This is a genomic window from Pseudoalteromonas sp. 2CM28B, from assembly GCF_023161935.1.
The window spans coordinates 57672-115342 of sequence record NZ_JALNTH010000019.1 but is presented as its reverse complement, the minus strand read 5'-3'; the positions used below and the strand labels follow the sequence as shown (position 1 = coordinate 115342).

Here is a 57671-nt window from a genome sequence, read left to right as displayed (position 1 = left end):
ACCATGCCCATAGTGATTTTGGTTCGGGTTTTTGCATGGTGAACGATTTAGCTTTTACCGCACAAACGTTAATTCAAAACCGTGAAGTAACCAACGTACTGATTTTTGATTTAGATGTTCACCAAGGTGATGGCACGGCAGCCATGCTGGCTCATCAACCTTATGCGTTTACCTGTTCAATACACTGTGAGAAAAACTTCCCGTTTAGAAAGTCCCCTAGCGATTTAGATATTGGTTTAGCCAATAATATGCAAGACGCTGAATACTTAGGTATTGTTGACAATACCCTGCAATTTTTATTACACGAGCTTAACCCAGATCTAGTTTTATACGATGCTGGCGTTGATATTTGGCAAGAAGATGGCTTAGGTAAACTGGATATTAGTTGGCAAGGAATAGAAAAGCGCGACCACATAGTGCTTAAACGCTGCCTTGCAAATAATACCCCGGTGGCCACTGTAATTGGCGGTGGTTATGACAGAGATCATCAGCGACTAGCACAGCGCCACGGCATTGTTATTGAGCAAGCGGCTAGTTTTTAATTATATTTTTAACTGACTCGGCGTAATGCCGGTCCAACGCTTAAAAGCTCGGCGAAAATTAGGAATATCATAAAATGCTAATCGCATCGCGACTTGTTCATTGCCTTGCTGGCACACCCCCAGTAAATGCAGTGCTTTAAGTTTATTTTGCTCATCTTGTAATTGCGAATAGCTAACACCATGTTGTTTTAACTTACGTTTAAACGTAGCAGGGCTCATAGCAAAGTGCTCAGCACTGTTAGCAAGGCTGTTGTTTCTATCGCGGTAAATGCGCAGGCACACAGCCTCAACAAAAGACTGTGATACATTCTTATTTAACTCACTTTGCGCTATGCACTGCTGCCAGCGCAATGGACTCGACTCTGGGTTTGGGCACTTAAGCAGTTGTTTATCAAAATGCCAACGGGTATAGGGTTGTTCAAATCGTACCCGTAAACCTAAATGCTGCTCATACTCTTGAATATGCCGCGGGCGTTTACAAGTAAAATCAAAATAACAGTGCGGGTAGTGATCTCTCACTCTTTTTAGTAAGCTCATTAGCGCAGCGCTGTATATTTCAAAACAATAATTTTTTAATGGCTCGTCCATACCTACATTCGGTTGCAAGTACAGATAGAAATCATTTTGAAAAATATGCTTACGAGTAAAAAATAAGGGGGCAAGCATCGCTTGTATTTTATGTAATTGCTTTAAAGAGGCACCTAGTGTGGGGCCTAAACGCACACTTTGCACCGCAGGGCTAACATCATTAACCAATTGATGACCCAGTAAAAAGCCACTATCATTACTCTTCATTAAGGTTTTAAACTGGCTAATTAATGCTAATAGCTGCGACAAACTAAAGCGCTGTGATAGATCATATAAATCTTGCTCAAAAATACCCGTACCACGCAGCAATTTATGCAGCGGGATCCCTCGTCCTTGAGCAAGCTCCACCAGCGCAGTGATCATTCCCTCCGCGCTGAGGTATTTATCATCTAGGCTAATATACTGCTGCACCTACAAGGGCCTTTTCTTTTTGTAATTGTTGATGTAACTGACTGGTTTGCTGCACTGGATCTTGCGCTAAATTCATTGCCATGGTGGCGGTTAAAATATGCTGAAACTGTGCGCCTTTGCTTTTTGCGACTTTAAACGCACAATGGTTAAGCGCCGCTTTCATTTGCGCTAGTAATTCTTTGGCTTGGCTTTGGCTGGTATTCGGCATAAGCACAATAAAACAATCGCCAGCATAGCGACAAAGCACATCATTCAAACGGCAATTCATTACTAGTAAATCACTAATTTCTCTTAGTAACCTATCACCTTCACTAAAACCAAACTGCGCATTAAACTTTGCAAAATCACGAATATCAATAATGCCTAAGGTGGCTGCTTGTTGTTCACTTTGGCGTTGCTGTATTAGCGAGTGTAAGTAATTAATTCGGTATAATCCTGTTACAGGGCAGACTTTTTCATGCTCTCTCAAATGCGCTTCACGACGACGCAATTGACGATTTAAAACAAATTGCTCTTGATGCCAATAATAAAGCCCTGTGCTGGTAAGCGACATACCAAACGGCGCTGGTAGTGACTCAAACCAGGTGAGCCATAATTGTGAAGGTTGCTTTAACCACTCATCGAGTAAATCGAGTGTGGCTGTGCAGCTAAATGAACTCACTCGCATTACTCCGCCACAAGCTCAGCCTGATGCCGTGTGTTTATTTAAAAACAGCAATACCGAGACTGTATCAGCGTTTGTGCCAGATGTTCGCGGCCTGATCAGCGAAACGGTTATTTATGATTTAGCCACTAACCAAGCTAAAAATATCGCAGTACGTGAGTTCTCTGCAGTCACAGAGGCTTCAGGTTGTGCAGTAAATGACGACACAAAAACCCTGTATGTGGGTGAGGCAAAGTTAGGTGTGTGGGCCATTAACGCGGATGCAGAATCTGATGCCAATAAGCAGCCTGTGGCTTTGGTACAACCCTACGGCGAATTAAACAGTGAAATTGGGGCCCTATCGGTATCACAAGACGGTACATTATGGCTCAGTGCCACTGATGGTAATGTGGTTTATGCTTACCAAGCTCAAACAGACAAGCTAAGCCAATGGTCACTGGCAGGTGAGCCCACAATAGAGTCTGTTGCAGCGAGCTTTATCAATGACAGTCAAGCCCAGCTGGTTTTAATTGATGATGAAACAGGCGCTTACATTCAAGCAAACATTAACTACACAGCGCAAACAGCGACTTCACAAAACAATGTCGCGATGACTCACCTTCATGCCAACGCACAAACAACACCGGTTGCAGCATTTGGTGATGCAGCAGATGATCCGGCTATTTGGATAAATGAGCTAGACGCTAAAAACAGCTTAATTTTAGGCACTGATAAACGTCGCGGCTTGATGGTTTATGACCTTGCTGGCAACAAAGTACAATCGCTAAATATAGGGCGTTTAAATAATGTTGATGTGCGTCAACATCAAGGTATAAACAACGAAACTCACACTTGGATCACAGCCAGTAACCGTACTCTTAATAGCATTAGCGTATTTACTGTTGATGGCGATAACAAACTAAACCATGTAACAGAAATAGCGACTAACCTACCTGAGGTTTACGGTATGTGTATGTATTCCTCTGAGTCTGGCTATTACGTGTTTGTTAATGATAAATCAGGTTTATTTCAGCAGTATAAACTCACCGGTGAGCAAAGTAATTTAAGTGGTGAACTGGTTAGAGAGTTTACTCTACCAAGCCAACCTGAAGGCTGTAGTGCTGATGATAATCTAGGCCAACTATTTGCAGGTGAAGAAGATGCAGGCATTTGGTATGTCGGTGCAGAGCCTACCGCTGGTAACAAAGCAGTAAAGCTACAAAGTGTTAATGAGCAACTGGTTGCAGATGTTGAAGGTATGGAAATTTATCATGCTAATGATGCTCGCTATTTAGTAGTATCAAGCCAAGGCGATAATAGCTATGTGCTTTATAAAATCTCAGATGACAAAGAGCCTAGTCTAAGCTTTGCAGGTAAGTTTAATGTAATTGCAAACCTAGATAAAGGCATTGATGGCGTAGGTGAAACTGACGGTTTAACCGTTACAGCAACGGCTTTGCCAGGTTACCCCGAAGGCATGCTTATAGTACAAGATGGCTACAATCGCATGCCTCTACAACCACAAAACTTTAAAATTATTGACTGGCGCGAAGTGAAAAAAGCAATTAGATAATAGCTAACCCTAAATGTACTGATACACACTAAAGCTTTAGTGTGTATCACGTTTAAGCTTTACTAAAATATAAATAAAGATAATTATGTATAAATGTATACTACACTTTATATCTATAAATTAATTGAGGTTATTATGCGGCTACCCTACTTCGTATATTTATTTATCAGCATTATATTTTGTACCAGCTCGCTTGTTAATGCCGAAGAGCCACCAGAACTTCCGCCATTGAACCCCAAGTATGAAGCAGAGCATGCTATGGTGTTGGTTAATAAAGGTTCAAGTGTATACGCGATTAACATTCCAAGCTTTGAGCTTCCTTATGATGTGCATGTTATGTACAAGGTAGATGTATCTGATATTCCATTTTTAAATTTAGTACGCGATGCTGAGTTAGTTACAGTAAAACCAAAGCCGTTTAATATTCAACGCTTAATGCGAGGCGAAGAAGTCGCGATTACCGCAGATGTGTATCTTGGAGATTTTAGACAAGGAGGTAGCTTAGTTTATAGTGATAAATTAATAGAGCTTAGCGAGCAGTTATTTACTCGTGAGCTAACTGATTTAAGCCCAGCCTCAAAATGGCAACAGTACGATATGGTTACGCTAAAAAATAACGAGCGTATTTATATTCACCAAATAACTCAGCCACCAAGCTATCATCATATAATGTTTGTTAATTTAAATGGTGCCTGTTTACAAAAGTTTCGCACCTCAACTGAAGTGCCCTCTGCTGATGAGCTCAATTATAAGTTTATAAATTGTGGCACATTGAAACCCATGTTTTATGATGCTGAAAGCTTAAGTAAATAATTTAGCTTTGTTTTAGGGACGAAAAAAGGCTCCTCGCAATGCTCAGAGCCTTTGGTTAACTTTGGGAATTAACTCGGTTCACTGATCAGATAAGATCAGTTTAGCGCCACTAATTGTGGCGCAATTGTTTGATAATCTACCGCCATCGCAATACTCAAAGCGGTAATATTAATAATAGAAAACGCAAACACTTGGCGTGCCCAACGGGTGGTGTCTATGTTGTAGCGATACCCTCTAAGTGCCATGAGTAACCACCAAAAACTCGTAATACAAGCAACGGCCATAAAGGCAGCACCGGTATAACCACTAATTGGCAATAGCATCACCACTAAAGCATATACCGCAATATAAAGCACAATATGGCGCTTAGCTTTATTAACACCTTGCGCCACGGGCAATACTGGAATATTAGCGGCTTGGTAATCCTTAAAGCGAAAAATAGCAATCGCATATGAGTGCGGCATTTGCCACAAACTAAACATCACCAGCAGTATTAATGCGCCCATATCGAACACACCCGTAACGGCGCAATAGCCAACAACAGGAGGAACTGCGCCCGAGAGACTACCAATAAAGGTGCCGTAAACAGAGTTGCGTTTCATGTAGAGGCTGTAAACCCCTACATAAATGACATAGCCAAAGGCGGCAAAAAATACCGCTGCTTGAGTGGTAAAGGCGATTAATAGGCCAAAGCCAATTAGCCCTAATAACACGCCATGGCTTAAAGCGGCTTTTGCAGACATTTCGCCCGTTACAGTCACACGTGAGCGAGTGCGCGCCATAGCAACATCAATGTCTCTATCTATAACATTGTTTATGGCACATCCCGATGCAACAACAAGCGATAAACCAACCAAGGTAACCAACATTAACCATGGGTCTATATCACCACGGGCGGCAAGTAAAAAACCACCGGCAACGCTGATCAAATTCCCCATAATAATACCTGGCTTAGTAACAGCTAAATAACGGCGAAACATCTGAAACCTCTAATACATCATCATTGCGTTTGATTCATAAATGATCCAAACAGACAGTCCAACCACCATGACGATGATCAACGCGCTAAACAAGAAGGTAAAGGTATTCGCTTTGCCTTCATCGGTGGTGAAATTAAGGTGTAAAAAGTATTTTAAATGCACCCAAATTTGCACGATTGCAAAAGTAACGATACTCCAAAGCGTGGTGACCTTTGAAAAGTCGCCCTCCATCACCATCCAAAATGGAATGGCCGTTAAAATCACTGACAAGACAAAACCAATAAGATAGGTTTTTACACTGCTGTGTGACTGATCATGATGTTGGCTTTGCATTTGCGCTAAAGCATGCGTTTCGCTATGGCTCATTACATTGCTCCCATTAAATAAACAACGGTAAATACACAAATCCACACAATATCTAAAAAGTGCCAAAATAAGCTTAAGCAACTTAAGCGCGTGACGGTTTGTTTACCTAAACCGCGCTTGATCACTTCTATCATCATTATGCTCATCCAAATAAGGCCTGCAGTTACATGTAAACCATGCAAACCCACTAATGAGAAAAACGATGTTAAAAAAGCACTTTGCTGTGGGCCATTGCCATGAATAATTAAATGATGGAACTCATAAATTTCCATACCAATAAACACCGCGCCTAAACAAAAAGTGACCGCGAGCCAACCAAGCGTCAGCGCCTTTTTTTGCCCTTGAGCGGCAATCATGGCAAAACCAAAAGTGATACTACTAATAAGTAGCGCCGCAGTTTCTAAGGCAACAAAATCAAGCTCAAAAATATCTTTGCCTGATACACCACCTGCAGTGTTCATATAAAGCACTGCGTAGGTTGCAAAAAATGAGGCAAATAAAAGGCAATCGGTCATTAAATAAAGCCAAAAGCCAAAGATTGTATCGCCTGAAGTATCGTGATGTTCATGCGTATGACTTACGCTATGAGGCTCTAAATTTACATGGCCTTTAGTTGCAGATAACGTACTCATGCGCTTACCTCCTTCGTGTTACTGGCAATATGCGCGCCTTCAATTTGTAATATTTCATCGTTTTGCACGTAGTAATCTACATCACTGGTGTAAGCACGTTTAATAAACAGCGCAATCGCGCCAATAAAACCAAGCCCTGCTAGCCACCAAATATGCCAGATCATGGCAAAACAAAACGCCGTTAAACTCGCAGCAATAAGCACACCCGATGCGGTATTTTTTGGCATATGAATAGGGCTATAGCTAGATTTACCTTGATAAGCTAGGCCTTTTTCTTTCATATCAGTCCATGCATCAATATCATCAACATGCGGGATTTCAGCAAAGTTATAGTATTGCGGTGGTGATGACGTTGACCATTCAAGCGTATGGCCGTTCCAAGGATCGCCAGTGGTATCATCAAGCGCTTCGCGGTTTTTAAAGCTCACATAAAGCTGAATAACTTGGCAAATAATACCGAACATAATAATCACGGCGCCCACTGCAGCAATATAAAGCCAGATATTCCAATCAGGATTATTAGAGTGGTTTAAGCGACGCGTCATGCCTAAAAAGCCGAGTACGTACAATGGCATAAAGGCTACGAAGAAACCGATTAACCAACACCAAAATGACGCTTTACCCCAACGCTCATCAAGCTTAAAGCCCATTGCTTTTGGAAACCAAAAAACAAAGCCGGCTAAGTAGCCAAATACTGCGCCACCAATGATGGTGTTATGGAAATGAGCGATTAAGAATAAGCTGTTATGCAATACATAATCGGCACCAGGGATTGCCAGTAAGACCCCCGTCATACCACCAATACTAAAGGTAACCATAAAACCAAGCGTCCACAGTACGGGAACAGTAATGCGCAAACGGCCACGGTAAATAGTAAACAACCAACTAAATAACTTAACCCCAGTAGGCACAGCTATGACCATGGTCATCACCCCAAAGAAAGCATTTACATTAGCGCTTGAGCCCATAGTAAAGAAGTGGTGTAACCATACAATAAAGCCAAGAATAGAAATGGCACCGCTGGCATATACCATCGATTTATAACCAAATAAACGTTTACCAGTGAAGGTCGACACTATTTCAGAGAAGATACCAAAAGCTGGTAATACTAAAATGTATACCTCTGGGTGACCCCATGCCCAAAACAGGTTGATATACATCATGGCGTTACCGCCGGCTTCATTAGTGAAGAAGTGGAAATCTAAATAACGGTCTAGCGTTAGCATGGCGAGCACTGCGGTTAAAATTGGAAATGATGCTGCAATTAAGATATTTGCCCATGTACATGCCCATGTGAAAATTGGCATTTTCATCAGTGTCATACCAGGGGCACGCATTTTAAATACTGTCACTAGGAAGTTAACAGCGGTTAATAGCGTACCGAGCCCCGATATTTGCAAGGCCCAAATATAATAATCGACCCCCACCCCAGGGCTAAAAGTCAACTCCGACAACGGTGGGTAAGCAACCCAGCCTGTTTTAGCAAACTCACCAAATATAAGTGATAAATTTATTAAAATGGCGCCACTAGCGGTAAACCAAAAACTTAAATTATTTAAAAATGGAAAAGCCACATCACGGGCACCAATTTGCAGTGGTACAACAATATTCATTAAACCAATCATAAATGGCATCGCCATAAAGATGATCATAATAACGCCATGAGCGGTGAATATTTGATCGTAATGCTCTGGCGGCAGATAGCCTGGCGCACCACTGGTAGCAAGCGCTAACTGCGCACGCATCATAATGGCATCAGAAAAACCACGAAACAGCATGATTAGTGCTAATAAAATGTACATAACGCCTAAGCGTTTATGATCAACCGAGGTGATCCAGTCACGCCAAAGCACACCCCATTTTTTATATTTTGTTATTAGCCCAGCTATAATAAGCCCGACAACAGCAATCACCGCCATAGTAACCATAATAATAGGTTCATGAAACGGAATTGCATCTATAGATAATTTACCTAAAAACGACATGATTATTCCTCGCCCTGGCTGTGTGATGATGGCATTGAATGATTACCCATTGCTTGATGCTCATTACTCATCTGCTGATGTTTACCCATAGCATGATGTTTTTTATTCATATCGCCATGCGCCTGCATGTATTTCATCACTATGGTATGAAATAAACCGTCATCAACCTTGCCATAATAAGCAACTGGGTTGTTCTCACTTGCTTTTGCAAGCTCAACATAATTGGCATGAGTAAGGTTATTAGCGTTGCTTTTTACTTGTTCAACCCACTGGTTGAAGTCAGCTTTTGTTGGCGTTGCGATGGCATTAAATTTCATACCGGTAAAACCTGCGCCACTGTAATTAGCCGAAAAGCCTTTAAATGTGCCTGGCTGATTAGCAATTAAATGCAGCTTAGTTTCCATGCCCGCCATTGAGTAGATTTGACTACCTAACTGAGGAATGAAAAACGAGTTCATGGTGCTTTCTGACGTGATTTTGTATTCAACCGGTACATTGGCTGGAAATACCAATTCATTCACCGTGGCAATACCTTGTTCAGGGTAAATAAATAGCCATTTCCAATTAAGTGACACCACTTCAACAGTAAGATGTTCACCTTTACCCTCTATCGGTTTATAGGGGTCAAGCTCTTGCGTTGACTGCCAGGTGATCACACCTAAAATAACAACAATAACAATAGGAACCGCCCATACAACAGCCTCAATCTTATTAGAGTGAGCCCATTTTGGTGCGTAAATTTCATGGTTTTGTGTGTCTCTGTATTTCCAAGCAAAATATAAAGTCATCACAATAACGGGGATCACAACTAACAACATAAGCACAGTGGCGATGATGATCAGATTTTTCTCATCAATACCTATCTGCCCTTTTGGGTCGAGTACCCCGCCATTACAGCCTGATAAAATCAGCGCCATACTAGCTAAAGCAATATTAAAAAGGTTACGAATTAACAAGGGACTATCCTAAAACCTAAAGAGTTTTTATTAGCTGCCAAAAATATTTAGCAACGATATTTGATAAAAACCCAAGTTAATTAAGATTGAATTACAAATAATGCAGAGCGAATGCAAGCATGAAGTATTGACCACTGGCTTAATAAAAAACACCTAGCAGAACCAACCCAGCTTTTTAAACACATTAATATAACGCAATAAAAATTAACTTGGGTGAGGTGTGGTTGGCTGAGAGTGTGTAAAAAACACTAAGCTACAATGAAAGTAATCGTTATTTACAGCAAGAATAAATAATTAGATACCACAGGTGTAACCTATACCCATAAAATTAATGGGTAAACAGACAACCTGTAAAGCTAGGTGGAGCACGACAACCATGCGCAGCTTGCACGGGTTGCTGAACTTTAGCCTCGCTAAAAGCAAAGGCTGCTTTACGGAGGATTATCCCAGCACGACGCGCTGGAAACATGTGGAACAATAGCCAACAAAGGCCAATAAGTAACTGACACGATAAGATGGGATGAGCTAAAAATTCGGCAATTGTCAGTAATAATGGCTCTATAAAAAAGCCATCACTGACCAATGCTTCAAGCCTAAAGGCATCCTCAATAGCGCCACTAAGCAACATAACGACATTAAAAACTAATAATGTTACAGCCACACTCACGCCCTTTTTCGCTTTTTTAAAGCGCTCATGCAACACTGACTTACCTAAGGTAAGCAAAGCGCTGGTATGAAACAAAGAAAATGAGTTCAAAAACATTAACCTATTAAAATGACTAATAACAAAATTAGGTATACACCGTGGCAACAAAAACAAGTTGCAGCCGTAAAGCCTTATACAGTGACATGAAATACAGTCTCAACGCATTAGCACTATTTTGCTAAGCTAGATTTGATCCGCATCAATAGAACTTTCAAAACTTACTGAAAGTTCGAGCATGAGTATAACAAAGAGAATTTTCTGTTCAAGATAAAAACACGATTATTTTATTGCCTGAAGATTTATTTATGGCGATATAAATAAAAAACCTCCCGTAGTGAGCTACGAGAGGTTTTTTGTTTAAACAGAAATAAAAAACCTCCCGTAGTGAGCTACGAGAGGTTTTTTGTTTAAACAGAAATAAATCTATTTAAAGAATTTGGTTTTCTTTCCATACTTGCTCTTTGGCTAGACGCTTTTTGCGTTTATCGCATGGATCATCGCAATCACATGCTTTATCAATACCTACAGAGCCTAAGCCTCCGCAGCTACTCGCCATCGATTTTCTTTGAACTATCATGCCTATCGCCATCGCAGCGACAATTAAAATAAGTAAGCCAAAGGTTAGAAAAAAAAGTGACATTGCTTAGCCCCTATTGTTCAGCAATAAAATGAGCTCAAATAGCGTATTTGAGCTCCTTACATTATATACCCTCATGCTAAGGATATAAACCTAAAGACTATAAATAAGGCTTAAACGCAGGACTTGAATAAGTGACTAAACCATCAGGCGATTTAGCAATTAAATACACAGGTAAATCATGCTGCTGCGCATAGCGTTGTGCTTTTTCCATACCCATTACCGTTAGAGCAGTCGCTAAACCATCCGCGGTCATTGCACTTGGGTGTAAAACTGTGACAGAGACTAAGTCGTGCTTAATTGGCATCCCTGTCATAGGATCAATAAGATGAGTATAGGTTTCGCCATCCATAGTATAAAAGATTCGATAATCACCTGAAGTGGCAATACCGTTATTACCCGGTGTTAATACGCGGTGTACTTTTCGCTCACCTGGGTTAGCATCAGGTTGTTCAATTGCTATTCGCCATGCTTGATTGTCTGGTTTTGTACCAGCAATACGTAACTCCCCGCCAATCTCAACCATGTAATCTGTAATGCCTTTGCTTTGTAATAGCTCAGCCACTTTATCAATACCATAGCCTTTTGCTGTAGCTGAAAACGACAATTCTAAATCAGCCATCGTTTTTGCTAAGCCTTGCTCGTTAAGGACCAACTTATCTATACCAATGTTATTGATCATATTTGCCAGAGCTTCATCCGTTGGGCGCTTTGTTGGTTTTTTATCAGGACCAAACCCCCATAAATCAATTAGCGGTCCCATAGTCACATCGAGTGTTTTAGTTGAATCACCAATTCGTATAGATTCTGCAATAACCGCTCTAAAATCATCACTAATTGGCATTACTTGATTAGCACCTAAACGGTTAAAGGTGTTTATTTCTGAATCCTCAATATAGGTCGACATAGACTGGTTAATATCAACTAAAACCGCATCTATTTCTGCTTGTACTGCTTGAGGGTCCACTTGATCAGCGTAAAACTTGATGTGGTAAGTTGTCCCCATCGTTTTACCTTCAAGGTAAGCTTCTTCGTTGTGTTGTGAATTGCCACAACCGGTAATAAGTAACGTGGATATGATTAAAAATAAGGCTACCACGCCTTTAACTGTGCTTAATCGATTCATAATAGCCTACTTATAAAGGTTAAATAGAGTATCAACTAAAATCAGCGGTAAAGCCAAACTCAGTCAGTTGATATAAAAAAGCCTCATAACACTTAGTGCTATGAGGCTGGTATTTTAACTAAATTTATTTAGTTTGGGTATTAGCCACCGAAATCATCTAATAAGATGTTTTCGTCTTCTACACCTAAATCTTTAAGCATAGAGATAACTGCCGCATTCATCATTGGAGGACCACACATGTAGAACTCACAATCTTCAGGCGCTTCGTGATCTTTAAGATAGTTCTCAAATAACACGTTATGGATAAAGCCTGTGTAGCCTTCCCAGTTATCTTCTGGTTGCGGATCTGAAAGCGCTGTGTGCCAAACGAAGTTTTCGTTTTGCTCAGCTAGGCCGTCAAAATCTTCAACATAGAACATTTCACGCTTAGAACGCGCACCATACCAGAAACTAATTTTACGCTTAGAGTTTAAACGCTTAAGTTGGTCAAAGATATGTGAACGCATTGGTGCCATACCTGCACCACCACCTACGAATACCATTTCAGCGTCTGTGTCTTTAGCGAAGAACTCACCAAATGGACCAGAAATAGTTACTTTATCGCCTTCTTTAAGTGACCAAATATACGAAGACATTTTACCACATGGTAGGCTCAAGTTTCTTGGCGGCGGCGTAGCGATACGCACGTTAAGCATAATAATGCCTTCTTCTTCTGGGTAGTTAGCCATTGAGTAAGCACGAATTGTTTCTTCGTCTACTTTTGACTCCAGGTCGAAGAAACCAAAATGGTTCCAATCGCCACGATACTCTTCAGGAATATCGAAATCAGCGTATTTAACATGGTGAGCTGGCGCTTCGATTTGGATGTAACCACCCGCACGGAACGGCACTGACTCGCCATCTGGAATTTGTAGCTTAAGTTCTTTGATGAACGTTGCTTTGTTATCGTTAGAGATAACTTCACAATCCCATTTTTTAACACCGAAAATTGACTCTTCAAGTTCAATTTCCATGTCATTTTTAACATTAACCTGACACGCTAAACGACAACCTTCACGTGCCTCACCTTTAGAGATGTGGTCAAGTTCAGTTGGCAGAATATCACCGCCACCTTCTTTAATGTGAACGCGACACTGACCACAAGAGCCACCGCCACCACATGCAGAAGATACGAAAATACCTGATTCAGATAGTGCACCTAAAAGCTTACTACCCGCTGATGTTTTAATGGCTTTGTCTGGATCGCCATTAATACCGATGATGATGTCACCGCTTGCAACTAGCTTAGATTTAGCACCAATGATGATTAAAACTAGTATTACAACGATAGCGATGAAAACACCAACGCCTAAGAAAATATCCATGATTGACCTCGCTATTATTACAGTGAAATACCAGAGAATGACATAAAGCCAAGACCCATCAAGCCAACAGTGATAAAGGTAATACCTAGACCACGTAAACCATCTGGTACGTCTGAATACTTCATTTTCTCACGGATACCTGCAAGTAATGTAATTGCAAGCGCCCAACCCACACCAGCGCCAATACCATAAACAACAGACTCGCCGAAGTTATAGTTACGCTCAACCATGAATGATACCGCACCAAAAATTGCACAGTTAACTGTGATTAGTGGTAGGAAAATACCTAATGCGTTGTACAGCGGTGGGAAGAACTTATCTAATGCCATTTCAAGAATTTGCACCAGTGCAGCAATAACACCAATGAACGTTAAGAAACGTAAAAAGCTAAGATCCGCTTCTGGGTAACCAAGCCACTCTAATGCACCCGGTGCAAGTACCGCATGGTAAACCAAGTTATTAACCGGTACTGAAATACCTAATACAACAATAACCGCTACCCCTAGACCAATTGATGTAGTTACTTTTTTAGACACGGCTAAGAAAGTACACATACCTAGGAAGAAAGCTAACGCTAAGTTTTCAATAAAAACGGCTTTTACAAATAAACTAATATAATGTTCCACTTATCGCCCCTTACGCTTTAGCTTCTACTTGATCTTTCTTATAAGTACGAAGTACCCAAATGAATAAACCAATAATGAAGAATGCACTCGGTGGTAAGATCAATAGACCCATAGGTTGGTACCAACCACCATTTTGTACTAATGGAATAATATCAACACCGAATAGTGTTCCCTTACCAAATAGCTCACGAATGAAACCAACAGTAAGTAATACCACTGAGTAGCCTAAACCATTACCAATACCATCTAAGAATGACATAAGTGGTGGCGACTTCATTGCGTACGCTTCAGCACGACCCATTACAATACAGTTAGTAATGATTAGACCAACGAATACTGATAACTCTTTTGCCGTAGCGTAAGAGAAAGCTTGTAGTACTTGGTCAACCACGATTACTAATGATGCAATAATCGTCATCTGTACGATGATACGTACTGATGATGGGATATGGTTACGAATAGTCGAGATAAAAAGGCTAGAGAATGCAGTTACCAAGGTCAATGCGATTGACATGATTAATGCATTTTTTAAGCTAGACGTTACCGCTAGCGCAGAACAAATACCAAGTACTTGTAATGCGATTGGGTTGTTAGCGAAAACTGGACCGAATAGGACCGCCTTCATTTCTTTAGTATCAGCCATTAGTTCAATGCTCCTTTACGTACTTTCGCAAGGAAAGGGCCAAAGCCATTTTCGCCAGTCCAAAAGTCAACTGCATGGTCAACACCATTAGACGTTAATGTAGCACCTGAAAGACCGTCGATCTTGTGCTCATCACCGGCTGCAGTCCCTTTAACGATTTGGATTGGTAACTCTTTACCTTCCCACGTTGCAGTCCACTGTGGGTTTTGAATTTCACCACCTAAACCAGGTGTTTCGTTATGTTTGTAGAAAATAATGTCTTTAATAGTTTCGCCATCGCTTTCAAGCGAGATAAAACCGTACATTAAACCCCATAAACCATAACCCTGAATAGGAAGGATGATTGCATCAGTAGAGCCATCGTCTTTTTTAGAGATGTAAACAGGCGCACGTTTGGTAATACGTTGAATACCTGCGATGTCCTTAATCCCATTCTCTTTTAAAGATTTACTTAAATCAGCATCGTATTTGCTTTTTTCAAAGTCGAAATCTTCTACCGGCTCAGCAAACTCACCACTTTGCATATCAACAAAGCGAGTTTCGATTTTAGCTTCAAACGTTTCGGCAACGTTATCAACTTTACCAATACCAGCAGCAGCTAAGATATTACTTTGAATATCTTTTGCTTTATTTGCTTTTTGCAGAGGGCGAAGTTGCACAGACGTTAGCGACACAATAACTGCACACACTAAACATAATGAGACAACAACAGCTAGCGTTTTGCCAATTGATTCGTTATTACTAGACATTACGTGCCAACCTCCGCTTGATATTAGCTTGCACTACAAAGTGATCGAATAAAGGTGCAAACAAGTTAGCAAACAAGATTGCTAGCATGATGCCCTCTGGGTATGCAGGGTTTACTACACGGATCATAACTACCATAAAGCCAATAAGCGCACCGTATGCTAATTTACCTTTATCAGTAAATGCAGCAGATACAGGGTCAGTTGCCATAAAGAACATACCGAATGCAAAACCACCTAATACCATATGCCAGTACCAAGGCATAGCAAACATAGCATTGGTTTCAGAACCAATAGTATTTAGTATTGATGAGGTTACTACCATACCTAGGAATACACCTAGCACGATACGCCAAGACGCGATACGTACATAAATTAGGAATAAACCACCAATAAGCACTGCTAGTGTAGACGTTTCGCCCATAGAACCTTGAATGAATCCGTAAAACGCATTCCACCAAAGCTCAATATCAGTCGCGTAATTTAACGTACCAGCAAACGCTTGACCAAGCATAGTCGCGCCAGAGAATGAATCTACGGCAGTCCATACTGTGTCACCTGAAATTTGTGCAGGGTATGCGAAGAATAAAAACGCACGACCAGCAAGCGCAGGGTTTAAGAAGTTACGACCTGTACCACCAAATATTTCTTTTGCGATAACTACACCAAAAGTAATACCTAGCGCAACTTGCCATAAAGGAATCGTTGCAGGCAGGATTAATGCAAATAATACAGAGGTTACGAAGAAACCTTCATTTACTTCATGCTTACGCACAGAAGCAAACAATACTTCCCAAAAACCACCGACAATAAAGGTTGTTGCATAAATAGGAAGGAAAAAACATGCTCCGTAGAACATTTTTGCGCCCCAACCAGCATCAACGGTTAACTCACCGCCTAATAACTGGAATAAACCTACTTGCCAAATGTTAGCTAGTTCAAAACCATTACCAAGCGCGATTGCCGCTTGATGACCAATATTGAACATACCAAAGAACATGGCAGGGAACGTCGCCATCCACACTAAAATCATCATGCGTTTTAGGTCGATGTTATCACGAACGTGAGTTGAACCTTTGTTTACGTAACCTGGCGTGTAAAAAATAGTCGCAGCGGCTTCATACAGCGCGTACCATTTCTCATGCTTACCACCTGGTTCAAAATGCGGTTCGATATCTTCTAAGAAAGTTTTTAAGCCCATTTTAGCCTTCCTTCTCGATCGTAGTTAAGCAATCGCGTAGGGCTGCGCCGTACTCGTATTTGCCAGGACAAACGAAGGTGCATAACGCTAAATCTTCTTCATCTAATTCAAGCGCACCTAATGAAATTGCACTATCTAAATCACGAGACAATAAGTCACGTAATAAAAGCGTTGGCAAAATATCAAGTGGCATAACACGCTCATAGCTTCCAAGTGGAACCATGGCACGTTTTGAACCGCCCGTAGACGTTGTCATTTTAAATAAACGACTCGGTGTAAGGTGAGACAAGAATGTACGCGTTACAGAGAATTTATCACTACCTGGTGCAATCCAGCCAAAAAATTCTTTTTCGCGACCTTCAAGTAAAACAGATACTTGAACATGGTAACGACCTAAGAATGCATGAACACCAGACGACGTAGCACCGGCAAGTACAGAACCAGAAATAACACGGTTATCACCGTCTTCTAATTCGCCTGCCACTAAGTCATCTAGTGAAGCACCTAATTGTGTTTTCACTAAACGAGGATTTTTAACGCGTGGACCTGCGAGAGAAACAACACGGTCTGTGTAAATTTCACCAGTAAGGAAAAGGTGACCATACGCAATAACGTCTTGGTAACCAATGTGCCAAACTTGCTTACTAGCAGATACTGGGTCAAGGTAATGGATATGAGTGCCAACAAGGCCAGCCGGATGCACGCCACCAAACTCATGCACTTCTACTTGAGCAATAGGTGAACTAGGAACTTGACTACCTGCTTGCTTACAAACAAATACTTTGCCATCGGTTAAACGTGACACAACAGCCAAACCAGCTTCAAATGCTTTCGCATTTTCAGCAATAATTACTGCAGGATCTGCAGCAAGTGGATTGGTATCGATAGCTGTCACAAAAATAGAGCTCGGATTTGCATCCAACGCTGCTACTTTACTAAATGGACGAGCACGAAGTGCTACCCATTGACCCGATTGAACTAGTACTTCTTTAGCTTTTTCACGATCTAAGCTGTTAAGCTCAGTTTCCGAGAAAGAACCAAAGGTGATTTGCTCACTGCCGTTTACTTCAATAACAACAGATTGCAGAACACGTTTAGCACCGCGATTAATTTCTTTTACTGTACCAGAAGCTGGTGCAGTAAATAATACGCCTGGGTTCTTTTTATCTTCAAAAAGTACCTGGCCTTTTTTGACTTGGTCATCCACACGAACATGCATGGTTGGACGCATACCGATAAACTCTTCACCTAGCACAGCTACACGTTTGACGGCAGAACCATCATGAATAACTTGCTGAGGTGCGCCCTCTAAGGGTAAATCCAGACCTTTTTTTATATTGATCATACGCACTTGCACTACATTAACGGAAAGAAACTGAAAAATCGTACTAACCACGCCGCTATTTGTATTATTGCAAGCTATATAAAATGACTCGCTAAAAATACCAAACAAGCAGCGCAGTAAAACTCCTCACATATTACTTTGATTTTAACATTATTGTGGCTGACTATGCGAGTGTATTTATGAAAATTATACGAGAGAAACGTTTATTTAGTTTTGTAATTAACAATTAATAAAATACAAGCTAGACCAAAGTGGTAAATTAGCCAACAATTAGCAAATATTTTTTAAATCAAAGCTAAAAGACAAAAAAGCCGCACAAGGCGACTTTTTCAAAAATGCGTTATCAACGACAAGTTAGTCAATCATATTAGCAATAGGTGCAACAGGATTTACATCTTGTTCATAATCAACCGCGTCAATACCAAAACCAAACAAGCGTAAAAATTCATTATGGTAACCAATATAATCGGTTAACTCATCAATTGAGTTTGTATCTACACTATCCCAAATGGCTTGAACGCGAGATTGAACATCATCTTCCAGTTCTTTATAGTTTTGGAATAAATGCCCGCCATCATCAAAGCGAGGTGAATCACCATATAAGTTCTCACTAAATAGCGCATGAATTTGCTCAATGGTGCCTTCATACGTGCCATCAGCCTTCATCACTTTAAATAAGGCAGAAATATAAAGTGGCATGATTGGAATTGCAGAGCTTGCTTGAGTAACAACCGCATTAAGCGATGAAACGTAGGCTTCACCATTTAAATCTTGGGTAGCAGCTTTAATAGCAGCAGTGGCACGGTCTAAATCTTCTTTGGCTTTACCAATTGTTGCATGACCGTAAATTGGCCACGTTAGTTCTTTACCAATATAAGTGTAAGCCGTGGTTTTAAAGTTATCTGCTAATACATCAGCGTTCTTAAGTGCGTCAATCCACATTTCCCAATCTTCGCCACCCATTACTTTAATGGTGTTGTCGATATCGTCTTGGTTTGCCGCTTCAACAGTTACTTCATCAATTTCACGCTTTGACGTATTCAAGTTTTTAGTGGTTACCGCATTACCAATTGGCTTAAGCGTTGAAGAAAACACTTCGCCGGTATTTGGATCAGTACGACGAGGTGACGCTAAGCTGTAAATAATACAGTCAACTTTACCTAATTCAGCTTTAATGGTGTCGATTGCTTTTTGTTTAATTTCGTTAGAAAACGCATCACCATTAATATTTTTTGACCATAAACCTTCAGCTTCAGCGGCTGCTTGAAACGCCGCCGTATTATACCAACCCGCAGAGCCTGTTTTACGCTCAGTGCCTTCTTTTTCAAAGAACACACCTAATGTTTTAGCGCCACCACCAAATGCAGCGGTAATGCGAGACGCTAGGCCATAACCTGTAGACGCACCAATAACTAATACATTTTTAGGTGCATTTTTTAACGCCTCTTGCTGCTTAACATAATTAATTTGTTCTTGTACATGCTCTGCACAGCCTACTGGGTGTGCATTGGTGCAGATAAATCCGCGAATTTTAGGCTTAATGACCATTGATCATCCTATATCTTTTACAATAAAAATTAGCGCTAGTTTAAAGGCTAAAACAAAAAAAACTGATCTGATCAGTTACTCACTGCTCAAACCAATTCACTATACCTGTTATCCAACTTTTGAGCCGCCCATGCAATTAGGTGACTGCGGCGCTTCGCCGTCGTGCTCTGTAAATTCCTCAGGGGTATAAGTGTGCATCGCAAGCGCATGAATATGATTTGCCAGCTCATCTTTTAAAATTTCATTAATTTGACGATGACGCTGCAATAATCGCTTACCAGCAAATTCCTCACTGACTACAATCACTTTAAAGTGTGATTCAGTGCCTGCACTGTGCATATGGCTTTCGTTGATCACATTTAAATGCTTGCACGCAATCGCATCGGCTAGCTTGTTACGTATTTGTTGTTGCATTGACATAAAAACCATCCTCAAAATTCAGTTATGTGCTTACTATAACAACTGCGGCTATACCATGGCTAATGCTATTTAACTGAAACTATTATTAGAGTCTGTTGACCTTTCAAGATTAAATCTGCAGCAACCTGTTTAGTATTTAGGCAAGGCAGAGCCTATGTGGTGTGGTTATTCCCCATAAATAGGCGCTGCCCTTCGGGTTCTGCCTAGGGGCGATTTACTCTTTTGTTGCCTACATGGATGTAGGTAAGGGGCGTGAGCAGGACGCGTAAGCTTTGCTCGGCTTTTACTTATTCTTACATGGATGTAAGCCAGTAGAATAACGCAGGAGCAGTTATCGAGCCCACTCAGTTACAAACCTCGCGCCACGATTAAACCGCTCCTAGTTTGAACAAATTATAATCCGCAAAGATCAACAGACCCTGATATAGCGAAACGTTAAACTTATTCGAGGGTGTTTAAGCGTTGTTTGTTTGGGCAATGCATGTTGGTAATTTTGTTGGCTTTGACCGCTCATTATTAAACAGCTACCACTTTGTAATTTAATGTTAGTAATGCTGTTACTTACTTTGTGTTTAAGTTTAAATAATCGCTCTGCGCCAAGCGATACACAGGCTATGGTAGGCTCAGACCCTAGCTGCGCCTCATCATCGCTATGCCAGCCCATACTATCGTGGCCATCTCGATAGTAATTAACCAAAATTGAATTAAACGGTTGCTGTAGGTAATTTTCTAAACGTGTTCGCATAGCAAGTAATACGTCTGGCCAAGGCTCTAAATCGAGTTTATGCCCAGAATAGCCGTACTCAAGATTCTCTTCGCTGATAAAACATTGCAACCTTGGTATTGGCCCCGTTTTGCCAAACACCGTGATATTTGGTTGTTGCCAATTTAAGTTTTGCTGCAAATAATAAAATAAACCGAGGCTTTTTTGCGCACTAAGCACCTTACTTTGATAAGAAAAGCCATTTGGTAACAGTTGGGGGTTGGCGTTTGGCGGTTGCATGTTAGAATTTACCTATCATTTGATTACTGATCATTAAACTATTATGACTACGCAAGCTACGCTCGGCGATAACACCTTTACTCTTGAACGCTTTCCTTTGGATCAAAAAAACCGCAGCTTACAAGCGTGGGATTCAGCAGACGAATACCTCATTGACTATGTTAATGAACACTACCCTGATTGTCGCTCGTTACTGATCTTAAACGACAGCTTTGGTGCACTTAGCTGTTATTTTAGCAAACAACAGTTAACTGTTTGTTCAGTAAACGACTCTTATATTAGCCATCAGGCGGCGGCTCATAACTTAGCGCAAAACAAAATTGCAACAACCGCGTTTAGCCAGCTTGATAGTTTATCGGCTTTACCTGAGCAAGTAGACCTAGTGTTAGTAAAAGTACCACGCACGTTGGCTTTTTTACAGTATCAGTTATCTGAACTAAGCGAAGTGCTCGCGCCAGGTACACCGGTTATTGGTGCTGCAAAAACTAAAGACGTGCATAACTCTACTATTAAAGCATTTGAAAACTTTATTGGTGAGACGAAAACAAGTCTTGCAGTAAAAAAATCACGTTTAATTATTAGCCAAGCCGCTGGCGGTTATAAAGGCGCAGATTTCCCAGTGAGCTGGCCACTCGAAGGCACTGATTTTACAATAAGCAATCATGCCAATGTGTTTTCACGTGATTCACTTGATATAGGTGCGCGCTTCTTTTTTAATTATTTGCCACAAACAAATAAAGCCAAAAATATTATAGATTTAGGCTGTGGTAATGGCGTGGTTGGTTTAATGACATTAGCGCGCTGTCCTAATGCTCATATTAGCTTTGTTGATGAATCATATATGGCGGTTGAATCAGCTCGACTCAACATTGAATTAAACATGGAAGACAAGTTTGAACAATGTACTTTTATAGAGAATGATTGTTTAACTGACTTTGAACGTAAAAGTGCTGATATTGTATTGTGTAATCCGCCATTTCACCAAGCACAAGCGGTTACCGACCACATAGCATGGCAAATGTTCAAGCAAGCAAAAGACACATTAAAAGAAGGTGGCGAGTTGCGTATTATTGGCAATCGTCATTTAGATTATCATGGCAAACTAAACCGTATGTTTGGTAACTGTACTTTATTAGGCTCTAATAAAAAGTTTGTGGTACTCAGCGCAACTAAAAATAGTGGGACGTTATAAATGAAACTCATAAAGATATTATTGAGCTGTTGTACTTTAGTGGTTTTTTCGGGATGTGCCAATCAGCCTAATCAGCTTATTCTCAATCCCGTCTATAAAAGTGGACAAATAAGCTCAATCAATAACAGCTTAAACACCAGCGTGATTGATTTACGTGGTGACAGTGCAACCTTAAAGTTGATTGAATCGAGCAAAACAAAAACCATTGCCAGCACGGGTATTACTGAGTCTGTTAAAAGTGCACTAGACAGTGCGCTTAGTCGCAATGGCGCCAGCATTTCTAATTTAGCGCAATTGCGCTTTGAGTTAGATATTCACGCACTGCAAGCGGTAGTTACAGAAAAGCTAATGAGCCATACCAGTGATGCCAAGATTGAATTTGAAGTGCGGGTGATTCGCCCTACCAGTAATTTCAGTAAGCGTTATAGCGGTAATGCTAATTTATCTGGACCACTTGGTCATGATAGAGCAAAAATTGAAGGTCAGCTCAATAAGTTGACTGAGCAGTTAATTACCCGCATTGTATCTGACCCTGAATTAATTGCATTTTTAGAAGGTTAATAATGAAGCAACTTTTTTTAATCTGCGTAAGCTTATTTTTTAGCGTAAATAGTTTAGCGGCACAAGAAGGCCGCTTTGTGCAAAAAGATAATATTTTCCCTCGAGTAGAAATTGTGACATCGTTGGGCAGCATTGTGGTTGAGCTAGACCGCTCAAGAGCCCCTATTACGGTCAATAACTTTTTGACTTACGTGTCTGATAAAAGCTATCAAGGCAGCGTGTTTCATCGTGTAGAACGCGATGTAGAAAATGATCGTGACTTTGTAATTCAAGGCGGTGGTTATGATAAAGATTACGATGGCCTACATGAAAACGACCCTATTTTTAATGAAAGCGGTAACGGCTTAACAAACGATATGTATAGCATTGCGATGGCTTATCAAGACCGTGAACCACACTCAGGAACGCGTCAGTTCTTTTTTAATATGGATGATAACGATCATTTAAACCCTGGCCGTGATTGGGGATTTGCCGTGTTTGGCAGTGTGATGGAAGGCTATGAAACACTCGATAAAATCATGGCTGTAAAAACCGGATTTAATGACAAAATTGGCTACAACTTTGTACCCGAAAAACCGGTCGTTATATTAAATATTAAGGTGCTTGAGCAAGTTCCTTTATAACTTTTTTAATAAGAGCAGCCTTAGCTGCTCTTTGTATAAGCCAATGAGCCTCTATGAATAGCACACTTTCTGTTAGCGAATACTTTTCTTATTTTAAAGATAAACGTTTGATTAATGTTTTTATATTTGGAATGAGCAGTGGCTTTCCGTGGGTATTAATTGGCTCAGTAATGTCGGCATGGCTTAAAGATGAAGGTTTGAGCCGCAGCATGATTGGCCTATTTGGCATTGTGTTTGGTGCCTACAGCATCAACTTTTTATGGTCACCTTTAATAGACCGCACTAAACTGCCCTTTTTATATAATTGGCTTGGTCAGCGCCGTAGTTGGATCCTGTTTTGCCAAAGCTTTATTTTGCTTGGCACATTGCTACTTGCAGGACTTGATTTGAAAGCAAACCTAGCAGTTGCCGCCGCACTTTGCTTGTTAATCGCCATAGCCTCTGCCACGCAAGATATTGCAATTGACGCCTTTCGGATAGACACCCTTAGTGAAAATGAATCTCACAAAGCCACCGCGGCGGCTGCAATGGCCACCTCAGGTTGGTGGACTGGCTATGCTTTATTAGGAGCTGTGCCTTTTTACATGGCTGATATGCCAAATATTGACTGGCCACAGGTGTATTATTTTTTATCCGTGATTATGCTGTTATTAATTAGCTGTGTATTTTGGGCTAAAGAGCCACAATCAAATCGCGAAGCCGTACATGCCGAACTAGAACGTGTTTATCTTGAAAAACTCGCCGCAACTAAACAAACACCACTGACAAAAACGCTTGCATGGCTAGGCGTTACCGTGGTTGATCCGTTTAAAACCTTTTTTGCTAAAAATGGCGTTAAAACCGCGTTGGCGCTGCTGGCGTTTATTTTCTTATTTAAGATTGGTGAAGCATTTTTAGCGCGGATGTCGATTGTATTTTATAAAGAAGTTGGCTTCAGTAATACACAAATAGCAAATTACTCAAAACTCGGCACGGGGTTAATCACCATTTTATTTGCCTTTTTGGGCAGTATTTTTAACCATAAATATGGCATTGTGAAAGGCTTATTTATTAGTGGCGTAGCCATGGCAGCATCTAACTTAATGTTTTCTTGGATTGCCTTAGCTGGTCCACAAGAGCACTTATATGCAATGGCAATTGTAGTTGATGGCTTTACCCAAGCTTGGTCTTTAGTGGCAATGGTTGCTTTTATATCTATGTTGTGTGACAGAGCATTTAGCGCCACCCATTATGCACTACTAGCATCTCTGGGTAATTTAGGGCGTACGTTATTATCGAGTTACAGCGGTGTGGTTATTGATGATTGGCTAATGGGGAATTGGTCATTGTTCTTTGTATTAACTGCGCTTATGGTTTTACCCTCATTAGTGTTTTTATTTCTAATTAGGCACAAACTATATTCACTAGAGCAAAATTATCATAAAAATACCTAATGCATCCCTGCACTAGTATTGGCTGTAGACGCTAATTTAACTTTACGATTAGAGCCAAAAAGAAAGCGTTAGTCAGCTTTAATTAAGCTTAATGCTTCATACGGGTCGACTTCTAATGCATTACAGTAGCGAACAAACTCAATTACATCTAAACGACGTTCCTGATTTTCAATTTTGCCAATAAAAGAATGTGGCGTACCCAAGATTTGCGCTAAGCTGCGCATGGTGTAGCCTTTTTCATGGCGTTTAGTTTTAAGCCACTTTGTTAATTTTGCATTTTCTTCCGAAGATACGGTTTTACCCATCATATACAACTCCTACTCGTTGTTTAAATATACATATAGCTAAGCGCTTAAAATCGCCAACACTGTAAAACTACAACCACTCACTAAAGCGCAGTGTAAACGCTTACAATTCAACCAATAAAAAACGCTCAAATATGTATTAACACTTTATTATTGTGAAAAATGAAACCTTGCCCGTTTCACTCTTGGATACATTATATACCATTCACCGTTGTTCTGAATGATTAATTAGTAATTATGCGATTAAAGTTTAGCAACAAATATTTACTAAGTCTGAATAAGGTTAAATATTTTATAACTTTTTTGTTTCATTTAAATATAAGCCGTTTATTATTAACTTATTATTTGCTTAAAAAGGCTAAATCATGTTTAGACTACTTTTTTTACTGCCTATTATTTTATGCTTGGGCTGGTACTTTTTTTTGCGCCATTATGCAATTCCAATCAAACAGGGTAAAAAAGGCTTTATCTATATTTTAGTCTTCTCTGCGTTTGTGCTTGGCTTTTTTGTGTTAATGATGCAAATAACAGAATACAGCCCAACTGAGTTATGATTTTTTAAGCACATAAAAAAACCGCTGATTAAGCGGTTTTTTTGGATAACGATATTTTTATACGCTAAAACTAGCGCCACAGCCACACGTTGTTGTGGCATTAGGGTTAGAGACAAAAAAGCGTGCCCCTTCTAATCCCTCGGTGTAATCAACTTCACCATCAACTAAATATTGGATACTCATAGGGTCAATGACTAAGGTAACCCCGTTTTTAACAATTTCTAAATCGCCAGGATTCGCTTTTTCATCAAAAGTAAAACCGTATTGAAAACCTGAACAACCACCGCCTGTGACATAAACACGCAGTTTTAGATCTGGGTTTTCTTCTTCGTCGATTAACTGTTTAACACGCACAGCGGCTGCGTCGCTAAACTTAATGGGTAATTCTTCAGACATTTTATAACCCTCAATACCTTTATACTAATGCATCAGATTATCTAATACCTGAGTGTTTTAATCAAGTATAGTAAGCTCGCGTTTATAAGCTTTAATTAAAACAATGCGCGTTTAATCTGTTCAGTGAATCAATATACTATAAATTTAATTTAAATTAATCGGTTGTTAAAAATCTCAAGGACTTCCCTAGACTATTTTGATAAACTTGACGCCTAAAAATGCTACGGGGAAATAAAGCATGTGGCTTGAGCGACTGAGACGTCGATTAGCAAAACCAAAAACATCCGTACAATTATGCTTATTGGGCGTAAGTGCCGGACTAATTGCTGCATTTTTCATTATACTGTTTCGCCTAACCATTTTATTTTTTCAAAGTTTATTTTTAGAAACCCCTGACGACTTTACTACTCTCCCTACCCTAGAACGGGTATTAATGCCTTTGATTGCTGCACTTCTGATAGCCACATTTGCGGCTTTTACCGGCTTTAAACATTACCGCTTGGGTATCCCCTTTGTAATACACAGAATAAAACGTCATTACGGGCAAATGCCACTTTATAATACGGTTAACCAGTTTGTAGGCGGCGCGTTTGCACTGATCAGCGGTTTTTCTGTTGGCCGCGAAGGCCCCTCAGTTCACATGGGAGCAGCAGGGGCAAGCATATTAGCAAATAAACTACACTTACCCCACAACGCTATGCGTACCCTCAGTGGTTGTGGCGTTGCCGCGGGCATTGCTGCGTCGTTCAATACCCCCCTGGCTGCGGTTATTTTTGTAATGGAAGTCGTGCTCAGAGAATACAAAGTGCATATTTTTGTGCCGATTATGCTCGCAGCCGTTACCGGCGCATTAGCAACACAGTTTGTATTTGGTGAAGGCTCAGAACTTGCGCTAATAAGCATTGCGCCTTTAAGTGGTTGGCATTACCCCTATTTAGTTTTGTGCGGCATGGGATTGGGCGCGGTGGCTTATGCTTTTAATCAAAACTTAATGCTGATTATTAAAACCTTTAAACCACTTAGTATGTTTCCACGTTTAATAATTGCAGGGTGTATTGCCAGTTTAATTGCTTACGCAGTTCCACAAGCAATGGGCTCGGGTATGAGTGCGATAACTATTGCGGTTGAGTCACCTGAAAATATACAACTACTCACCACTATTTTAATTGCTAAGTTATTAGCCACCTTATTTGCTATTGGCTTAGGTATTCCTGGTGGGTTGATAGGTCCGGTTATTGGGCTGGGCGTTTTAACCGGTACTTTAATGGCATTTTTTGCTCAATTTATTAGCCCCGGCACCGATATAGCCGGCACTTACGGGGTGCTGGGCATGGCAGGCTTATTAGCGGCCACACTACACTCCCCCTTAGCGGCACTGACCACCGTAATGGAGCTGACCTCGTCACCGGAAATTATTGTGCCAGCGATGATCGTCATTACTACCGCCTACGTTACAGCTTTACAGGTATTTGGTAACCGCTCAATATTTTTACAGCAATTAGACTTTCAAGGGCTTCCCTATCATGTCTCTCCCGCCACTGAAGCCTTACAAAAAGTAGGAGTGATGGATGACATGGATGAAGACTTTAAACTGCTCTACTCCGACGATAAAGAGCAAATAAAAAACAGTCTAGATGCCATGGACAGCCAAACACCATTAATTGTATTTGATGAAGAAAATGGTTATCGCCTAGCTGAATATGACTTAAGTTTAATGTCTGATCAGGCGGTCAATATAAAATACATTAGCTTACAAGGTATTAGCAGCCAAGCCACCCTTGCAGATGCATTTGAAATTTTGAATGATAAACGCAGTGGTGCACTTTATGTATATAACTTGCTAGATAATCAACAAATTATGGGATTACTAAGGTGGGATCAAATCCACCATATTTTAACCATACGTAACAGTTTACTTTAACAATAATGAGAACAATATGAGCGCATTATTAATTTACAAAACCTTGCACGTATTTTTTATGATTGCTTGGTTTGCCGGTATTTTTTACCTACCTCGACTTTTTGTTTATCACGCTATGAGTGAAGAAAAATCGTGTAACTCAATGCTAAAAGTAATGGAACGTCGGCTACTTTATTTTGTTACACCTTTTGCGGTACTTACCGCAGTATTTGGTGTATTAACTATTGTTGAATACGGCCGCGAATGGTTTCGTTACAGCATGTGGCTGCATTACAAACTCGTGCTGGTGATTATTTTATATATTTATCATGGCTACTGTTTCAAATTGTTAGCTGATTTTAAACACGATAGAAATACTAAAAGCGATCGGTTTTATCGCATTTTCAACGAGCTACCCGTTTTAGCGCTACTCGTTATTGTCGCTTTGGCGATTATTAAGCCAAGCTTTTAGCAAAGGCTTATAAATTACGCTGCCAAGTCGCATACTAAGTTTGTATAATACGCGCGATTGCGTGCTCCTTTGTGGATTATCGCGCCTTTTTGAATAACTAGGAATAACCCCATGTTCAGTTTCCAAGGTGAAAATATACTCTCTGTTAATCAACTCGATCGAGACTGTATTGAACGCATATTTGCTGTAGCAAAAAAAATGGAGCCATACGCAAAAAAACAAAAGCGGACCAATGTGCTTGAAGGCGCTATTTTAGCGAATCTATTTTTTGAACCTAGTACGCGTACTCGTGTTAGTTTTGGCACTGCGTTTAACTTACTCGGTGGACTGGTTCGTGAAACCACCGGTATGCAAAGCTCTGCGCTTGCTAAGGGCGAGTCACTATATGATACCGCACGTGTTATTTCAGCCTATGCTGATGCGGTTGCAATGCGCCATCCAGACTCAGGCTCGGTAGCTGAATTTGCAACAGGTTGCAGCGTACCAGTAATAAATGGTGGCGATGGACCCAATGAGCACCCTACTCAAGCGCTGCTTGATTTATTAACTATTGAGCGAGAGCTTAACCGCTTCGATCAAAATATTGATGGTATGCACATTGCGCTAGTCGGCGATTTAAAATATGGCCGAACCGTTCACTCGCTATCAAAGCTACTATGTCATTACAAAAACATTCGCTTTTCAATGGTTGCCCCTAATGGCTTGCAAATGCCTGACTCAATTTTATCTGTCGTTGAAAATGCAGGACATAAAATTGAACTGGTTGATAAAATGGAAGGTAACTTAGCGGCCGATATTGTTTATCAAACACGTATCCAAGAAGAGCGTTTTCCGTCTCAAGAGGAAGCTAATAAATACCGTGGTGGATTTAGAATTAGCCAGTCTATTTACAATTCCCATTGCAAACCGAACTCGGTGTTAATGCACCCGCTTCCTCGCGATAGCCGTTTAGAGGCAAACGAACTTGATAACGACTTAAATGCTAACGACAATCTAGCGATATTCCGCCAAGTACAAAATGGCGTACTTATTCGTATGGCACTGTTTGCTTTAACCCTCGGCGTAGAAAACAAAGTCGAGCAGTATGAAGTAGACGTTCCTTGGTTTAGCCGCAAACGCGATAGCTAAGCTTTTAATTTTAAAGTGATAAAACAATAGGATTTTTCATGACAATTAGCCAAGACTTATTTAAACGAGCTCAAGACTCTATTCCTGGTGGCGTAAATTCACCAGTGCGTGCATTTAATGGTGTAGGTGGTACTCCGCTGTTTATTACTAAAGCACAGGGCGCGTTTACATTTGATGCTGATGGCAACCGTTACATTGATTATGTGGGCTCTTGGGGTCCAATGATTATGGGCCACAATCACCCTGAAATAAAACAAGCAGTGCATGACGCGGTAGAAAATGGTTTAAGCTACGGTGCACCTACTGAAGCTGAAATTTTAATGGCTGAAAAAGTAAAAGAGCTAGTCCCATCTATCGAAAAAGTACGTATGGTAAGCTCAGGTACAGAAGCAACAATGAGCGCAATTCGCTTAGCCCGTGGCTTTACTGGTCGTGACAAAATCTTAAAATTTGAAGGGTGTTACCACGGCCATGCAGATTCACTGCTAGTAAAAGCCGGCTCTGGCGCATTAACTATGGGTGTACCTAACTCTCCAGGCATTCCTGAAGATTTAGCTAAGCACACACTCACCGTTTCGTTTAACAATATTGAAGAAGTAAAAGCGATTTTTGCCAAGTACGCCGATGAAATCGCGTGTATTATTGTTGAACCAGTTGCCGGTAACATGAACTGTATTCCACCAGTACCCGGCTTTTTAGAAGGTCTGCGTGAAGTATGTGATCAGTACCAATCTGTGCTTATTTTTGACGAAGTAATGACAGGTTTTCGTGTCGCCCTTGGTGGCGCTCAAGCGTATTACAACATCAAGCCAGACCTAACCTGTTTAGGTAAAGTAATTGGTGGTGGCATGCCAGTTGGCGCATTTGGTGGTAAAACAGAAATAATGGATTACATAGCCCCTGTAGGCCCTGTTTATCAAGCGGGTACACTTTCAGGTAACCCTATTGCGATGGCAGCAGGCTTAAAATCACTTGAACTACTAAGCGCTCCTGGCGTTCACGAAAAACTAGAAGCCATTAGTAAAGCGATTTGTGAAGGCTTTGAAGCCGCAGCTAAAAAAGCAGGTATTGCCTTAACGACTAACTACGCTGGCGGCATGTATGGTTTTTTCTTCACCGATGCAGAAAAAGTAACTACTTACCAACAAGCTACTGAATGTGATTTAGAGCGCTTTAAAAAGTTCTTCCACTTAATGCTTGAAGAAGGGGTTTATTTAGCGCCTTCAGCGTTTGAAGCTGGTTTTGTGTGTGCTGCGCACACAGAGCAAGAAGTTCAGGCAACGATTGAAGCGGCAGAGCGCGCTTTTGCCAAGCTATAACGTTTAGCTCATAAGATCACTTACCCATAAAAAAAGCCCTTTCGGGCTTTTTTTGTTTTTACTATTTAACGAATACATTCTGGTCTTGGTTTAAACTCACTGGCTCTAAGCGGTAGCTGAATCACTTTGCCACAGCCCGGTGGTGCTTGCTTCCCGGTTTGCTCGTTTACAAATGCCCACCTAATTGAAGGCGGACGGGTATCGGCAATTGCTTGGGGGTTTAGCGGTTTTAAATAACGAATATAGGTTTCAAGCGCGCCAACACTGCCGGTTAAGCCGGTGCTTTTATTATCGTCACGGCCTATCCATGCAACCGTTACTGTATTTTGATCAAATCCAGCAAACCAGCTGTCGCGTAATTCATTACTGGTACCTGTTTTACCTGCCAACTGGATTGACGGAAAATGTAAGTTTAAGCGCTTAGCGGTGCCATCTTTAGTTACTCGCTTCATAGCATATTTGGTCATGTACATGGCATCTTTATCAAAGCGTTGCTCGTTAATTACTTTGTGCTTATAAAGTACTTTACCAACAGAGTCGGTTAACGCAGAAATAGACGTCAGCTCTCTGTATTCACCGTCTGCTGCAATCGTGGTATAAAGCTGTGCCACTTCAAAGCTCGACATTTCAATAGCCCCTAATAGCAGCGATGGGTATTCATTAATATAGCCTTTAGCTCCTAAGCCCCTGAGCGTGTTAGCCACTTTATCGACGCCTACATCAAGCCCTAAGTTAACTGCCGGTATATTAATACTGTGGCTAAATGCTTTATAAAGAGGCATGGCACCACGGTATTGATGATCAAAGTTTTCTGGCTGCCATACTTTTCCCTCTTCGTTGGTGACTTGCACGGGCGAGTCATCAAGTAACGTCGCTAAGTTATAATGAGGAAGCTGCAGTGCACTTAAATACACTGCCGGTTTAACTAATGAGCCAATATTGCGCTTGGTATCAAGCACCCGGTTAAACCCTGAGTAACGCACATCGCGTCCAGAGACTAACGCTGATACACCGGCTTTTTCAACATTAACGGAGATCATTGCCGCTTCTAATTCTTTGGTATTTGGACGCCTTTCCAAATAAGGTAAACTGGCCTGAATCGACTCTTCCATTGCGGTTTGTTTTTGCAAGTCGAAGTAGGTAAATACGCGCACCCCTGCATCTAACACTTCTTGATCAGGTAGCAGCTGTTTCAGCTCGCGATTAACCAACTCTAAGTAACCTGGGTAAGACTTTTGCAAGCTGGCTTTCATTGGTGCAATATCAATTGCGCGCTTTAACGAGGCTCTATACTCTTTAGTAGAAATAAGTTTGTTATCGACCATTAAACGCAGCACTAGGTCACGACGCTCCATAGCACGTTCTTTGTAACGTCTAGGATTGTAATAAGATGGGCCTTTAACCATAGCCACCAGCAAGGCAATTTGGTCGTACTCTAGTTCATCAACAGGTTTGGCAAAGTAAAACTCGGCGGCCAGCCCCATTCCATGTACCCCTTGGTTGTATGACTGACCTAAGTACACTTCGTTTAAATAGGCTTCGAGAATCTGATCTTTTGAGTAACGGTAATCAAGAATAAGCGCAATAAAGGCTTCATTAATTTTACGTACTAACGAACGCTCACGGGTAAGGTAAATATTTTTAGCCAGCTGCTGGGTTAATGTACTCCCCCCTTGTACGGTGCGGCCTGCGCGAATATTGGTATACAAAGCGCGTAAAATTGAAAATACCGATACACCGTGATGATCATAAAAATCGCGGTCTTCAACTACTAATAAGGTATTTTTAAGCATGTCAGGAAATTTATCTAATGGTACAAACTCTCTATCTTGTTTTGAGTCATTACCAATACGGGCTATTTGTACAGGCTCTAATCTGGCAGTGTTTAAACGACGTCCAAACTTATCTTTAATACTGGCTACCTTCTCTCCAGAGAAGCGCAATTCAATAACATGAGCGCTCTCTAAACCATCATAAAATTCAAAGTCACGGCGAAAAATCTTAATACTATTGGCTGTTTTAATATACTGCCCAGTCCGACTTAAGCGATTAACTGGCGTGTAGTTTAAGCGCTTAAGCTCCCATAAAACCTCTTGCTCTGATAAAAACTGGCCTGGAAAAAAAGTCATTGAGCGGGCATATACTTGTGCCGGAAGTTGCCATTTATTGCCTTCAAACTGGCGAGTTATTTTTGCATCAAGGTAAATAAAATAAAGTGCAATGGCGATAAAAGTCGCCAGACTCAGTTTCCAAAAAATAGAAAACAACGTTTTAAAAAGTGGCCGTTTTGCGGTGCTTGAAGTTTTTTTGGTCGCACTTTTTCGCGCCGATGATTTCGTTGACTTAGTAGCGCGCTTAGTCGAGGGTTTACTGGTCGATGTTTTCTTTTTTTCAGCCATTTAAGTGTAATATATTCCGAAGGTTAATTTAACGCGAGGAGCTTATCACATTACCTTAGCACCTGAAAAATTAACCTCCCCTGAAATCAAAAAAGCCCTAACAGAGTAGGGCTTTGATTGAACACACAATACTTTTAATTAATTACTTCTAACTGATACAAACTCTGGATAAGCATCAATACCACAATCGTGTTGATCCATACCGTTTAACTCTTCTTCTTCGGTAACACGAATACCCATAGTTTGCTTGAGGATTGCCCATACAATGAATGAAGCAATAAACACAAAACTAATAATACATAGTAGGCCAATCAACTGATTAACAATGCTGGCCTCAGCATTAGTAACCGGTACTAGCACGATACCTAGGATGCCACACACACCATGAACAGAAATAGCACCCACGGGATCATCTATCTTCGCTTTGTCCAGTGCGACAATACTAAGTATCACTAATGAGCCACCTAGTAAGCCAAATAAACACGCCATTAGTGGTGATGGTGATAATGGGTCTGCAGTAATAACCACTAAGCCTGCAAGTGCACCATTAAGTACCATGGTTAAATCGGCTTTGCCCCATAAAAGTTTACATAAGAACAAGGCTGAAATTGCCCCCATAGCTGCAGCAGCATTGGTATTAAGTAATATTTGACCTACCGCAGTTGCGTTTTCTTTGTCTGAAATTAATAACTGTGATCCACCGTTAAAGCCAAACCAACCCATCCATAAAATAAACGTACCCAATGTAGCAAGTGGCAAGTTTGAACCTGGAATTGGGTAAATTTCACCATTTTTACCATATTTACCTTTACGTGCACCCAGTAGTATTACACCCGCAAGCGCTGCAGCCGCACCCGTTGCATGGACAATTGCAGAGCCTGCAAAATCAACAAAGCCTAATTCAGATAAGAAGCCGCCACCCCATGTCCAGTAACCTTCAATTGGGTAAATTAATCCTGTAAGTACTACTGTAAACACTAAGAAAGCCCATAACTTCATTCGCTCTGCTACGGCGCCAGATACAATAGACATGGCCGTTGCAACAAACACTACTTGGAAGAAAAAGTCAGACTCTAATGAATGATTAGCATCTGCCGCTTGGCTACCTATTAGCCCACCAAACGAAGGAATAACGCCGCCTTCAACATTATCTACGTACATAATGTTGTAGCCTATCAACAAAAACATAGTACACGCGATAGAATAAAGCGCGATATTTTTAGTTAGAATTTCTGTGGTATTTTTAGAGCGAACTAAACCCGCTTCTAACATTGCAAAACCGGCTGCCATCCACATGACTAAGATGCCAGACATTAAAAAGTAAAACGTATCGAGCGAAAACTTCAGCTCTATAATTGTATTTTCCATGTTGCCCCCTTAAATTGCATCATCATCAAGCTCGCCAGTACGAATACGGACGATTTGGTCTAGGTCGTAAACAAAAATTTTGCCGTCACCAATTTTGCCCGTTCCAGCGACTTTGGTAATGGTTTCTACAACGCGTTGGCAATTTTCACTACGAGTAGCAATTTCAAGTTTAATTTTAGGTATAAAGTCAACCTGATATTCAGCACCACGGTATAACTCAGTATGCCCTCTTTGACGTCCAAATCCCTTAACGTCAACCACTGTCATTCCTTCGATGCCTAAATCAGCGAGTGCTTCACGCACATCATCTAGTTTGAATGGCTTTATTATTGCACTGATCATTTTCACAAAGGCCCCCTTAGGACGCTAGCTTGTTATTGTATTTCCTCTATACAATCCAACCTTTGTGCCATTTTTAAATTAATAATAAAAACATAAACTTAAAAAAATAAATAATATATAAAACAAAAAAGCGCACCATTTAGGTGCGCTTTTTTTATGCAAAATACTGCATTGGTGCGATATCAATGAAATACAAAGAAGGCGTTTAAAAAAAGTCTAACTATTAAACAAAGTTTATTCTTAACAGAGGTGGTTACTCGCTAACTCAACGATTATTATCGGCAGCTAGTCTCAATACTTTTGTTTTTTACTCAAATATCGCTATAACTGCAGTACATAAAATAAAAAGGGTCACTTATGAAATTTAGTCGAAGTCTATTTTTACCCATTGCCGCTATTACGCTCACCCTAAGTAGCGCCTCGTTTGCCGATAATCAACGTCGTATTGATATTGACAGTAAAGTGGTTACCCAGCACAAAGCAAAAATAAATAATGAACGATTTTCTTACACAGTAGCAACTGGCACACAACCGGTATGGGATGACAAGGGAGACGCCATCGCAACCCTTCAATACACTTACTACACGCGCGATAAGGTCGATGATAGAACAAAGCGCCCATTACTTATTTCATTCAATGGTGGCCCAGGCTCAGCGTCAGTTTGGATGCATTTAGCATACACCGGCCCACGCGTTTTAAAAATTGACGACGAAGGCTACCCTATTCAACCTTACGGTGTTAAAGATAACCCTTATTCGGTTTTAGACGTAGCCGACATCGTTTACGTAAACCCTGTAAACACGGGTTATTCGCGTGTCGTTGAAGATAAAGATGGTAACCTTCTACCAAAGGATAAACAAAAAGAGTTATTTTTTGGTGTGAATGCCGATATAAAATACCTAGCAGAATGGCTTAATACTTTTGTATCTCGAAATGAACGCTGGCGCTCTCCAAAATTTTTAATTGGTGAAAGCTATGGTACAACGCGTGTATCAGGCTTAGCGCATGAGCTACAAAATAGTCAGTGGATGTACATTAACGGTGTTGTACTCGTTTCACCTACCGATATTGGCATTAAGCGCGATGGCCCTGTAAAAGCCGCTAATCGCCTACCTTACTTTGCAGCTACAGCGTGGTATCACAAAGCACTAAACGCCGATTTACAAGCAAAAGACTTAGACGAGCTATTACCAGAAGTTGAACAGTTTACTGTTGATGAGCTTATTCCAGCGCTTGCAAAAGGCGGGTTTATTGCCCCAGATGAAAAACGTCGTATTATTAAAAAAATGGCCGAATATGCAGGTCTATCTGAAACATTTGTTAGCCAAAATAACTTAGACATCCCGACACAATTTTTTTGGAAAGAGCTATTACGTGAACGCGGAAAAATGGTTGGTCGTCTGGATTCTCGTTATTTAGGAATTGATAAACGCGATGCCGGTGAATCACCAGATTACTGGGCAGAGCTTACATCGTGGCTGCACTCTTTTACCCCTGCAATTAACTACTACCTGCGTGAAGAGCTTAATTACAAAACCGATATCAAATATAACTTATTTGGTAACGTTCACCCATGGGATAGAAGCGGAAACAATACAGGTGAAAACTTGCGTTTAGCTATGGCTCAAAATCCGTATTTAAATGTGATGGTTCAAGCTGGCTATTTTGATGGCGCAACAAACTACTTTGATGCTAAATACACAATGTGGCAACTAGATCCAAGTGGCAAAATGCAAAATAGATTAAGCTTTAAAGGCTACCGTAGTGGTCATATGATGTACCTACGTCATGCAGATTTAGAAAGCTCTAACAACGATTTACGCGAGTTTATAAAACAGTCTATACCTAAAGACGGTCAATCCGCTAAATACTAATGATTATGCGCTTATAACAATTAAAAAAGTGACCACTCAGGTCACTTTTTTTATATATAACTGAGGTCATTAGCTATGTGTGCAACTACCGGTGCGAATGACGGTTGGCTTTGCTGTGTACTGCTTTGTCGTGAGTATTTCAGCTAGATTTTACACATTTGTAACAAAACACAAAAGCGATAGAATAATGCACTTTTGCAACAAGTTAAGCGTGCAAAAGTGCTTAGCCATCAAAGCCAATACGGTTCTGTATCAAATGAAGCGTGTCGACTTTGCTCCATGGCACTGACTAAAAAGTCAGACTTTTGTTCCAACCATAGTTGTATTTTTGCTAGTTGAGCATCTTCTTGTCCGCCACACAGCTGTTTTAAATAATCAAGCGTACTTAGCTCATACATGCCATGAGAAATATCGAGCCAAGGGAGCCTAAATTCTAATCGTTCATCTTTATCAAACAGTGCACCTAAACAGTTACCACTGAGTAAGCTATTTTCTAACTGAGTACGAAAATTTAAATAATCATTGCCCGATAAACTTTGCTCTTTAGGCAATAAGCGGTGTAAATTTTTCCAATCTTTATCAAATAAACGATGAGCAATATCAATAACGGGCTGCTCAGCGTTTTGAAGCTCTGCTTGGCTCCAGTCTTTACGCCACTGCTTATTTATCAGCCACGTTGTTAAGCTCAGCAATAAACGGTTGTAGCGCGCACTATGAAAAAGCGCAAAAATATCATCAATACTCGGTTGTAACTCTTTTAAATCGTTAATAACTTGAGCTAAGGCGGGCGCACTGTTTATTTTTTTATAAAAAGCATGACGCTTAGAAGTGTAAGTTTTTAACTGAATGGCATTTTCAACCCATGCTAATTCACTCAATAACCACTTTAGCTCCGTTCTGAGATGCTCGGTGCTGTCTTTACTGACAATATCATCAAATAACCAAAAGTTATGACGAATTAAACTAATACCGTCAATCACACGTTTTAATGTTTTTAAACTTGGCTTATCAAAATAGCATTGCTCATGTTTTTGCACAAAGCGAATACCAAAGCCCATGGCTTCAATAAGTGCTTGCTCTTGAGTGGCTTGCTTAGTAAGTTTAACAAAACCGATAGATTTACTCGGTTGTAACGGTGTGTTATCCGCTAGGCGGTAGCCTCTTGCTGCTTTTGAATAAAGCCCCAAGCGCACACTGTTTTGGCTTATTAATTTATCTGCTAAAGCAAATAGCTCGTCTCGGCTACCTTCGACGAGCTCTATTTCAAGCTCGCTAATAATCTCCACTTTACCCGAAGCGGCCACTTCACCTTTATCTAATACCACTTCAATTTTGGCACCATTTTGCGTTTCAATTAACCACGTACGGCGGATAAAATTAGTACTAAATATAGGGTAGAGGTTTTGTGATATAACATCAATTTGCATGCCGTGTGGCCAAATTGATGAATCAAACGCCATTAAATTAGGCCGATTTGTTTCTATGGGTAGGTTATATTCTGGACGTTGATGTAATCCCCCCACCACGTCTCCTGCAAGCTTAATTGTTTGCTCACAGCGCTCGTCTGTACAACGCGTTCTAAAACCAATATCGAGTGCTCTCAGCTCTCTGCTTGGCGTATCAAAATAAGCATTTTGCAAACTTTTAGAAGGCTTGTTTGTGACTGTTTTTGCAAATTGAGTAATTAACGAGGGGATCAGTGGAATGACGTCATCTGATACCAAAAACTTCAGTTCTATCTCAGTATCCATTAGGCTTGCGGATTACCCTTAAAATTAATAAGTGCTCAAAATAAACAAAGCAGACCTATATTGCAAATTTTTTAGTCATAAACACGCAAGCAAAATGCTTTGGTTACAATATCTATCTTGCTATTAAACTATTAAATCCATACTATCTATATACTTATGCGAAATAAAAATCACGTTCACAACGGACACTGCTAGATTAACAAGGTAGATAAATGCTAAAACACTGTTTACTATGGCTGCTTTTAACAGCCGCCCCGTTTATGAGCCAAGCAGAGGAAGCTCAATCAACGCCGCCTACTAATGCTAAAACAGCTTATATAATCGATAACTTATATACTTTTATGCGTTCAGGCGCCAGTAAAGACTATCGCTTACTCGGTTCTATAGATGCAGGCACACAACTGACTTTATTATCTGATGAACAAAACGGTTTTATAAAAGTTAAAGATGATAAAGACCGTGAAGGCTGGGTAGAGGCTAAATTCATCAGCGAATCAGCTGGTTTAAAGCAGCAGTATCAAGCGCTTAACAGCGAAATTAGCGCTATGCAAAATAAATTACGCCAAGCGCAAGTAGAATTACCTGAACTACAAGAACAAAACTCACAGCTAACCGAACAAAATGCTCAGCTGTTAGCACAAATAAGTCAATTACAAGACTCGCTTACTCAAGAACAACAATTAAAGCAAGCAACCAGTGCTAAAGAAAAGCGTCAGCTACTCACTTATGGCGGTGCTATTGCATTTTTAGGCTTGTTCTTAGGAATTATTTTAACCATCGTGTTATCGCGCAGAAAACGCTATGAAGGTTGGGCGTAAGCGCCACCTATATTGCAGGCATAAAAAAAGCATCAAAAAGATGCTTTTTTTATGCCTGCAATTTTTTATACCTGCAATAATGTACTCAAAGGTTACATCTCTAAACGCAGTCCAGGATCTTGTTTTATTTTTTCTATTACCATGTAAGTGTGGTGTGTACCCACTCCCGGAATATCGACCAAATCACCTAATACTTCTCTGTATTCATCCATATTAGAGACGCGAATTTTTAATAAATAGTCGTAACCACCCGCTACCATGTCACATTCAACAACCTGCTTAATTTTAAGAATGTGTTCGCGAAACACTTTAAATACCGCGGTATTTGAGGTGACTAACGATACCTGCACATGCGCCACTAAGCTTTGATTGAGCTTTTCTTCGCTTAACTTTGCAAAATATCCCTCAATGTAGCCTTCTTGCTCCAGACGTTTAACTCTATCTAAACAAGGACTAGGACTTAAATTCACTTGTTTTGCGAGGTTAACATTTGAAATTCTACCATTGCGCTGCAAAACGTCTAAAATTGATATATCGATACGATCAAGCAGGCGTAATCTATTCGGATTAGTCATATCAGTATTTTATATGGATAAGTTAATAATATGCCCTGTAAATTATCGTAAAACGGCAAAATTAACCAGCATATTCTGCTGGATTTTAATTAGAATGCACGCTTTACACCAACAACATTTAGCGGTAATTAACAATTACCCTAAGTCTTAACACTCCTGAGGGTTGCTTATGTTATTCAATGGCGATTTAACAACGACTTGTCCGATCAGACAAAAGATCCGTGACTTTTACCGTATAGATGAAAATGCGGTTATTGATCACATTTTACCACTTGCAGAAGTCGGTGTTAAAGCACGAAGCCGTGCATGGGAAAGAGCTCGCCAAATAGTTTTAAACATTCGTAAAGACCAAGACGGTCAAAGCGGTGTTGATGCGCTATTAAATGAATTTTCACTATCGAGTGAAGAGGGTGTGGTATTAATGTGTTTAGCCGAAGCGCTGCTTCGAGTTCCTGATAAAGCAACTCAAGAAACATTAATACGTGATAAATTAGCAAACGGCGATTGGAGCTCTCACTTAGGTAGTAGTGACTCTTTATTCGTTAATGCCTCGTCTTGGGGGTTATTAGTAACCGGTAAAATGGTTAACTATAACGATAAGACTAAAGAGCAACAGTTTGGCATACTCAAAAAAACCATTGGTCGTTTAGGCGAGCCAGTTATACGTAAGTCTGTTAACTTTGCTATGAAGATAATGGGCAAACAGTTCGTAATGGGTCGTACCATTAACGAAGCGATTGAGCGTGCTGCTGAAAAAGAGCAAAAAGGCTATGTATATTCTTACGATATGCTAGGCGAAGGTGCTCGCACAATGAAAGACGCCAAGCGTTACTTTGATAGCTACATGAATGCGATTCATGCTATAGGTAAAGCCGCAAATGGCCGTGGCCCAATAAAAAGCCCAGGTATTTCTGTAAAGTTATCGGCTATTCATCCTCGATATGAGTTTACTCATAGAGAGCGTGTAATGGAAGAAATCGTTCCAAAACTAAAAGAGCTAGCCCTTGCTGCTAAAAAATACGATATCGGCTTTACTGTTGATGCAGAAGAAGCTGACCGTTTAGATATTTCTCTTGATGTTATTGAGGCAGTATTTAGCGATAACGATTTAGGCGATTGGCAAGGTTTTGGTTTAGCGGTTCAGGCTTATCAAAAACGCGCTATTTTTGTTATTGAATGGCTAACCGACCTAGCAACCCGTGTGGGTCGCAAAATGATGGTGCGTTTAGTAAAAGGCGCATACTGGGATACAGAAATCAAAACCACACAACAAGATGGTTTAGATCACTTCCCGGTGTTTACGCGTAAAGCAACCACGGATGTATCATATAAAGCGTGTGCGATTAAAATGCTTGAAGCACGTGATGTACTTTACCCGCAATTTGCAACTCACAACGCCTACACTGCAGCGACTATTTTAGAAGTGGCCAAAGGTGATAACCAAGGTTTTGAATTCCAACGTCTTCACGGTATGGGTGAATCTTTATTTGACCAAATCGTTAATGAAGAAAAAATTCAGTGCCGTGTATACGCACCGGTAGGCCAACACGAAGACCTACTTGCTTATCTTGTACGTCGTTTACTAGAAAATGGCGCTAATTCATCATTTGTAAATGCCATTGTGGATACCACAAAACCGGTTGAAGCGTTATTACCAGATCCTGTTGAAACACTGCAAGGTTTACGTAATAAATACAACACGCAAATAAAAATGCCAATTGATTTATACGGTGAAGAACGTGCCAATTCAAAAGGTATGGACTTAACTGATATTAACGTGATCACCCCGTTTAAAGAAAATTTAGACACTTGGTTTGAAGAGCACTTAATTGATGAAAGCCAAGTACCAGAAGGCGCGCTGGCAGTTAAAAACCCTGCAAACCATAAAGAAATTATTGGCCATATAAAATTACAAAATAGCGATGAAATGAAAGTGTTGCTAGCCAACGCTGAAACCGCATTTGAATCATGGTCACAAACACCGGTAAAAGAGCGCGCCAATTTATTACGTCGCGTTGCTGATATTTTAGAGCGCCATCACGATGAGCTTGTAGCTATCTGTATTAAAGAAGCAGGTAAAGTAGCACAAGATGGTATTGATGAAGTACGTGAAGCCGTTGATTTTTGTCGTTACTACGCAGCCCGTGCTGAAGAGCTTGCGCAAGATGAGCGCTTTGAAGCCCGTGGTGTTATTTTATGTATTAGCCCATGGAACTTCCCGCTCGCTATTTTCTTGGGTCAAGTTGCAGCGGCCATTGTTACCGGTAACACGGTTATTGCAAAACCAGCAGAGCAAACCAGCTTAATCGCACTTCGTGCTATTGAATTAATGCTATCAGTTGGTTTACCTGAGCACGTTGTACAACCTGTCATTGCTCGCGGTAGCGAAGTGGGTAAAACCATTGTTCCTGATGAGCGTATTCAAGCTGTTATGTTTACAGGTTCAACTGAAACGGGCACGCTTATCTCGCAAACATTAGCGGCACGTAACGATATTCAGGTGCCTTTAATTGCAGAAACTGGCGGCCAAAACTGTATGATTGTTGATTCAACAGCGCTTCCTGAGCAAGTTGTTGATGATGTTATCAGTTCTGGTTTCCAAAGTGCGGGTCAACGTTGTTCAGCATTACGCGTACTCTTTATCCAAGAAGACGTAGCTGATGGCATTATCGATATGCTTAAAGGCGCACTTGCTGAGTTGCATATTGGCGACCCATCATTACTCTCTACAGACGTAGGCCCAGTAATAGATGAAAAAGCGCTTAAAACACTCAACGACCATGTTGAATACCTAAAAGGTAATGCAACACTTCACTATGAGTGTAAAATTCCTGATAACAGCGAAAATGGCGCATTTTTCTTTGCACCACGTTTATACGAAATTAAAGACTTATCGGTATTAAAACGTGAAGTATTTGGCCCTTGTGTGCATGTTATCCGCTTTAAATCGAGTGAGCTTGATAATGTTGTCGACCAAATCAACAACACGGGTTACGGCTTAACAATGGGTATTCACTCTCGCATTGAAGAACGTTGTGAACATTTAGCGAAAATGTCGCGCGCAGGTAACGTATACATCAACCGTAATATGATTGGTGCCATTGTTGGCGTGCAACCGTTTGGTGGCCGTGGACTCTCTGGTACTGGCCCTAAAGCCGGTGGACCAAACTACCTACAACGCCTAATAAAAGAAAAAGCTTCACCAGATAACGTACAAATGACTAACCTAACGCCAGATGAGCTTGATTTACACCACTACAGTGGCGCAAATGAGCAAGTAGAAAAGCTAATGGTTAACTCTATGCGCGATGAAAAAATCTGGCGTGCAACGCCACTGAATGACCGTGTTTCTGCGGTACGTCAGTTATTAGCGAAAGTAGCGACTGTTGAAATTATTGACGACCTCGCGGACGATTTAGCGTTAACACTTGCCGATGCTCGCGCTCAGTTAAACCGCTTAGAAAAGCACATGCGTAAATATACAACATTGCCAGGGCCAACAGGTGAGTCGAATACACTTCACCTTGAAGCTCGTGGTTGTGTGGTTTGTTACGCAGATAAAAGCACCTCATTTAACTTTTGGGCACTGTCTATTATTACCGCACTAGCGGCTGGTAATACGGTAATTACTGTTGCATCTGAAATATTTTACGACGAAGCGGTTGCCTTTAGAGATAAGTTTATTGCAACCGGCGTTGCTGAAGGTGTTTTCCAAGTAGCTAAACCAAACCAGTTACAAGCTATATTGGCACACCCTCACCTAGCGGGTGCGGTAGTTGCTGCACGTTCTTCTCGCTTAGGTTACTTCAGCCAACAGCTTGCACAACGTAAAGGCGCAATACTGCCAGTGATCAGCTCAGAGTATTACGACACGCTAATTAAGCGCCTTATTACTGAAAAAACAATCAGTATCGATACAACGGCATCAGGCGGTAACACCTCGTTGATGACGCTTGTTGAAGATGATGAATAGATAATAGTCATCATTTAATTAAAAAGGCATCAATTTGATGCCTTTTTTTATTTCTAAATGTGAATTTATTTGTTACTTTCATTAATCATATTTGTTAATTAGAGTTCACTTTGAAAACCATTCCGACTACACAGCTAAAACCTGGTATGTTTGTACAAAAAGTTGTTAAGCAAACTGGCAATATTAGAATAAAAAACCAAGGCTGGGTTAAAACTCAAAGTGGAATTGATAAATTAATAAAATCTGGCATTTTAAAGGTTGAAATCGATCCTGATAAAATGCTCACCTCTGAAGAACCTGAAACACAACCAACGCCTGCAACTAAGCACGAAATCAAAAAGCGCGATCCATGGTTAATAACCCACAGCGCTGAGCAAGAAATGAGTAAAGCTAAAAAGCTTTACGATGAAGCAAAAAACTTACAAACCAAAGCATTTGGCGATATAGAATCTGGCCGCACTGTTGATGTTGCTCCTTTTAGGGAGCTGGCTAGCGGGTTTATTGACTCCGTCTTTAGAAATCAAGATGCGCTGGCGTGCATTACGCAAATGCGCCAAAAAGATGCCTATTTATTAGAGCACTCGATAAATGTGTCTATTTTAATGAGTATTTTTGCAAAACATCTCAATATTGAAAAACCAATCATTGAAGAACTTGCAACAGGTGCCCTATTGCATGATATGGGAAAAATAAAAATACCTGACGCGATTCTCAACAAACCAGGTCGCTACAGTGACGAAGAATTTAAAGTGATGCAAAACCATGCGCGCTTTAGCAAAGAAATACTTGAAGACGCAGGATTAACGGGGATTGCTGTTGATATCGCAGGTATGCACCATGAACGCTTAGATGGTAAAGGCTACCCCTTTGGTAAGAAAGGCGATGAAATAAGCAAATACGTTCGTATGGCCTCTATTGTTGATGTATATGATGCATTAACCGCTGAACGCATTTATAAAGCGGGTATGGAGCCAATTAAGGCGTTTAAAATATTAAAACAAGGTTGCCCAGATAGCTTTGATGGCGTGCTGCTGAATAAGTTTATTCAATGCATTGGTATTCACCCTGTGGGCACGCTGGTAAAACTTTCCAGCCAAAAAGTGGGGCTGGTGACCCAAAGTAACCCTGCAACACCATTAAAACCAGTCGTAAAAACGTTTTTTAATGCCAAACATGGGCGTTACACTGAAGTTCAAGATATTGACTTATCAAGCAAAAGAACACAAGACACGCTTGAGTCAGCAATAAAACCCAAAGAATATAATATAGATTTAGAGGGCTTTTATAAGCACTCTATCTTTAGTTAATTGGCCACTATTGTGGCCAATCTTGCAGGGCTTTTAAGCTAAACTCATAGCCATCAAAATCAAGTACGCTCTGATCTGGCGCTATTTCTAACACCTTCAACGCACCAATAGACTCCCCTTCATATAGCTCTCTGCCATTGAGCTTTATCCAGCGTTTATCTGCTGTCGACGAATAAATATGTGCCTGATATTTAATGCTTGGCAACATACTTTGTAAGCCATCAGGCAGTAGCTCAACGGGTTGTACCCGTGATGAATGACGAGAGCCTTGAGTTACTTCGTAGTCGGCTGTTGTTTCTGTATCATTAACGGCTTGCGCAAACGCATTTTTCAGCGTGTCGGGAACCGTATCTAGTTCAGCGGTTGATTCTGGCTGGGCAGGCACATTTTGATTAAGTGGTTTACCTAACACTTTGTATTTACTCAACTCATCGGCACTGAGTGTTCTTTTCGTTGATTGAGTTGGTACACTTTGAGGTTGGTTGCTCGGTGATTGAAAACTAGATGAAACGTTACTCTGCGCCGAGAAATTTTGCGTTTGCCCTTGAGACGCTTGATTAACGCTCATAGGTAAATATTGCTCTTGTGGCGTAAGCAACATTTGCTGTACACCCGTTGGGGTTTGTACATAAACCAATTGCCCTGCCAGTGGCACAGAATTGTTAGGCGCAGTTGTAACAAGGGGCGTTTGAGGGGTTGTTACTGCTTGAGCAACCGTTTTTTTTACTTCCTCTGGGCTTGTTGGTTTTTCTACTACTGCTGAGTCTTTTTGACTAAGGTCATTTTGAACAACCTCATTTTTTACGGCTACATTTTCTTGTTGCAGCCACTTACCGACAAAAAAGCCACTGGTCAATATACCCGTTGCCAATAAACTTCCTGCGAGTAAAAAACTAATTCGACGATAGGCCATCAACTGGCGTTGTTGTTTTAATTGTTGCGCTTGCAAGTCATATTGCTCTGCGCTCATGGTATCGTGCTTTGACTGCTTTAACGCATCTAATAAATAAGACATGAATCACCTAACTAAAGAATAAATGACAGGCCAATTCCTGCACCAAAAAGCATTAACGCAGCAGCACTATAAGGCCAAATATAACCTGTTTTACTCACCTTATTATTTGTAACAATAAAGTCGATAGGTAAAGATTCACTCGCTGCTTGCTTAACAATATCACTGCCAACAATTTCTTGCTGTTTGGAAAATGCCCCTACTAATGCGCGTTCACACACCAGGTTCATTAATCGTGGCACGCCGCCTGTGAGCTGATGCACCATTTGCATCGCTTCCATTGAAAATATTTTCTTGTCACAACCTGCAATATGTAGCCGATGTTGAATATAAGCAATGGTTTGCCCTGGTGTTAGCGCTAACAAGTGATACCTAGCAGTAATACGCTGTGCCAGCTGTCTTAACTCATTTCGCTTTAGAAGTACCTGTAACTCAGGCTGCCCTACTAATACTATTTGTAATAACTTTTTATGGTCGGTTTCGATATTGGTTAATAAGCGAAGTTGTTCAAGCACATCGGGGGCAAGTAGCTGTGCTTCATCAATAATTAAAATAGTATGCCCCCCCGCTTTATTATTAAACTCGAGGTGCTTTTTAATCACATCCGTTAGACTCTTCAGCGTGGCATTTTTGGCGTCGTAAGTTATTTGTAATTCATCGCAAATACTGGCTAACAGTTCAAGTTCTGATAAGGCAGGATTATAGATCATGGCTACTTGGGTATTTTCAGGCAGTCGCTCTAACATACTACGTGTTATGGTGGTTTTACCCGTACCCACTTCACCAGTTAACAGCACAAAGCCACCGTCTTCACCTAGTCCATAGGTAAGGTGTGCTAATGCTTCTTTGTGGCGTTCACTTAAAAATAAGTAGTGGGGATTAGGCGAAATTGAGAATGGCTTTTCTTGTAAACCAAAATAGCTTAAATACACCTTTATAGTCCTTGGTCGTTAATTCACGGCCTATAATGGCAAAAAAATAGCCTAGGTGACAACTACAACCAGGCTTTATTATTAAAATAGTGTAAATAAAAAGGCTAACCGTAAATAAAAGAGCATTTTCAGATTCGCTAATATATTAGGGTCTGTTGTTCTTTGCGGATTAATATTTGTTCAAACTAGGGGCGGTTTAATCGCGGCGCGAGGTTTGTAACCTAGTGGGCTCGATAACTACTCCTGCGTTATTCTACTGGCTTACATCCATGTAAGAATAAGTAAAAACCGAGCAAAGCTTCCGCGCCCTGCTCACGCCCCTTACCTACATCCATGTTGGCAACAAAGAGTAAATCGCCCTTAGGCAGAACCCTTCGGGCAGCGCCTGTTTGGCATTGATGCTGCGTTATCGCCTATTTATGGGGAATAACCACACCACATAGGCTCTGCCTTGCCTAAATACCAAACAGACTGCTGCAAATTTAACCTTGAAAGATCAACAGCCCCTAATTAACTACTTCTCATAGCGTACTAGGCGTAAATATACGTTACTTGTTTTAGCATGTAAGCTATTTAAACCACTGGAAAATTGATAAACCCATGCCGAATTTATATTGCTAATACCCGAGGTATTAGACCAATAATTTTGCGACTGCGTTGCTAAAAAAATACCCGCATTAATACTTGGATCGGTACAACGGTGATCTACTATACTAGCTAACTCTTTAATACTCGGCACTTGCCAGTCGTTATAATTTGCCGTGGTGTCATTCAGTGCGCCTTTAAGTGAGGCCTGCCAATTTAATGGTTGAGTATCACCATCGCAGCTAGTTGTTTCGCTATTATAAACTTGACCATAGTTACAGCGCTGCCACATTAGCCCTGTTTTAGTATCTGACACAGTGCCATCAATATTAATCACAAATCGGTCGGTATCATCGCTAGTCGCTACCTCTTCATAACACTGCTGCGCTGCAAGTGACTGGCATAATCCCAAGGCTAATAACATAGAGACTTTAATTAATTTCATAATAATCACCTTAACGATTTCTAACTAAGCGCACGTAAGCGGTATTATCTTTTGGATAGGCTAAATCATTGCCATCCATCATATCGATAGTGTAAGCCTGAGATAAACTGGCACCATCAACCGCGGTCTGTGAGGTCCAGTAACGTAAATGCCCTACACTGTTAGTCGATGGTGTATTAGGAAAAAATGCAGTATCTATCAATACATTTTGCCCTTGTTTACCGTAATCAATTAAGCCTAACAACTCAGTATAAGTAGGTAAACGCCAATTACTGCCGCCACAAAAATCAAGCGCATTAACTTCATCAATATAGGTTTGTAAGCCACAATCAGTATTGCTCGGACATGTGGTATTATCACTACCCGCTACATCGCCACTATTGACAGTCCCTTGCCAAATATAGCGGTTTTGTCCATCTCGTAAAGTGGTATTTGGTAACACACCGGAATAAGGGCTTTTCACTTCCCAAACAAGGCCGGTAGTATTATCACGAATACAGCTAAAGTTTTGCGCATCATCGAGAAGCTCATCGGCAAACTCATTAAGTTTGGTGTAATCAAAAGCCAGATTCCCTTTACCCACTTTACCTAAACGATTGGCAAAACTATCGCGCCCAAGATCAGCATCTTGAGCTGGAAATTCATCATTATTACAGTTAATTCGCTGAGTATTGTTATAACACTCTCCTACCCCTGTATCATTTATTAACCCAAGCGCTTTGGGTGTTACATCAATAAATACGGTATCTGTGTCGGTGCGCCCTTTTAAGTCCATAACTTGTACTTCAAAGCTAAGCGTTGCATTTAAATCAATATCAGAGGCAAAAAAGCTGGCAGTACATGACTGTGATTCAATCAGGGTTTCTGCATTACCGGTAAGTTGTTGCCACATACATTGATAAGATTGAGTTGCCGCTTCGCTTGCAGTGGCATCTAAGATAACCTTATCAAACTCTTCTACTGTTTGATTAGCGCCTGCATCGGCAATAATCACTTGAGCTGTTTTATTAAGGGTCATATCAAATTGTGATGCAGATACTCCGCCCTCATCATCTGTTACGGTGAGCTGCCATTTTAAGTTGGTGTTATTTTCTAATAATGGATGAGAAAAACTAAGCGTTGGATTGGTATAGCTATTAATTGTTAAATCCGGCCCTGACAATAATTGCCACAAATAACTGCTAATTTCGCCATTTTGATCTGGGTCTGTGGAAGTTAAACCACTAAGAGTTACAGTATCCTTATAAACTGAGGGCAAGTTTGCAGGAGCAACTTGAGTAACAACAGCAAGAGGAAGCTGATTATTAGAGGCAATGAAAACACTCAAGTCGTCATTCACTAAACTGCCATCTGAGGTTTGATAGCTAACTCTTAATACCAGTTCACTGTCAGACTTTACATCTGGTGCAGTAATGGTTTGTTCAGCCCCTTCAAGCGGAAACACATCTATAATAGGGCCACTTACACGCTGCCAAGTAAATGTACCATCTGCAGGAGAGCCTTTTGCAGAAATAGTAAACTCTGATTTTTCTACAACTTGAAGATCGTTACCTGCAAATACTGATGTTTTTATATCACTGTTATCAGCACCGCCTCCCCCTCCGCATGCAGCCAAAAGCAAACATGACATAAGTGGTATTAACGAAATTGCTTTCATACTCAGCACCTTTTTGTCTTAAAATTATCTAATAAAACTATTAAGCAAAAAAAATGCCATTATAAACTACAAGTAACTATCTTGATGAATACGAACAAATAATTTAGTGCCAACTTTACTGTAATCTACTTTATATTCGCGGCCATCTAAGGATTGAATAAACAACAGTTGTTTTTCTTCGCTAAATACATCAGCACTCGTAATATAAACAACATCGAGGTAACGCTCTTTTGCATCTCGGCGGTTTTTTGGCAGTTCTTCTTTAAATGGCTCAAGACCACTGCCTGTTACTTTAATTTTAGGGTGAGTCTCACCATTAACAATCACTAAATCTAGTTTTCTGTCTTTATGTATTATGGTGTTTCGACCACTTTTAATGAAAGATCTGTTTTGGCTCATAGTTATTCCTAATCCCGCAGTGAGTGCTTATATTATTATTCACACTGCGACTTTATAAACTGAGAGGGATCGCGCTTCCATTTATTTAAATTTGCGCTAAATTCCCAAATATCACTTTCTATTACACTCGCTGGTAACAGTAAGTCATACCCTGTTAAAAGCTGAAGATGCTTAGCCCTATTAGCAAACATCGCTATGAGCCCATTATAGTCAATTCCTTTTTTTGACCTATATTTATTATCTTCAACTAACCATTCTGATGGGCAATGCCCATTTTTGCAATTTTTTTGAACAACTTGCATAAAGAAATGTCGCTGCTCTATCAACAATTTTCCCGCAATTCTTGGAGCTAAAGCAGACAAGAATGAATCTATATCATTTAACTTAATACCAATCGCATTAAGCTCAAGGTAATCAATGCCATTATCAACATTAGGTATACCACAATGGTGCAAATTCTCTGGGTGTAAATGCCATTGTCCATACTTATGCTGATATATTAATTGCTGCTCAGTTAAAATAATACTATAAAAAGGTTCTTGTGTTTTAAAAAAGCCAATTAAAATTGCAGCAATACATAAACTTACTAAAAAAATTTCGATAATACTTATTTCGCCTGGGCGTAATAAATTAAACAGCATGATAATAATCAAGCCAATGCTGCCGACCACTAATATTTCAATTCCATTTTTAGCGCCTTGCGCTCGGTATTTTAGTATTTGTTTATTTATATTAGCCATACTGAAAAAACGCCATATAAAATATAAACATAATAATAGCCCACAATATTAACTTTCTCAGCGTTAAACAGCGTTTGCATGATGTTTTAAAGCTCATCAATTAACTCCCATTATTACTGTTAAATATGCGCAATGACTAAGTATCAGTTATTTTTACGCTTAACGCACAAATTAATGAGATACATAACCGCCTTTTTTTGTCCTGATTTCGTACAATACTTATAATCTATTTTCAGGTATGAAAACAATGCACTCTAAACAATCAGGTAAAGCCTTATTTCCATTTATTATTTCGTTACTAATAATTTTTAGCGTTTATTTGTATTTTCCTGCATCACAGGGCGAGCAAGCCAATTACTCGGCAATGACAACGCAAGTCTCTGCCCACACGGTAAGATCGCAAGAAAACGCAATTATGATTGAAGCCATTGGCAGTGCTCGTGCTAATCAGGCTATCTACATTAAAAGCGCCCAAAACGATTATGTCACTAGCATTTACTTTGAAGATGGCGACTTGGTCAGCAAAGGACAAAAATTAGTACAACTGCAAAACCAACAAGAACAATTTGCAGTAAAAGAACTTAGCATTAATTTACAAGAAGAAAAACGTCAATTAGCCAGACTAACCGAGCTTTCTCGCTCGCAAGCGACGGCCAAGTCATTGCTTGAAGAACAACTCGCTCGCGTTGATGCCAGCGAAGCCCAACTTGAAAGTGCCAAAACCAAACTGAATGAAATGGCTATTACCGCGCCTTTTTCTGGGTTACTGGGTAAACGCGAAATATCGGTGGGTGCTTATGTAAATAACAGTACCGTGATCACAACCCTCGATGACATTAGTATCATAAAAGTTGATTTTAAAGTGCCTGAAAAGTATTTAGCTCAATTGAAAAACGGAATGATTGTTCGCACTCAAAACGATGCTTATCCTGATCAAACCTTCAGCGGTAAAGTAACCCATATAAGCTCACGTATCGACTCAATCACTCGCAGTGTAGAAGTAACAGCAAGTTTTGCTAATAAATCGGGTTTACTTCGCCCTGGTATGCTACTTAAAACAGCACTAGAGCTAAGCAGCAATCAAGCTCTTATGGTCCCTGAAAAGGCCATTATTCCTCTGCAAGATAAACATTACGTTTTTCAAATTGAAGATGGCATAGCAAATCGTAAAGAAGTACATGTTGCAAGTAGAAACAATGGCTGGGTAGCGATAAACAAAGGGTTAAGTAATGGCGAGCAGATTGTTACCGAGGGAATAATCAAAATCCGCTCTGGTAGTAAAGTAAGCGTTAAGGGGTAACACGTGAAAATTACCGATACTAGCGTCAAACGCCCCGTTTTTGCGATTGTTATTAACTTACTGTTACTCACTTTTGGCTTAGTTGCTTTTAGCATGCTGCCTTTGCGCGAGTACCCTGATATTGAAACACCGATTGTCAATATTAGTACTGAATATACTGGTGCATCTGCTGAAATTATTGAAACAAAAATAACCCAAGTTATCGAAAATCGTATTTCGGGGATTGAGGGTATTAAAAGTATTAACTCATCGAGTCGTAACGGCCGATCAAACATTACCATTGAGTTTAATATTAACCGCGACATAGACGATGCCTCCAACGATGTGCGTGAACGAGTTGCGCGTGCACTTGATAGCCTACCAGAGCAAGTACGTCCTCCTGAAGTATCAAAATCAAATAGTGACGAAAGCCCTATCGCGTGGTTTGTACTTAACAGTGAAACCATGGATTCATTGCAACTTTCTGATTATGCACAGCGTTTTATTGTAGACCGATTAGCCGTTGTTGATGGCGTATCGAATGTGCGCATTGGGGGGGAGCGAAAGTATGCCATGAAAGTATGGCTTAACCGCCAAGCGATGGCCGCCCGTGGCATTACCTCTAGTGATATAGAGCAAACACTGCGTAATGAAAATGTAGAGCTTCCGGCGGGTGAAATTGAATCGGTAGACCGTGATTTTACCGTTCGCACTGCACGCAGCTATAAAAACCAACGTGATTTTCAAAGCCTAGTTATTAAACGAGGTGAAGATGGTTATTTAGTGCGTCTAGGCGAAGTGGCTGACGTAAAACTAGAAGCCGCCGATGATGAAAGTTTATTCCGAGGTAATGGCCGTAATATGATTGGTATGGGTATTGTTAAACAAGCCAAAGCCAATACCCTAACTGTGGTTGATAACGCCCGCAGTGAACTGGAAAAAATAAAACGTAATTTACCTGAAGGCACCACCATAGAAGACAGTTATGATTCTTCGGTATTTATTAAAGAGTCAATTAATGAAGTTTATAAAACTTTAGCAATTTCTATGGGGTTAGTCGTGCTTATTATCTTTATATTTTTAGGTAACATTCGCGCCACTCTTATTCCCGCGGTCACAGTACCGGTCGCTCTAGTCAGTAGTTTTATGTTTTTATTAGCAATGGGTTATTCAATTAACTTATTAACGCTACTAGCACTGGTGTTAGCAATAGGCTTAGTGGTCGATGATGCCATTGTAATGCTAGAGAATATTCACCGCCGCATAGAACTTGGGGAGCCGCCTTTATTGGCAGCTTATCGCGGCGCACGTGAGGTGGGCTTTGCAATTATAGCCACCACCTTAGTGCTTATATCCGTGTTTGTACCATTAGTGTTTATGGAAGGACGAATTGGCGCACTATTTACAGAGTTTGCTATGGCGGTAAGTGCTGCCGTGTTTTTCTCCAGCATTACTGCGTTGACACTCTCTCCGGCGCTGTGTTCAAAAGTGTTAAAAGCATCTGAAAAAGAAAGTAAGTTTAGCCAAGTTATGGACCGTTTTTTTACTAAATTAGAAAATGGATACCGTAACGCTTTAGCGTCAAATATGACCCGTAAATGGGGCTTAATGCTGAGCTTAGTTTTGGCTGGGTTTGTTAGTTATTCATTATTTTTACAAATACCCTCAGAGCTCACGCCAAAAGAAGACCGTGGCACTTTCTTTGTGCTTATGAATGGCCCTGAAGGCGCTAGTTATGAGAATAATGCCGCCAATATGGCAAAAATTGAAGAGCGCTTAATGCCTTATTCTGAATCTGGTGAACTAAGTCGAGTGCTTGTTCGAGTCCCAGGTTGGGGTGGCAGTGGCGGCGTGGCTATTGTTGGCATGGCTGATTGGGATAAACGCAAACGCTCAACATGGGAAGTCATGGATGAAATAAGCGGCAAAATGCAAGAGGTCACCGATGTCCGTGCATTTGCTATTATGCGCCGTGGTATTGGCGGAGGTGGTTCATCTCGCCCTATTGAATTTGTTTTGCAAGGTAATGATTATGCCCAACTTGCAGATTGGCGAGATAGAATTATTAAACGCGCTGAGAAAAACCCTGGATTAGTGCGTATTGATCATGATTATAAAGAAACCTTCCCTCAGTTTTTAGTCAGTATTGATAAAAATAAAGCCGCTGATTTAGGCGTATCAGTCTCTGATGTGGGTCGTACACTTGAAACCATGCTTGGCCAACGCCGTGTAACCACCTTTATTGACCGCGGTGAAGAATACGATGTAATTTTAAAGGGCACAAAACAAGACTTTGCCAACCCGACTGATATTTCAAATATATACCTAAAATCACGTAGCGGAGAACTTATTCCTCTTGATAGCCTTATTAGCTTAAAAGAAGAAGCCACCGCCTCGCGTTTAAACCGCTATAACCGAATGCGTGCAATTACTTTAAGTGCCAACCTCGCTGATGGTTACACGCTAGAACAAGCACTAAACTTTTTAAACAAGGTTGCCACAGAGGAAAACGACATTGATGGTGCCATTGACTATAAAGGTGAGTCGCAATTGTTTTATGAAGGTGCCTCAGCCATGACCTATGTGTTTGTGCTGGCATTGACCGTGACCTTTTTAGTGCTCGCTGCTCAGTTTGAAAGTTTTATGCATCCGCTTGTTATTATGCTCACCGTTCCACTTGGGTTAATGGGCGCTATGTTTGGCCTGTGGAGTATGGGCTTAACACTTAATATATACAGCCAAATAGGTATTGTTATGCTCATAGGGTTAAGTGCTAAAAACGGTATACTGATTGTTGAATTTACCAACCAGTTACGTGATAAAGGCGTAGAATTTAGTGAGGCCATTTTACAAGCGGCTACACAGCGTTTGCGCCCTATTATTATGACTTCCCTAACAACGGTTATGAGTGCCGTACCTTTGGTGTTGGCTTCCGGTCCAGGCTCGGAAAGTAGAATGGTAATTGGTGTGGTGGTATTTACTGGCGTAACGGTGGCAACCATACTAACTCTGTTTGTGGTGCCAGCCGCTTATTACGCACTAGCGCGAAACACACAATCACCTGAGTTTTTACAACAAAAACTTGATAAGCAAGCCGCTGAAAAACCGCTTAAAGAGATCTAAGTCACTCAGAGCGTCGTAACTAGCTGTTACGGCGCTTTATTCAGTGCACATATCCCTAACAATTGAGGAAGTACTTATGAGTTCGACCACACAAGTAGCAACACTCGGCGGCGGCTGTTTTTGGTGTATTGATGCAGCATTTAGGCGTGTAAAAGGTGTACTCAGTGTTTGCTCTGGTTATACTGGTGGACATACTGATAACCCAACCTACAAAACTATTTGCACTGGCAACAGTGGCCATGCAGAGGTAATTAAGGTTGAATTTGATGCCCGTGTTATCAGCTTTGAAACCTTACTCGCGATGTTTTTTACCCTACACGATGCCACACAACTAAATCGCCAAGGTAACGATATAGGCACTCAATACCGCAGCGTTGTGTATTATCATAATGAGCAACAACAAGTACAAACACAGGCAGTTATTGCAGAGCTGCAAAGTCATGTTAGCGAACCTATAGTAACTGAGGTGAGCCCAGCAACCACTTTTTACCCCGCAGAGCACTACCATCAGGACTATTACAATGAAAATCCTGAGCAGGGCTATTGCAGTATTTTAATTGCACCCAAATTACATAAGTTTGAAACTGAATTTAGCGAGTTTTTAACGGAATAACACATTAAAAAGCCCGATTTAAATTCGGGCATTTATTATATGTGCTAATTCAGTAATTAAAACTCATAGCTTATACCAGCAAACAAGCGACGTTCTGGTGTATTATAGTAATACGCTTGAGCTGTTGTAGAACTTAGATGTGAATCAACGGCGTTGTACTGTTTATCGAACAGGTTTTCTACGCGAAGCGATACTTCAATATTTTGATTAACTTGATAATTACCCGCTAAATTCCATAGTGTGTAAGAGCCTAAGTGGGTTTGTGCACCTTGACGATCGCTGCGATACTGCATATCGATACGCGCATCAAAGTCACCAAACTGTTTTTTAAGCTCCCAATTAAATGTACGCTTAGCAACATTACGCAACTCTGCGCCTGTTTCTTTGTTCTGCGCACTTAAATATGCAAAATTAAGGTGACTATCAAAACCAAAAACCTGCTGAGAAAGACTAAATTCAACCCCTTCAAAGCGAGCCTCGTCAATATTAGCTAATGCAAAGTTTGCATCATAATCAATTTTATCCTCAATGTCGTTTCTAAAAATAGCGACATCAACTTGCGCAATATCAAAGTCTACATTTAAGCCAAGCTCACGGTTAACGGACTTTTCTGGTTGTAAATTAGGGTTACCAAAATCAGGGTAATATAAATCGTTAAAGGTAGGCGCTTTAAACCCTGTGCTCTGGCTTAAACGGAATGTTGCATTACTCGATAAATGATATCCCGCTGCCGCGGTATACGTTGTTTCATCACCAAACTGTTCATCATCATCTTGGCGAACAGTTAGATTAGCAAGTACCTTATCTGTATCGTAATAGGCACCTACAAATACTGCAAGCACGTCACGACTATCTTCAATAAATACTTGAGAGCTGCGCGACACATCGTCTTTATACCAGTTAATACCGCCACTAATATTTAAAGTATCATCTAAACGATATTGGCCATTGTAATCAATTTGAGTACGCTGAGTTATAAACGTACTTGTGACTGGCAGACCAGTGGAAAAATTAACATAAGTGTTATCTGAGTCATCAGTTACAAGTGCAATATCAACACCGTGAGACTGATTTTTATAGTTTTTATTCCAACCAGCAGACAATTGATAATTTTCAAAGTCATTGCGTTCAATCGTGCTATCGGCAGGACTAAAGCGACTATCGTAATCAGCAAAGCCTTCGCTGTATTGACCTAATAACTTAAAATCACCGTACTGTGCATCATTATAATTTACTTTAAAACCGAGGTTTTTGTTCTCATAACCATCTTCATCTGGCGCTACACCTTGCAATACATCAAAACCATCTGTTTTTTCAAAACCTGCATTAAATGCACTCCTCATATCGCCTGACTTTACAGAGCCTGCCATTTGATAATCTTGGTAAGCGTCTGAACCAAATGTTGCACTAACAGAAAGGTTATCTGACTCACGCGTAATAATGTTAATAACACCAGCAAGTGCATCAGAGCCATAGACAGCGGCACGTGACCCTTTAATTATTTCAATGCGTTCAATACTATTTAAAGGCACGTTACTCAATGCTTTTTGGCCAAGCGTTGCAGAACCGGTACGAACACCATCAATCAAAATTAACGTATCACCAGAGCCTGTACCACGCAAGGACACACCAGCGTTTTGACCAAAGCCGCCATTTGAGTTTATTTGAAAGCCTACCTGAGTACTTAGAAGTGTGGGTAAATCTCGGTAATTACCTTGCTCAATATCTATGCGTTCAATAA

At 40.6% G+C, this 57671-nt stretch carries 52 protein-coding genes (2 of these 52 cut by a window edge); 19 read left to right on the top strand and 33 right to left on the bottom strand.

Annotation, left to right across the window (positions count from 1 at the left end):
• Positions 1-542 carry the 3' portion of a histone deacetylase gene (locus MTN96_RS21860; protein ID WP_248532744.1) on the top strand. It extends 367 nt beyond the left edge of the window, so only the last 542 of its 909 coding nucleotides appear in the window; its start codon lies off the left edge, out of view; it ends in the stop codon at positions 540-542.
• Here MTN96_RS21860 and MTN96_RS21855 read toward each other — a convergent pair whose 3' ends face one another.
• Positions 543-1541 (bottom strand): AraC family transcriptional regulator, encoded by a 999-nt coding sequence (locus MTN96_RS21855; protein WP_248532743.1) that lies wholly within the window; start codon positions 1539-1541, stop codon positions 543-545. It abuts the gene before it with no gap.
• Positions 1525-2202: a GGDEF domain-containing protein gene (locus MTN96_RS21850; RefSeq protein WP_248532742.1), complete on the bottom strand. Its 678-nt coding sequence runs from the start codon at positions 2200-2202 to the stop codon at positions 1525-1527. Before MTN96_RS21850 ends, MTN96_RS21855 begins: the two co-directional genes overlap by 17 nt.
• Between MTN96_RS21850 and MTN96_RS21845 the strand changes: the two genes are divergently transcribed.
• Positions 2177-3757 (top strand): phytase, encoded by a 1581-nt coding sequence (locus MTN96_RS21845; protein ID WP_248532741.1) that lies wholly within the window; start codon positions 2177-2179, stop codon positions 3755-3757. The genes MTN96_RS21850 and MTN96_RS21845 overlap by 26 nt on opposite strands.
• Positions 3758-3892: 135 nt before the next feature.
• On the top strand, positions 3893-4570 hold the full coding sequence (locus tag MTN96_RS21840; protein WP_138626261.1) for a hypothetical protein: 678 nt from the start codon (positions 3893-3895) through the stop codon (positions 4568-4570).
• 95 nt (positions 4571-4665) lie between these two features.
• On the opposite strand, the gene cyoE is transcribed toward MTN96_RS21840, so the two are convergent.
• The 17 genes from cyoE to MTN96_RS21755 form a co-directional block, all read right to left on the bottom strand.
• Entirely contained in the window at positions 4666-5550 is an 885-nt protein-coding gene (gene cyoE / locus MTN96_RS21835) for a heme o synthase (RefSeq protein WP_008111919.1), read from the bottom strand.
• 9 nt (positions 5551-5559) lie between these two features.
• Positions 5560-5916, bottom strand: coding sequence for a cytochrome o ubiquinol oxidase subunit IV (cyoD, locus tag MTN96_RS21830; RefSeq protein WP_248532740.1), 357 nt, complete (start codon positions 5914-5916; stop codon positions 5560-5562).
• Positions 5916-6548 carry a cytochrome o ubiquinol oxidase subunit III gene (cyoC, locus tag MTN96_RS21825; RefSeq protein ID WP_248532739.1) on the bottom strand — a complete coding sequence of 211 codons (633 nt, stop codon included), beginning with the start codon at positions 6546-6548 and terminating at the stop codon, positions 5916-5918. The genes cyoD and cyoC overlap by 1 nt, the downstream gene beginning before the upstream one ends.
• Positions 6545-8533 carry a cytochrome o ubiquinol oxidase subunit I gene (gene cyoB / locus MTN96_RS21820; RefSeq protein ID WP_248532738.1) on the bottom strand — a complete coding sequence of 663 codons (1989 nt, stop codon included), beginning with the start codon at positions 8531-8533 and terminating at the stop codon, positions 6545-6547. Before cyoB ends, cyoC begins: the two co-directional genes overlap by 4 nt.
• 2 nt (positions 8534-8535) lie before the next feature.
• Positions 8536-9489, bottom strand: coding sequence for a ubiquinol oxidase subunit II (cyoA, locus tag MTN96_RS21815; RefSeq protein WP_214552343.1), 954 nt, complete (start codon positions 9487-9489; stop codon positions 8536-8538).
• A 328-nt stretch (positions 9490-9817) separates the two neighbouring features.
• A complete protein-coding gene (locus MTN96_RS21810; protein WP_248532737.1) occupies positions 9818-10246 on the bottom strand; it encodes a hypothetical protein in 429 nt (142 codons plus the stop codon).
• A 376-nt stretch (positions 10247-10622) separates the two neighbouring features.
• Entirely contained in the window at positions 10623-10835 is a 213-nt protein-coding gene (nqrM, locus tag MTN96_RS21805; RefSeq protein WP_010391098.1) for a (Na+)-NQR maturation NqrM, read from the bottom strand.
• Between the two features lie 97 nt (positions 10836-10932).
• Positions 10933-11958, bottom strand: coding sequence for an FAD:protein FMN transferase (locus MTN96_RS21800; RefSeq protein ID WP_248532736.1), 1026 nt, complete (start codon positions 11956-11958; stop codon positions 10933-10935).
• Between the two features lie 140 nt (positions 11959-12098).
• On the bottom strand, positions 12099-13322 hold the full coding sequence (nqrF, locus tag MTN96_RS21795) for an NADH:ubiquinone reductase (Na(+)-transporting) subunit F (RefSeq protein WP_036979658.1): 1224 nt from the start codon (positions 13320-13322) through the stop codon (positions 12099-12101).
• A gap of 17 nt (positions 13323-13339) precedes the next feature.
• Positions 13340-13948 (bottom strand): NADH:ubiquinone reductase (Na(+)-transporting) subunit E, encoded by a 609-nt coding sequence (nqrE, locus tag MTN96_RS21790; protein WP_036979660.1) that lies wholly within the window; start codon positions 13946-13948, stop codon positions 13340-13342.
• 10 nt (positions 13949-13958) lie between these two features.
• Complete coding sequence (locus MTN96_RS21785) at positions 13959-14591, bottom strand: NADH:ubiquinone reductase (Na(+)-transporting) subunit D (protein WP_036979663.1); 633 nt, start codon at positions 14589-14591, stop codon at positions 13959-13961.
• On the bottom strand, positions 14591-15340 hold the full coding sequence (locus MTN96_RS21780; protein ID WP_024601889.1) for a Na(+)-translocating NADH-quinone reductase subunit C: 750 nt from the start codon (positions 15338-15340) through the stop codon (positions 14591-14593). Before MTN96_RS21780 ends, MTN96_RS21785 begins: the two co-directional genes overlap by 1 nt.
• On the bottom strand, positions 15333-16538 hold the full coding sequence (locus tag MTN96_RS21775; RefSeq protein WP_036979666.1) for an NADH:ubiquinone reductase (Na(+)-transporting) subunit B: 1206 nt from the start codon (positions 16536-16538) through the stop codon (positions 15333-15335). The genes MTN96_RS21780 and MTN96_RS21775 overlap by 8 nt, the downstream gene beginning before the upstream one ends.
• A gap of 1 nt (position 16539) precedes the next feature.
• On the bottom strand, positions 16540-17883 hold the full coding sequence (locus tag MTN96_RS21770; RefSeq protein ID WP_036983299.1) for a Na(+)-translocating NADH-quinone reductase subunit A: 1344 nt from the start codon (positions 17881-17883) through the stop codon (positions 16540-16542).
• 354 nt (positions 17884-18237) lie between these two features.
• Positions 18238-19431, bottom strand: coding sequence for an enoyl-ACP reductase FabV (fabV, locus tag MTN96_RS21765; protein ID WP_248532735.1), 1194 nt, complete (start codon positions 19429-19431; stop codon positions 18238-18240).
• A gap of 108 nt (positions 19432-19539) precedes the next feature.
• Positions 19540-19851, bottom strand: coding sequence for a BolA family transcriptional regulator (locus MTN96_RS21760; RefSeq protein WP_214552344.1), 312 nt, complete (start codon positions 19849-19851; stop codon positions 19540-19542).
• Positions 19852-20260: 409 nt separating this feature from the next.
• Complete coding sequence (locus tag MTN96_RS21755) at positions 20261-20854, bottom strand: alpha-ketoglutarate-dependent dioxygenase AlkB (RefSeq protein ID WP_248532734.1); 594 nt, start codon at positions 20852-20854, stop codon at positions 20261-20263.
• Between the two features lie 43 nt (positions 20855-20897).
• Between MTN96_RS21755 and MTN96_RS21750 the strand changes: the two genes are divergently transcribed.
• From MTN96_RS21750 to MTN96_RS21735, 4 genes are read left to right on the top strand one after another with little or no spacing between them, the layout of a single operon-like run.
• Positions 20898-22046: a methyltransferase gene (locus tag MTN96_RS21750; RefSeq protein WP_138626255.1), complete on the top strand. Its 1149-nt coding sequence runs from the start codon at positions 20898-20900 to the stop codon at positions 22044-22046.
• Positions 22047-22607: a YajG family lipoprotein gene (locus MTN96_RS21745; RefSeq protein WP_008111881.1), complete on the top strand. Its 561-nt coding sequence runs from the start codon at positions 22047-22049 to the stop codon at positions 22605-22607.
• 2 nt (positions 22608-22609) lie between these two features.
• The gene (locus MTN96_RS21740) at positions 22610-23230 is read left to right on the top strand and encodes a peptidylprolyl isomerase (RefSeq protein ID WP_008111880.1); all 621 of its coding nucleotides are present in this window, start codon (positions 22610-22612) and stop codon (positions 23228-23230) included.
• A 53-nt stretch (positions 23231-23283) separates the two neighbouring features.
• Positions 23284-24663 (top strand): MFS transporter, encoded by a 1380-nt coding sequence (locus MTN96_RS21735; RefSeq protein ID WP_248532733.1) that lies wholly within the window; start codon positions 23284-23286, stop codon positions 24661-24663.
• A gap of 68 nt (positions 24664-24731) precedes the next feature.
• On the opposite strand, the gene MTN96_RS21730 is transcribed toward MTN96_RS21735, so the two are convergent.
• Positions 24732-24971 carry a helix-turn-helix domain-containing protein gene (locus MTN96_RS21730; protein WP_008111877.1) on the bottom strand — a complete coding sequence of 80 codons (240 nt, stop codon included), beginning with the start codon at positions 24969-24971 and terminating at the stop codon, positions 24732-24734.
• Positions 24972-25333: 362 nt separating this feature from the next.
• Between MTN96_RS21730 and MTN96_RS21725 the strand changes: the two genes are divergently transcribed.
• On the top strand, positions 25334-25522 hold the full coding sequence (locus MTN96_RS21725; RefSeq protein ID WP_036979680.1) for a hypothetical protein: 189 nt from the start codon (positions 25334-25336) through the stop codon (positions 25520-25522).
• Positions 25523-25579: 57 nt separating this feature from the next.
• Here MTN96_RS21725 and erpA read toward each other — a convergent pair whose 3' ends face one another.
• On the bottom strand, positions 25580-25918 hold the full coding sequence (erpA, locus tag MTN96_RS21720; RefSeq protein WP_002958911.1) for an iron-sulfur cluster insertion protein ErpA: 339 nt from the start codon (positions 25916-25918) through the stop codon (positions 25580-25582).
• Between the two features lie 238 nt (positions 25919-26156).
• Between erpA and MTN96_RS21715 the strand changes: the two genes are divergently transcribed.
• The 4 genes from MTN96_RS21715 to hemL all read left to right on the top strand — a co-directional run bounded on the left by MTN96_RS21715 (position 26157) and on the right by hemL (position 30737).
• Positions 26157-27839, top strand: a complete 1683-nt coding sequence (locus MTN96_RS21715) for a chloride channel protein (RefSeq protein WP_248532732.1) — start codon at positions 26157-26159, stop codon at positions 27837-27839.
• 16 nt (positions 27840-27855) lie between these two features.
• Positions 27856-28290 carry a CopD family protein gene (locus MTN96_RS21710; RefSeq protein ID WP_010391077.1) on the top strand — a complete coding sequence of 145 codons (435 nt, stop codon included), beginning with the start codon at positions 27856-27858 and terminating at the stop codon, positions 28288-28290.
• Between the two features lie 111 nt (positions 28291-28401).
• Positions 28402-29418 carry an aspartate carbamoyltransferase gene (locus MTN96_RS21705; RefSeq protein WP_054202016.1) on the top strand — a complete coding sequence of 339 codons (1017 nt, stop codon included), beginning with the start codon at positions 28402-28404 and terminating at the stop codon, positions 29416-29418.
• A gap of 38 nt (positions 29419-29456) precedes the next feature.
• A complete protein-coding gene (gene hemL, locus MTN96_RS21700) occupies positions 29457-30737 on the top strand; it encodes a glutamate-1-semialdehyde 2,1-aminomutase (RefSeq protein WP_069440337.1) in 1281 nt (426 codons plus the stop codon).
• A gap of 65 nt (positions 30738-30802) precedes the next feature.
• On the opposite strand, the gene mrcB is transcribed toward hemL, so the two are convergent.
• The 3 genes from mrcB to MTN96_RS21685 form a co-directional block, all read right to left on the bottom strand.
• Positions 30803-33136 carry a penicillin-binding protein 1B gene (gene mrcB / locus MTN96_RS21695; RefSeq protein ID WP_248532731.1) on the bottom strand — a complete coding sequence of 778 codons (2334 nt, stop codon included), beginning with the start codon at positions 33134-33136 and terminating at the stop codon, positions 30803-30805.
• 138 nt (positions 33137-33274) lie between these two features.
• A complete protein-coding gene (locus MTN96_RS21690) occupies positions 33275-34504 on the bottom strand; it encodes an ammonium transporter (protein WP_013464333.1) in 1230 nt (409 codons plus the stop codon).
• A gap of 9 nt (positions 34505-34513) precedes the next feature.
• Positions 34514-34852, bottom strand: a complete 339-nt coding sequence (locus MTN96_RS21685; RefSeq protein ID WP_010391070.1) for a P-II family nitrogen regulator — start codon at positions 34850-34852, stop codon at positions 34514-34516.
• A gap of 351 nt (positions 34853-35203) precedes the next feature.
• Between MTN96_RS21685 and MTN96_RS21680 the strand changes: the two genes are divergently transcribed.
• Positions 35204-36721 (top strand): S10 family peptidase, encoded by a 1518-nt coding sequence (locus MTN96_RS21680; RefSeq protein ID WP_013464332.1) that lies wholly within the window; start codon positions 35204-35206, stop codon positions 36719-36721.
• Positions 36722-36951: 230 nt separating this feature from the next.
• Here MTN96_RS21680 and MTN96_RS21675 read toward each other — a convergent pair whose 3' ends face one another.
• Complete coding sequence (locus MTN96_RS21675; protein WP_248532730.1) at positions 36952-38472, bottom strand: CYTH and CHAD domain-containing protein; 1521 nt, start codon at positions 38470-38472, stop codon at positions 36952-36954.
• 212 nt (positions 38473-38684) lie between these two features.
• On the opposite strand from MTN96_RS21675, the gene MTN96_RS21670 reads away from it, so the two are divergent.
• Complete coding sequence (locus MTN96_RS21670; RefSeq protein WP_036979699.1) at positions 38685-39290, top strand: TIGR04211 family SH3 domain-containing protein; 606 nt, start codon at positions 38685-38687, stop codon at positions 39288-39290.
• Positions 39291-39382: 92 nt separating this feature from the next.
• Here the strand turns inward: MTN96_RS21670 and MTN96_RS21665 are convergent, their stop codons facing one another.
• Positions 39383-39865 carry a winged helix-turn-helix transcriptional regulator gene (locus MTN96_RS21665; protein ID WP_214552350.1) on the bottom strand — a complete coding sequence of 161 codons (483 nt, stop codon included), beginning with the start codon at positions 39863-39865 and terminating at the stop codon, positions 39383-39385.
• A gap of 169 nt (positions 39866-40034) precedes the next feature.
• Between MTN96_RS21665 and putA the strand changes: the two genes are divergently transcribed.
• Together putA and MTN96_RS21655 are read left to right on the top strand one after the other, a co-directional pair.
• Entirely contained in the window at positions 40035-43838 is a 3804-nt protein-coding gene (gene putA / locus MTN96_RS21660; RefSeq protein WP_036979702.1) for a bifunctional proline dehydrogenase/L-glutamate gamma-semialdehyde dehydrogenase PutA, read from the top strand.
• 110 nt (positions 43839-43948) lie between these two features.
• Complete coding sequence (locus MTN96_RS21655) at positions 43949-45145, top strand: HD-GYP domain-containing protein (RefSeq protein ID WP_248532729.1); 1197 nt, start codon at positions 43949-43951, stop codon at positions 45143-45145.
• Between the two features lie 7 nt (positions 45146-45152).
• Here the strand turns inward: MTN96_RS21655 and MTN96_RS21650 are convergent, their stop codons facing one another.
• The 6 genes from MTN96_RS21650 to MTN96_RS21625 all read right to left on the bottom strand — a co-directional run bounded on the left by MTN96_RS21650 (position 45153) and on the right by MTN96_RS21625 (position 50915).
• Positions 45153-46160 carry a general secretion pathway protein GspB gene (locus MTN96_RS21650; protein ID WP_248532728.1) on the bottom strand — a complete coding sequence of 336 codons (1008 nt, stop codon included), beginning with the start codon at positions 46158-46160 and terminating at the stop codon, positions 45153-45155.
• An 11-nt stretch (positions 46161-46171) separates the two neighbouring features.
• Positions 46172-47089 (bottom strand): AAA family ATPase, encoded by a 918-nt coding sequence (locus tag MTN96_RS21645; RefSeq protein ID WP_248532727.1) that lies wholly within the window; start codon positions 47087-47089, stop codon positions 46172-46174.
• A 514-nt stretch (positions 47090-47603) separates the two neighbouring features.
• On the bottom strand, positions 47604-48119 hold the full coding sequence (locus MTN96_RS21640) for a DUF1566 domain-containing protein (protein ID WP_016899354.1): 516 nt from the start codon (positions 48117-48119) through the stop codon (positions 47604-47606).
• 10 nt (positions 48120-48129) lie between these two features.
• On the bottom strand, positions 48130-49776 hold the full coding sequence (locus MTN96_RS21635; RefSeq protein WP_248532726.1) for a DUF1566 domain-containing protein: 1647 nt from the start codon (positions 49774-49776) through the stop codon (positions 48130-48132).
• Between the two features lie 66 nt (positions 49777-49842).
• Positions 49843-50175 (bottom strand): hypothetical protein, encoded by a 333-nt coding sequence (locus MTN96_RS21630; protein WP_248532725.1) that lies wholly within the window; start codon positions 50173-50175, stop codon positions 49843-49845.
• 35 nt (positions 50176-50210) lie between these two features.
• Positions 50211-50915: a DUF2982 domain-containing protein gene (locus tag MTN96_RS21625; protein WP_069438551.1), complete on the bottom strand. Its 705-nt coding sequence runs from the start codon at positions 50913-50915 to the stop codon at positions 50211-50213.
• A gap of 247 nt (positions 50916-51162) precedes the next feature.
• Between MTN96_RS21625 and MTN96_RS21620 the strand changes: the two genes are divergently transcribed.
• The 3 genes from MTN96_RS21620 (at position 51163) to msrA (ending at position 55930) form a co-directional block, all read left to right on the top strand.
• Complete coding sequence (locus MTN96_RS21620; RefSeq protein ID WP_248532724.1) at positions 51163-52215, top strand: efflux RND transporter periplasmic adaptor subunit; 1053 nt, start codon at positions 51163-51165, stop codon at positions 52213-52215.
• Between the two features lie 3 nt (positions 52216-52218).
• A complete protein-coding gene (locus tag MTN96_RS21615; RefSeq protein ID WP_248532723.1) occupies positions 52219-55317 on the top strand; it encodes an efflux RND transporter permease subunit in 3099 nt (1032 codons plus the stop codon).
• Between the two features lie 76 nt (positions 55318-55393).
• Positions 55394-55930 (top strand): peptide-methionine (S)-S-oxide reductase MsrA, encoded by a 537-nt coding sequence (gene msrA, locus MTN96_RS21610; RefSeq protein ID WP_248532722.1) that lies wholly within the window; start codon positions 55394-55396, stop codon positions 55928-55930.
• A 56-nt stretch (positions 55931-55986) separates the two neighbouring features.
• On the opposite strand, the gene MTN96_RS21605 is transcribed toward msrA, so the two are convergent.
• A protein-coding gene (locus tag MTN96_RS21605; protein WP_248532721.1) for a TonB-dependent receptor domain-containing protein crosses the window boundary here: on the bottom strand, positions 55987-57671 show its 3' portion. It continues 142 nt past the right edge of the window; 1685 of the gene's 1827 nt are visible here — the last part of the coding sequence; its start codon lies off the right edge, out of view — the gene reads right to left on this strand; it ends in the stop codon at positions 55987-55989.

What these genes read in the sequence shown, in the direction of transcription:
- MTN96_RS21840 (WP_138626261.1), top strand. Translation starts at nt 3,893, where the DNA reads ATGCGGCTACCCTACTTCGTATATTTATTTATCAGCATTATATTTTGT.
- cyoE (WP_008111919.1), bottom strand. Translation starts at nt 5,550, where the DNA reads ATGTTTCGCCGTTATTTAGCTGTTACTAAGCCAGGTATTATTATGGGG.
- cyoD (WP_248532740.1), bottom strand. Translation starts at nt 5,916, where the DNA reads ATGAGCCATAGCGAAACGCATGCTTTAGCGCAAATGCAAAGCCAACAT.
- cyoC (WP_248532739.1), bottom strand. Translation starts at nt 6,548, where the DNA reads ATGAGTACGTTATCTGCAACTAAAGGCCATGTAAATTTAGAGCCTCAT.
- cyoB (WP_248532738.1), bottom strand. Translation starts at nt 8,533, where the DNA reads ATGTCGTTTTTAGGTAAATTATCTATAGATGCAATTCCGTTTCATGAA.
- nqrM (WP_010391098.1), bottom strand. Translation starts at nt 10,835, where the DNA reads ATGTCACTTTTTTTTCTAACCTTTGGCTTACTTATTTTAATTGTCGCT.
- MTN96_RS21800 (WP_248532736.1), bottom strand. Translation starts at nt 11,958, where the DNA reads ATGAATCGATTAAGCACAGTTAAAGGCGTGGTAGCCTTATTTTTAATC.
- nqrF (WP_036979658.1), bottom strand. Translation starts at nt 13,322, where the DNA reads ATGGATATTTTCTTAGGCGTTGGTGTTTTCATCGCTATCGTTGTAATA.
- MTN96_RS21785 (WP_036979663.1), bottom strand. Translation starts at nt 14,591, where the DNA reads ATGGCTGATACTAAAGAAATGAAGGCGGTCCTATTCGGTCCAGTTTTC.
- MTN96_RS21780 (WP_024601889.1), bottom strand. Translation starts at nt 15,340, where the DNA reads ATGTCTAGTAATAACGAATCAATTGGCAAAACGCTAGCTGTTGTTGTC.
- MTN96_RS21775 (WP_036979666.1), bottom strand. Translation starts at nt 16,538, where the DNA reads ATGGGCTTAAAAACTTTCTTAGAAGATATCGAACCGCATTTTGAACCA.
- MTN96_RS21770 (WP_036983299.1), bottom strand. Translation starts at nt 17,883, where the DNA reads ATGATCAATATAAAAAAAGGTCTGGATTTACCCTTAGAGGGCGCACCT.
- fabV (WP_248532735.1), bottom strand. Translation starts at nt 19,431, where the DNA reads ATGGTCATTAAGCCTAAAATTCGCGGATTTATCTGCACCAATGCACAC.
- MTN96_RS21760 (WP_214552344.1), bottom strand. Translation starts at nt 19,851, where the DNA reads ATGTCAATGCAACAACAAATACGTAACAAGCTAGCCGATGCGATTGCG.
- MTN96_RS21755 (WP_248532734.1), bottom strand. Translation starts at nt 20,854, where the DNA reads ATGCAACCGCCAAACGCCAACCCCCAACTGTTACCAAATGGCTTTTCT.
- MTN96_RS21750 (WP_138626255.1), top strand. Translation starts at nt 20,898, where the DNA reads ATGACTACGCAAGCTACGCTCGGCGATAACACCTTTACTCTTGAACGC.
- MTN96_RS21745 (WP_008111881.1), top strand. Translation starts at nt 22,047, where the DNA reads ATGAAACTCATAAAGATATTATTGAGCTGTTGTACTTTAGTGGTTTTT.
- MTN96_RS21740 (WP_008111880.1), top strand. Translation starts at nt 22,610, where the DNA reads ATGAAGCAACTTTTTTTAATCTGCGTAAGCTTATTTTTTAGCGTAAAT.
- MTN96_RS21735 (WP_248532733.1), top strand. Translation starts at nt 23,284, where the DNA reads ATGAATAGCACACTTTCTGTTAGCGAATACTTTTCTTATTTTAAAGAT.
- MTN96_RS21730 (WP_008111877.1), bottom strand. Translation starts at nt 24,971, where the DNA reads ATGATGGGTAAAACCGTATCTTCGGAAGAAAATGCAAAATTAACAAAG.
- MTN96_RS21725 (WP_036979680.1), top strand. Translation starts at nt 25,334, where the DNA reads ATGTTTAGACTACTTTTTTTACTGCCTATTATTTTATGCTTGGGCTGG.
- erpA (WP_002958911.1), bottom strand. Translation starts at nt 25,918, where the DNA reads ATGTCTGAAGAATTACCCATTAAGTTTAGCGACGCAGCCGCTGTGCGT.
- MTN96_RS21715 (WP_248532732.1), top strand. Translation starts at nt 26,157, where the DNA reads ATGTGGCTTGAGCGACTGAGACGTCGATTAGCAAAACCAAAAACATCC.
- MTN96_RS21710 (WP_010391077.1), top strand. Translation starts at nt 27,856, where the DNA reads ATGAGCGCATTATTAATTTACAAAACCTTGCACGTATTTTTTATGATT.
- MTN96_RS21705 (WP_054202016.1), top strand. Translation starts at nt 28,402, where the DNA reads ATGTTCAGTTTCCAAGGTGAAAATATACTCTCTGTTAATCAACTCGAT.
- hemL (WP_069440337.1), top strand. Translation starts at nt 29,457, where the DNA reads ATGACAATTAGCCAAGACTTATTTAAACGAGCTCAAGACTCTATTCCT.
- mrcB (WP_248532731.1), bottom strand. Translation starts at nt 33,136, where the DNA reads ATGGCTGAAAAAAAGAAAACATCGACCAGTAAACCCTCGACTAAGCGC.
- MTN96_RS21690 (WP_013464333.1), bottom strand. Translation starts at nt 34,504, where the DNA reads ATGGAAAATACAATTATAGAGCTGAAGTTTTCGCTCGATACGTTTTAC.
- MTN96_RS21680 (WP_013464332.1), top strand. Translation starts at nt 35,204, where the DNA reads ATGAAATTTAGTCGAAGTCTATTTTTACCCATTGCCGCTATTACGCTC.
- MTN96_RS21675 (WP_248532730.1), bottom strand. Translation starts at nt 38,472, where the DNA reads ATGGATACTGAGATAGAACTGAAGTTTTTGGTATCAGATGACGTCATT.
- MTN96_RS21670 (WP_036979699.1), top strand. Translation starts at nt 38,685, where the DNA reads ATGCTAAAACACTGTTTACTATGGCTGCTTTTAACAGCCGCCCCGTTT.
- MTN96_RS21665 (WP_214552350.1), bottom strand. Translation starts at nt 39,865, where the DNA reads ATGACTAATCCGAATAGATTACGCCTGCTTGATCGTATCGATATATCA.
- putA (WP_036979702.1), top strand. Translation starts at nt 40,035, where the DNA reads ATGTTATTCAATGGCGATTTAACAACGACTTGTCCGATCAGACAAAAG.
- MTN96_RS21650 (WP_248532728.1), bottom strand. Translation starts at nt 46,160, where the DNA reads ATGTCTTATTTATTAGATGCGTTAAAGCAGTCAAAGCACGATACCATG.
- MTN96_RS21640 (WP_016899354.1), bottom strand. Translation starts at nt 48,119, where the DNA reads ATGAAATTAATTAAAGTCTCTATGTTATTAGCCTTGGGATTATGCCAG.
- MTN96_RS21635 (WP_248532726.1), bottom strand. Translation starts at nt 49,776, where the DNA reads ATGAAAGCAATTTCGTTAATACCACTTATGTCATGTTTGCTTTTGGCT.
- MTN96_RS21630 (WP_248532725.1), bottom strand. Translation starts at nt 50,175, where the DNA reads ATGAGCCAAAACAGATCTTTCATTAAAAGTGGTCGAAACACCATAATA.
- MTN96_RS21625 (WP_069438551.1), bottom strand. Translation starts at nt 50,915, where the DNA reads ATGGCTAATATAAATAAACAAATACTAAAATACCGAGCGCAAGGCGCT.
- MTN96_RS21620 (WP_248532724.1), top strand. Translation starts at nt 51,163, where the DNA reads ATGCACTCTAAACAATCAGGTAAAGCCTTATTTCCATTTATTATTTCG.
- msrA (WP_248532722.1), top strand. Translation starts at nt 55,394, where the DNA reads ATGAGTTCGACCACACAAGTAGCAACACTCGGCGGCGGCTGTTTTTGG.